Annotated in this window: 44 protein-coding genes and 1 tRNA gene (2 of these 45 cut by a window edge); 11 read left to right on the forward strand and 34 right to left on the reverse strand. The window is 62.9% G+C overall.

Annotated elements, in window-relative coordinates; genetic code table 11:
* The 26 genes from nuoN to AC0IYS_RS21740 all read right to left on the reverse strand — a co-directional run.
* A protein-coding gene (gene nuoN / locus AC0IYS_RS21615; protein ID WP_471707109.1) for an NADH-quinone oxidoreductase subunit NuoN crosses the window boundary here: on the reverse strand, positions 1-168 show its start. The gene continues 1,338 nt to the left of window position 1, outside the view; the window shows 168 of its 1,506 coding nt (coding positions 1-168); it begins with the start codon at positions 166-168; the stop codon falls past the left edge of the window.
* Positions 169-187: 19 nt separating this feature from the next.
* Complete coding sequence (locus tag AC0IYS_RS21620; protein ID WP_471707110.1) at positions 188-1,687, reverse strand: NADH-quinone oxidoreductase subunit M; 1,500 nt, start codon at positions 1,685-1,687, stop codon at positions 188-190.
* Positions 1,688-1,718: 31 nt separating this feature from the next.
* Positions 1,719-3,845, reverse strand: coding sequence for an NADH-quinone oxidoreductase subunit L (gene nuoL / locus AC0IYS_RS21625; RefSeq protein ID WP_471707111.1), 2,127 nt, complete (start codon positions 3,843-3,845; stop codon positions 1,719-1,721).
* Positions 3,846-3,893: 48 nt separating this feature from the next.
* Complete coding sequence (gene nuoK, locus AC0IYS_RS21630; RefSeq protein ID WP_090314441.1) at positions 3,894-4,202, reverse strand: NADH-quinone oxidoreductase subunit NuoK; 309 nt, start codon at positions 4,200-4,202, stop codon at positions 3,894-3,896.
* Complete coding sequence (locus AC0IYS_RS21635) at positions 4,199-4,843, reverse strand: NADH-quinone oxidoreductase subunit J (protein ID WP_471707112.1); 645 nt, start codon at positions 4,841-4,843, stop codon at positions 4,199-4,201. The genes nuoK and AC0IYS_RS21635 overlap by 4 nt, the downstream gene beginning before the upstream one ends.
* Positions 4,844-4,924: 81 nt before the next feature.
* The gene (gene nuoI / locus AC0IYS_RS21640; protein WP_090314443.1) at positions 4,925-5,413 is read right to left on the reverse strand and encodes an NADH-quinone oxidoreductase subunit NuoI; all 489 of its coding nucleotides are present in this window, start codon (positions 5,411-5,413) and stop codon (positions 4,925-4,927) included.
* Between the two features lie 12 nt (positions 5,414-5,425).
* Complete coding sequence (gene nuoH / locus AC0IYS_RS21645) at positions 5,426-6,511, reverse strand: NADH-quinone oxidoreductase subunit NuoH (protein WP_471707113.1); 1,086 nt, start codon at positions 6,509-6,511, stop codon at positions 5,426-5,428.
* Positions 6,511-8,835 carry an NADH-quinone oxidoreductase subunit NuoG gene (gene nuoG, locus AC0IYS_RS21650; RefSeq protein WP_471707114.1) on the reverse strand — a complete coding sequence of 775 codons (2,325 nt, stop codon included), beginning with the start codon at positions 8,833-8,835 and terminating at the stop codon, positions 6,511-6,513. Before nuoG ends, nuoH begins: the two co-directional genes overlap by 1 nt.
* 22 nt (positions 8,836-8,857) lie before the next feature.
* On the reverse strand, positions 8,858-10,153 hold the full coding sequence (gene nuoF, locus AC0IYS_RS21655; RefSeq protein ID WP_008450345.1) for an NADH-quinone oxidoreductase subunit NuoF: 1,296 nt from the start codon (positions 10,151-10,153) through the stop codon (positions 8,858-8,860).
* Positions 10,150-10,641 carry an NADH-quinone oxidoreductase subunit NuoE gene (gene nuoE / locus AC0IYS_RS21660; protein WP_090314445.1) on the reverse strand — a complete coding sequence of 164 codons (492 nt, stop codon included), beginning with the start codon at positions 10,639-10,641 and terminating at the stop codon, positions 10,150-10,152. Before nuoE ends, nuoF begins: the two co-directional genes overlap by 4 nt.
* 11 nt (positions 10,642-10,652) lie before the next feature.
* A complete protein-coding gene (locus tag AC0IYS_RS21665) occupies positions 10,653-11,906 on the reverse strand; it encodes an NADH-quinone oxidoreductase subunit D (RefSeq protein ID WP_315214675.1) in 1,254 nt (417 codons plus the stop codon).
* Positions 11,907-11,909: 3 nt separating this feature from the next.
* On the reverse strand, positions 11,910-12,500 hold the full coding sequence (locus tag AC0IYS_RS21670) for an NADH-quinone oxidoreductase subunit C (protein WP_471707115.1): 591 nt from the start codon (positions 12,498-12,500) through the stop codon (positions 11,910-11,912).
* Between the two features lie 18 nt (positions 12,501-12,518).
* The gene (locus tag AC0IYS_RS21675; protein ID WP_008450353.1) at positions 12,519-12,995 is read right to left on the reverse strand and encodes a NuoB/complex I 20 kDa subunit family protein; all 477 of its coding nucleotides are present in this window, start codon (positions 12,993-12,995) and stop codon (positions 12,519-12,521) included.
* A gap of 3 nt (positions 12,996-12,998) precedes the next feature.
* On the reverse strand, positions 12,999-13,358 hold the full coding sequence (locus AC0IYS_RS21680; protein WP_090314448.1) for an NADH-quinone oxidoreductase subunit A: 360 nt from the start codon (positions 13,356-13,358) through the stop codon (positions 12,999-13,001).
* Between the two features lie 174 nt (positions 13,359-13,532).
* Positions 13,533-13,617: transfer RNA gene (locus AC0IYS_RS21685), tRNA-Leu, on the reverse strand.
* 216 nt (positions 13,618-13,833) lie between these two features.
* Positions 13,834-14,265, reverse strand: a complete 432-nt coding sequence (secG, locus tag AC0IYS_RS21690; RefSeq protein WP_471707116.1) for a preprotein translocase subunit SecG — start codon at positions 14,263-14,265, stop codon at positions 13,834-13,836.
* Positions 14,266-14,420: 155 nt separating this feature from the next.
* Complete coding sequence (gene tpiA, locus AC0IYS_RS21695) at positions 14,421-15,176, reverse strand: triose-phosphate isomerase (protein ID WP_471707117.1); 756 nt, start codon at positions 15,174-15,176, stop codon at positions 14,421-14,423.
* Positions 15,177-15,284: 108 nt separating this feature from the next.
* Positions 15,285-16,265, reverse strand: a complete 981-nt coding sequence (locus AC0IYS_RS21700) for an NAD(P)H-quinone oxidoreductase (protein WP_471707118.1) — start codon at positions 16,263-16,265, stop codon at positions 15,285-15,287.
* A gap of 74 nt (positions 16,266-16,339) precedes the next feature.
* Positions 16,340-16,948, reverse strand: coding sequence for a tetratricopeptide repeat protein (locus AC0IYS_RS21705; protein WP_471707119.1), 609 nt, complete (start codon positions 16,946-16,948; stop codon positions 16,340-16,342).
* 31 nt (positions 16,949-16,979) lie between these two features.
* Positions 16,980-17,747 (reverse strand): GIN domain-containing protein, encoded by a 768-nt coding sequence (locus AC0IYS_RS21710; protein WP_471707120.1) that lies wholly within the window; start codon positions 17,745-17,747, stop codon positions 16,980-16,982.
* A 201-nt stretch (positions 17,748-17,948) separates the two neighbouring features.
* A complete protein-coding gene (locus tag AC0IYS_RS21715; RefSeq protein WP_471707121.1) occupies positions 17,949-19,412 on the reverse strand; it encodes an ATP-binding protein in 1,464 nt (487 codons plus the stop codon).
* A complete protein-coding gene (locus AC0IYS_RS21720; RefSeq protein ID WP_471707122.1) occupies positions 19,405-20,112 on the reverse strand; it encodes a response regulator in 708 nt (235 codons plus the stop codon). Before AC0IYS_RS21720 ends, AC0IYS_RS21715 begins: the two co-directional genes overlap by 8 nt.
* The gene (locus AC0IYS_RS21725) at positions 20,105-21,490 is read right to left on the reverse strand and encodes an ABC transporter substrate-binding protein (RefSeq protein ID WP_471707123.1); all 1,386 of its coding nucleotides are present in this window, start codon (positions 21,488-21,490) and stop codon (positions 20,105-20,107) included. The genes AC0IYS_RS21720 and AC0IYS_RS21725 overlap by 8 nt, the downstream gene beginning before the upstream one ends.
* A gap of 88 nt (positions 21,491-21,578) precedes the next feature.
* Positions 21,579-24,185 (reverse strand): family 20 glycosylhydrolase, encoded by a 2,607-nt coding sequence (locus AC0IYS_RS21730; RefSeq protein ID WP_471707124.1) that lies wholly within the window; start codon positions 24,183-24,185, stop codon positions 21,579-21,581.
* Positions 24,186-24,211: 26 nt separating this feature from the next.
* Complete coding sequence (locus AC0IYS_RS21735) at positions 24,212-26,848, reverse strand: TonB-dependent receptor (RefSeq protein ID WP_471707125.1); 2,637 nt, start codon at positions 26,846-26,848, stop codon at positions 24,212-24,214.
* 53 nt (positions 26,849-26,901) lie between these two features.
* Positions 26,902-28,239, reverse strand: coding sequence for a sugar MFS transporter (locus AC0IYS_RS21740; RefSeq protein ID WP_471707126.1), 1,338 nt, complete (start codon positions 28,237-28,239; stop codon positions 26,902-26,904).
* A 469-nt stretch (positions 28,240-28,708) separates the two neighbouring features.
* On the opposite strand from AC0IYS_RS21740, the gene AC0IYS_RS21745 reads away from it, so the two are divergent.
* Positions 28,709-31,375 carry a TonB-dependent receptor gene (locus tag AC0IYS_RS21745; RefSeq protein WP_471707127.1) on the forward strand — a complete coding sequence of 889 codons (2,667 nt, stop codon included), beginning with the start codon at positions 28,709-28,711 and terminating at the stop codon, positions 31,373-31,375.
* 137 nt (positions 31,376-31,512) lie between these two features.
* Here the strand turns inward: AC0IYS_RS21745 and axe2C are convergent, their stop codons facing one another.
* A complete protein-coding gene (axe2C, locus tag AC0IYS_RS21750; RefSeq protein ID WP_471707128.1) occupies positions 31,513-32,580 on the reverse strand; it encodes a bifunctional acetylxylan esterase/glucomannan deacetylase AxeC2 in 1,068 nt (355 codons plus the stop codon).
* Between the two features lie 312 nt (positions 32,581-32,892).
* Between axe2C and AC0IYS_RS21755 the strand changes: the two genes are divergently transcribed.
* The gene (locus AC0IYS_RS21755; protein ID WP_471707130.1) at positions 32,893-34,809 is read left to right on the forward strand and encodes a PKD domain-containing protein; all 1,917 of its coding nucleotides are present in this window, start codon (positions 32,893-32,895) and stop codon (positions 34,807-34,809) included.
* Here AC0IYS_RS21755 and AC0IYS_RS21760 read toward each other — a convergent pair whose 3' ends face one another.
* From AC0IYS_RS21760 to AC0IYS_RS21790, 7 genes are read right to left on the reverse strand one after another with little or no spacing between them, the layout of a single operon-like run.
* Positions 34,810-35,556: a GDSL-type esterase/lipase family protein gene (locus tag AC0IYS_RS21760; protein ID WP_471707131.1), complete on the reverse strand. Its 747-nt coding sequence runs from the start codon at positions 35,554-35,556 to the stop codon at positions 34,810-34,812.
* Between the two features lie 11 nt (positions 35,557-35,567).
* On the reverse strand, positions 35,568-39,080 hold the full coding sequence (locus tag AC0IYS_RS21765) for a glycosyl hydrolase 2 galactose-binding domain-containing protein (protein ID WP_471707132.1): 3,513 nt from the start codon (positions 39,078-39,080) through the stop codon (positions 35,568-35,570).
* A gap of 1 nt (position 39,081) precedes the next feature.
* Positions 39,082-40,296 (reverse strand): glycoside hydrolase family 27 protein, encoded by a 1,215-nt coding sequence (locus tag AC0IYS_RS21770; protein ID WP_471707133.1) that lies wholly within the window; start codon positions 40,294-40,296, stop codon positions 39,082-39,084.
* A 10-nt stretch (positions 40,297-40,306) separates the two neighbouring features.
* The gene (locus tag AC0IYS_RS21775; protein ID WP_471707134.1) at positions 40,307-40,864 is read right to left on the reverse strand and encodes a glycoside hydrolase 5 family protein; all 558 of its coding nucleotides are present in this window, start codon (positions 40,862-40,864) and stop codon (positions 40,307-40,309) included.
* Positions 40,771-41,637 carry a glycoside hydrolase 5 family protein gene (locus AC0IYS_RS21780; RefSeq protein ID WP_471707135.1) on the reverse strand — a complete coding sequence of 289 codons (867 nt, stop codon included), beginning with the start codon at positions 41,635-41,637 and terminating at the stop codon, positions 40,771-40,773. The genes AC0IYS_RS21775 and AC0IYS_RS21780 overlap by 94 nt, the downstream gene beginning before the upstream one ends.
* 25 nt (positions 41,638-41,662) lie before the next feature.
* The gene (locus AC0IYS_RS21785) at positions 41,663-43,957 is read right to left on the reverse strand and encodes a glycoside hydrolase family 3 C-terminal domain-containing protein (protein WP_471707136.1); all 2,295 of its coding nucleotides are present in this window, start codon (positions 43,955-43,957) and stop codon (positions 41,663-41,665) included.
* Positions 43,958-43,994: 37 nt separating this feature from the next.
* Positions 43,995-45,260 carry a sugar MFS transporter gene (locus AC0IYS_RS21790; protein ID WP_471707137.1) on the reverse strand — a complete coding sequence of 422 codons (1,266 nt, stop codon included), beginning with the start codon at positions 45,258-45,260 and terminating at the stop codon, positions 43,995-43,997.
* A 311-nt stretch (positions 45,261-45,571) separates the two neighbouring features.
* Here AC0IYS_RS21790 and AC0IYS_RS21795 point away from each other — a divergent pair, with 311 nt between their 5' ends.
* The 9 genes from AC0IYS_RS21795 to selB form a co-directional block, all read left to right on the forward strand.
* Positions 45,572-46,636 (forward strand): LacI family DNA-binding transcriptional regulator, encoded by a 1,065-nt coding sequence (locus AC0IYS_RS21795; RefSeq protein ID WP_471707138.1) that lies wholly within the window; start codon positions 45,572-45,574, stop codon positions 46,634-46,636.
* 147 nt (positions 46,637-46,783) lie between these two features.
* Entirely contained in the window at positions 46,784-47,995 is a 1,212-nt protein-coding gene (locus AC0IYS_RS21800) for an AGE family epimerase/isomerase (RefSeq protein WP_471708921.1), read from the forward strand.
* Between the two features lies 1 nt (position 47,996).
* Positions 47,997-48,929, forward strand: coding sequence for a carbohydrate kinase family protein (locus tag AC0IYS_RS21805; RefSeq protein WP_471707140.1), 933 nt, complete (start codon positions 47,997-47,999; stop codon positions 48,927-48,929).
* 231 nt (positions 48,930-49,160) lie between these two features.
* Positions 49,161-52,232, forward strand: coding sequence for a formate dehydrogenase-N subunit alpha (fdnG, locus tag AC0IYS_RS21810; RefSeq protein WP_471707141.1), 3,072 nt, complete (start codon positions 49,161-49,163; stop codon positions 52,230-52,232).
* 20 nt (positions 52,233-52,252) lie between these two features.
* Positions 52,253-53,176 carry a formate dehydrogenase subunit beta gene (gene fdxH, locus AC0IYS_RS21815; protein ID WP_471707142.1) on the forward strand — a complete coding sequence of 308 codons (924 nt, stop codon included), beginning with the start codon at positions 52,253-52,255 and terminating at the stop codon, positions 53,174-53,176.
* Positions 53,163-53,837 carry a formate dehydrogenase subunit gamma gene (locus AC0IYS_RS21820; RefSeq protein WP_471707143.1) on the forward strand — a complete coding sequence of 225 codons (675 nt, stop codon included), beginning with the start codon at positions 53,163-53,165 and terminating at the stop codon, positions 53,835-53,837. The genes fdxH and AC0IYS_RS21820 overlap by 14 nt, the downstream gene beginning before the upstream one ends.
* Positions 53,838-53,916: 79 nt before the next feature.
* Positions 53,917-54,930 (forward strand): formate dehydrogenase accessory protein FdhE, encoded by a 1,014-nt coding sequence (gene fdhE / locus AC0IYS_RS21825; protein WP_471707144.1) that lies wholly within the window; start codon positions 53,917-53,919, stop codon positions 54,928-54,930.
* The gene (gene selA / locus AC0IYS_RS21830) at positions 54,927-56,384 is read left to right on the forward strand and encodes an L-seryl-tRNA(Sec) selenium transferase (RefSeq protein ID WP_471707145.1); all 1,458 of its coding nucleotides are present in this window, start codon (positions 54,927-54,929) and stop codon (positions 56,382-56,384) included. The genes fdhE and selA overlap by 4 nt, the downstream gene beginning before the upstream one ends.
* On the forward strand, positions 56,381-57,671 hold the 5' portion of the coding sequence (gene selB, locus AC0IYS_RS21835; RefSeq protein WP_471707146.1) for a selenocysteine-specific translation elongation factor. It continues 683 nt past the right edge of the window; 1,291 of the gene's 1,974 nt are visible here — the first part of the coding sequence; its start codon is at positions 56,381-56,383; the stop codon falls past the right edge of the window. The genes selA and selB overlap by 4 nt, the downstream gene beginning before the upstream one ends.

Raw genomic sequence — 57,671 nt, forward strand, 5'->3', positions numbered from 1 at the left:
GCCGGCCAAAATCGCCAGTATCACCAGCGACAGCACGTAGGTGATCGACCGCTTGGACTCGGACAGGAACATGTCCACCAGCAGGAGTAGCGAGGCGCCTATGATCAACGTCACCTCGGCATACGCCGGTGCGAGATTGAACGCCTCTTGTGAAGTAGGTGTAATCATTTATACGTTTCCGTTTTTCTTAAGGCAGCTTGCTTTTTGCGACATGCGTCAGCAGGTCGGCGACCGAGGTTTGCATCGTGTCCGTGAACGGCGCAGGGTACAGACCCATGACCAGCACAGCGATCGCCAGAATACCCAGCATCAGGAATTCGCGGCCATTGACATCGACCAGCGCGGCCACATGGTGGTTGGTCACTTTACCGAAGATGACGCGCTTGGCCATCCACAGCGAGTACGCGGCGCCGAAGATCAGCGCGGTCGCGGCCAGCAAACCGATCCAGAAGTTGTACTGCACGGCGCCCAGGATCACCATGAACTCGCCGACGAAGCCGGAAGTCGCAGGCAGACCGCAGTTGGCCATCGAGAAGAAGATGAACAGCGCGGCGAACTTCGGCATCTTGTTGACGACACCACCGTAGTCGGCGATCTGACGCGAGTGGGCCTGGTCATACAGCACGCCGATACACAGGAACATCGCGCCGGAGATGAAGCCGTGCGAGATCATTTGCACGATCGCGCCCTGCACGCCGATGGCGTTGAAGATGAAGAAGCCCAGGGTGACAAAGCCCATGTGCGCGATCGACGAGTAGGCGACCAGCTTTTTCATGTCCTTCTGTACCAGTGCGACCAGGCCGACGTAAATCACGGCGATCAGCGACAGGGTGATCACGAAGCCCGACAGGTAGTGCGACGCGTCCGGGGTGATCGGCAGCGAGAAGCGCAGGAAACCGTAGGCGCCCAGCTTCAGCATGATCGCGGCCAGCACGGCGGAACCGCCGGTTGGCGCTTCGACGTGGACGTCCGGCAGCCAGGTGTGGACCGGGAACATCGGGACCTTGACGGCGAAGGCCATGAAGAAGGCGATGAAGATGAAGATCTGCTCTCGCATCGTCAACGGCGTCAGGTGCCAGGTCAGGATGTCGAAGGTACCCGTGACGCGGTACAGGTAGATGATCGCGACCAAGGTCAGCAAGGAGCCGAAGAAGGTGTAGAGGAAGAACTTGAACGATGCGTACACGCGGTTCTCACCACCCCACACGCCGATGATGATGTACATCGGGATCAGGGTCGCTTCAAAGAAGAAGTAGAACAGCAGGCCGTCCATCGCGCAGAATACGCCGATCATCAGGCCGGACAGGATCAGGAAGGCGCCCATGTACTGCGCGACGCGCTTCTGGATCACCTGCCAGGCCGAGATCACGACGATGACGGTGATGAATGCCGTCAGCGGCACGAACCACAGCGACAGGCCGTCGATGCCCAGCGAGTAGTAGATGTTGAACGTCTCGATCCAAGGCGATTTTTCGACGAACTGCATGCCGTGGGCGGCGTTGTTGAAGTTCGTGATCAGCGGGATGGTCGCGGCAAAGCTGACGATCGCGCCGATCAGCGAGCCGACACGGACCAGCGCCGCGTTGGTGTCACGGCCGACGGCTAACACCAGAAGGCCGAACACGATCGGAAGCCAGATCGCCAGGCTCAGGTACGGAGGTAAGGTAGATATAGTTGACTGCATCATGGTTATCGTTATCTCTTTGCGTATCAGCTAATTAAGCGTGCCAAAACGGCAGGAAGTAGACCAGGAACCCCAGAATGCCCAGGATCATGACGAAAGCGTAGTGGTAGATGTAACCCGTCTGCCCCAAACGCGTCAGCTTCGAGAACCAGTTCACGACCTTGGCGCTGCCGTTGACCAGCAGGCCGTCGATCAGGGTCTTGTCGCCGACGTTCCACAGGCCGTTACCCAGCAAGCGCGCGCCGCCGGCGAACACCACTTCGTTGAACTTGTCCATGTAGTACTTGTTGTCCAACAGCGTGTGGATCGCCTTGAACTTGGCGAAGAACCAGGCCGGTACGCGTGGATTGATCATGTAGCAGTAGTAGGCGGTAGCGACACCGGCAATCGCCAGCCACAGTGGCAGCGACGTCAGCGAGTGGATCGCCATGGCCAGCGGACCGTGGAACTCTTCGCCCAGGATTTCCATCGCCTTGTGGTTTTCACCGATGAAGATGACGTCCTTGAAGAAGCCACCGTGCAGCATAGGCTCGATCGTGAAGTAACCGATCAACACCGACGGGATAGCCAGCATCACCAGCGGGAACCAGACCACGAATGGCGATTCATGCGGCTTCTGACCCGGCTCCAGGCCGTGGTGCGCGTGGTCGTCCTCTTCCTCTTCGTGGTGCGCGTCCGAATCGTGGCCTTGTGCGGCCGGATCGGCGCCATGGGCGGCTTTAGGCGCATGCGCATCGTGCGCATGGTGCGCATCGTGGTGACCATGGGCGTGGGCCTGGCCGAAACGCTCCTTGCCGTGGAAGACCAGGAAGTACATGCGGAACGAGTAGAACGCGGTCACGAACACACCCGCCAGCACGGCGAAGTTGGCGAAGCCCGAACCCCAGATCGTGGTCTCGTGCACCGCTTCGATGATCGAATCCTTCGAGTAGAAGCCGGAGAAGAACGGCGTACCGATCAGCGCCAGGGAACCGAGCAAGGACGTGATCCAGGTGATCGGCATGTACTTGCGCAGGCCACCCATGTTACGAATATCTTGGTCGTGGTGCATACCGATGATGACCGAACCGGCGCCAAGGAACAGCAGCGCTTTGAAGAACGCGTGGGTCATCAGGTGGAACACGGCCACCGAGTACGCCGACGAACCCAGTGCCACGGTCATGTAGCCCAGCTGCGACAGCGTCGAGTAAGCGACCACGCGCTTGATGTCGTTCTGGATGATGCCCAGGAAGCCCATGAACAGCGCGGTGATCGAGCCGATGACCAGGATGAACGACAGCGCGGTGTCCGACAGTTCGAACAGCGGCGACATGCGCGACACCATGAAGATACCGGCGGTAACCATCGTCGCGGCGTGGATCAGTGCCGAGATCGGGGTTGGGCCTTCCATCGAGTCAGGCAGCCAGACGTGCAGCGGGAACTGCGCCGATTTACCCATCGCGCCGATGAACAGGCAGATACAGGCGACGGTCAGCAGCATCCAGTCGGTGCCCGGCAGCGTCAGCATCGCCAGCGCTTCCTTCTTGGCGAAGACTTCCTGGTAGTTCATGGTGCCGGCGTAGGCCAGCAGCAGGCCGATACCGAGGATGAAACCGAAGTCGCCGACGCGATTGACCAGGAACGCCTTCATGTTGGCCACGATCGCCGTTGGGCGGGTGTACCAGAAGCCGATCAGCAGGTACGAGACCAGGCCCACCGCTTCCCAGCCGAAGAACAGCTGCAGGAAGTTGTTGGCCATGACCAGCATCAGCATCGAGAACGTGAACAGCGAAATGTAGGCGAAGAAGCGGTTATAGCCCTCGTCTTCCGCCATGTAGCCGATGGTGTAGATGTGCACCATCAGCGACACGAAGGTCACCACGCACATCATCATCGCCGACAGCGAATCGATCTGGAAGCCGACTTCGAACTTCACGCCCGCCACCGTCATCCAGTGGTAGATGGTGCCGTTGAACGTCGAGCCGTTAAGCACGTCGTTCAGCGTCATCACCGACAGGATCAGCGCGACGAGCACGCCGAGGATGGTCGCGGTGTGCGAAGTCTTGCGACCCACAACGTTGCCAAAGAATTTGGTTCCTAACAAACCCGCCACCGCAGCGCCGGCCAGCGGCGCCAGTGGTACGGCTAGCAGGAGGTTAGGGTTAAGAAGAGTACCCGCCATGATGAACCTTAATCGTTATTTTTCGAGATTAGAACTAAAGCCGCGGGATTAACCCTTAAGGCTATCCAGGTCTTCCACATTGATGGTGTCCAGGTTACGGAACATCACCACCAGAATCGCGAGGCCGATTGCCGATTCGGCAGCCGCCACGGTCAGGATGAAGAAAACGAAGATCTGCCCGGCCGCGTCGCCCAGATAGTGGGAGAACGCGATGAAGTTCATGTTCACCGCCAGCAGCATCAATTCGATGGCCATCAGCAGAATAATGATGTTCTTGCGATTCAAGAAAATACCCACGATCGAGATCGCGAACAGGATCGCGCCAAGAACGAGGTAGTGAGCAAGCGATAAAGTCATGGTGTCTCCTTTGCTTCGGCCGAACCGGCGGCTGGCGCCACGTCCACGCGTGGACGCACCGCGTCGATCTTGACGATCTTCAGACGGTCGTTGCGCTTGACGCGGACAGCGTCTGCCGGGTCGAAATGTTTGGTGTCCTTACGCTTGCGCAGGGTCAGCGCCACTGCCGCGACAATCGCGACCAGCAGGATCGCCGCTGCGATTTCAAAGCCGTAGACATATTTGGTGAAGATCAGGATACCGAGTTCCTTGGTGCCGCCGATGTTGCCGGCGCTGACGGCCTGCTGGTCGAACGACAGGAAGGAGCGCCACAGCACGGCGGCCATTTCCAGCACGATGATGACGCCGACGAACGACGCGATCGGCAGGTAGCCCCAGAAGTTTTCGCGCATCTTGTCGGTGTCGATGTCGAGCATCATGACCACGAACAGGAACAGCACCATGACGGCGCCGACGTAGACCAGCACCAGCACGATGGCCAGGAACTCGGCTTCGAGCAGCATCCAGATGCCGGCGGCCGAGAAGAACGCCAGCACCAGGAACAGCGCTGCGTGCACCGGATTGCGGGCCGTGATAACGCGCGTCGCAGCCAATACCATGATGGCTGAGAAGGCGTAGAACAAAGCAGTTTTAAATTCCATAACTAACCCAAGAGACGTACAGTTTTATTATCGGCACCACTGTGCGGCGGACCGGCAAACTTCACCATGGCCCGCCTGTCGTCAGCGGTAAGGAGCGTCGGCTGCGCGGGCTTCGGCGATCTGGTTTTCATAGCGATCGCCAACGGCCAGCAGCATCTCTTTGGTGTAGTACAAATCACCGCGCTTCTCGCCGTGGTACTCCAGCACGTGCGTCTCGACGATCGAATCGACCGGGCAGGACTCTTCGCAGAAACCGCAGAAGATGCACTTGGTCAGATCGATGTCGTAACGCGTGGTGCGACGCGAACCGTCGTCACGCTGTTCCGATTCGATGGTGATGGCCATCGCCGGGCACACCGCTTCGCACAGTTTGCAGGCGATGCAGCGTTCTTCGCCGTTTGGATAGCGGCGCAGCGCGTGCAGGCCGCGGAAGCGCGGCGACATCGGCGTCTTCTCTTCCGGGTACTGCACGGTGATTTTGCGCGAGAACATGTACTTGCCCGTCAGCGCCATCCCTTTGATCAATTCGGCCAGCATGAAGCTGCCGAAGAAGTCTTTTAATCGTTCCATTTTCTCTCGTCCTTACTTCCAGATATTCCAGGATGTCTGCATCCAGCCGGCCACGAACACCAGGTACACCAGCGTCAGAGGAATGAACACTTTCCAGCCCAGACGCATGATCTGATCATAGCGGTAGCGTGGGAAGGTACCGCGCACCCAGATGAAGACCGACACCAGGAAGAACGCCTTGGCGAACAGCCAGAAGAAGCCGCCGAAACCGCCCCAGAATTCGAGGAAGGCAAACGGTGCGGACCAGCCGCCCAGGAACATGATCGAACCGATGGTCGCGATCAGGATCATGTTGGCGTATTCGGCCAGCATGAACATGGCGTAGGCCATGCCCGAGTACTCGACCATGTGACCGGCGACGATCTCGGACTCGCCTTCGACCACGTCGAACGGATGGCGGTTCGCTTCGGCCAGGCCGGACGTCAGGTAGACGACGAACAGCGGCAGCAACGGCAGCCAGTTCCACGACAGGATGTTCAGCCCCTGGTCGGCCATCATGCCGCGCTGCTGCATGGCGACGATGTCGCCGAAGTTCAGCGAGCCCGAAACCATCAGGATCACGACGAATACGAAGCCCATCGGGATTTCGTAGGAAATCATCTGCGCCGAGGCGCGCATCGCGCCCATGAACGAGTACTTCGAGTTCGAAGCCCAGCCGGCGATGATGATGCCGTAGACTTCCATCGAGGTGATCGCCATCAGCAGCAGCAAGGCGGCGTTGACGTTGGCCAGCACCGCTTCCGGACCGAATGGCACCACCGACCATGCGGCCAGCGCCGGCATGATGGTCATGATCGGACCGATGACGAACAGGCCTGGGTTGGCCTTGGCCGGCATGATGATCTCTTTGAACAGCAGCTTGAGCGCATCGGCGATCGGCTGCAGCAAGCCCATAGGACCGACGCGGTTCGGACCGACGCGGATTTGAATCCAGCCGATGAACTTACGTTCCCACAAGGTCAGGTAGGCGACAAGGCCCATCAGCGGCAGCAGCACCAGAACGATCTTGATCATCGTCCAGACGATCGGCCACACCGGCGCGATCGGGCTGGTGGCGCCCAGGTCATACAACGTGGTGACGAATTCAGGCAGAGCCATTATTTACCCTCCCCTGCTTTTTCAACGGTGATAGGACCGAACATGCCACCCAGTGCGGCGGTCGATGGATGCGCAGCCGCGACGCGCACGGCGTTCGCTGGCAGGCTTGCATCGACGGCGGCGACCAGGATGGCGCTGCCCGAACCTTGCGTGACCTTGACGGTGTCGCCGGCGGCGACGCCCAGCTGCTGCGCCAGAACGGTCGACAGGTACGCTTTAGGCGCAGCCGAATCGGCCATCTTCTGCAGCGACTCGGCGCGGCGCACAACGGCGTCGGCGAAGTAGATCGGCACGTCGGCGATACGCTCGGTACCGGTGGTCTCGATCGAACCGGCGAAGTTGGACGCCACGACGGTTTGCTTGCTCGTGTTGTTCAAGCGGGCGGCGAAATCGGCGCCCACCACTTCGTCGCGGATCGCTTCCGAGGTGTCGTAGTCGAAACCGGCCAAGCCGAGGATGTTACCCAGCACGCGCAGCACTTTCCACGCAGGGCGGGTTTCCAGCAGCGGCTTGACGGTGCCGTTGAAGCTTTGCGGACGGCCTTCGCAGTTGACGAAGGTGCCCGAGGTTTCGCTGAATGGCGACACCGGCAGCAGCACGTCGGCGTAGTCCATGCCATGCTTGTAGGCGGACATGACGACAACCATCTCGGCTTTTTTCAGCGCGGCGACGGCGGCTTGCGGGTTGTAGGCGTCCAGTTCCGGCTCGACGTTGAGCAGGATGTAAGCTTGCTTAGGTTCGGTGAAGGCCGGAGCGGTGGCACCGTTGGCGTTGACCAGGTAGGCGCCGACGGTGTTGGCGGCTTCGGTCAGGTAGCCCAGTTTGGCGCCGGTTTGTTCGGCGATCCATTGCGCGGCGGCGTGCAGCGCGGCGGCTTGCGGGTGCTGCGTTGCCGCGTTACCCAGGAAGACGCCTTTGTTCTCGCCCGATACCAGCGACGCGGCGATCGCGGTTGCGGCGTCCGACGCCTCGATGCCTTCGAAGCCGGCTGGCGCCGACACTTCCTTGGCCTTGGCGACAGCCACCACCACTTGCGACAGTGCCGACAGCCACTCCGACGGCGCGGCGATCATCTTGTTCGCCACTTTCATCAACAGGTCGTCGTCGGTCGCGTTCAGGATCGACAGCTTGGCGCCATTCTTCACCGACGAACGCAGGCGGGTCGCCAGCAGCGGGTGATCCTTGCGCAGGAAGGAGCCGATCACGAAGGCGCGGTTCAACGCGCCGAATTCGGTGATGCTCATGCCCAGCCAAGGGGTCACGTCGCCCAGCGAGAAATCGCTGTGGCGCAGACGCGTGTCGACGCTGTCCGAGCCCATGGCGCGGGTCAGCTTTTGCAGCAGGTGCAGTTCTTCCAGGGTCGAATGCGGCGTCGCCAGCGAAGCCAGCGCCTTGTCACCGTGTTCGTGCTTGATGTTTTTCAGGCCGTGCGCCACGTATTCCAGCGCGGTCTGCCAGCTCACTTCTTTCCATTCGCCGCCCTGCTTCAGCATCGGCTGGGTCAGACGGTCATCGGTGTTCAGGCCTTCGTAGGCGAAACGGTCTTTGTCCGAGATCCAGCACTCGTTGACGGCGTCGTTTTCCAGCGGCAGCACGCGCATGACCTTGCCGTTCTTGACCTGAACGATCAGGTTCGAACCCAGGCCGTCGTGCATCGACACCGATTTGCGGCGCGACAGTTCCCACGACCGGGCGCTGTAGCGGAACGGCTTCGACGTCAGCGCGCCAACCGGGCACAGGTCGATCATGTTGCCCGACATTTCCGAGTTGACGGTCTGGCCGACGAACGCGGTGATTTCCGAGTGCTCGCCACGGCCGATCATGCCCAGCTCCATGACGCCGGCCACTTCCTGGCCGAAACGCACGCAGCGGGTGCACTGGATGCAGCGCGCCATCTCTTGCATCGACACCAGCGGACCGGCGTCCTTCGGCACGACGACGCGCTTGTCTTCCTCGTAGCGCGAATCGCCCTTGCCGTAGCCGACAGCCAAATCCTGCAGCTGGCATTCGCCGCCCTGATCGCAGATCGGGCAGTCGAGCGGGTGGTTAATCAGCAGGAATTCCATCACGGACTTCTGTGCCTGCACGGCCTTGTCCGACGCGGAGCGCACGATCATGCCGGCCGAGACCGGCGTAGCGCATGCTGGCAAAGGCTTAGGCGCCTTCTCCACTTCGACGAGACACATGCGGCAGTTCGCGGCGATCGACAATTTCTTGTGATAGCAGAAGTGCGGAATGTAGGTTCCCAATTTGTTGGCGGCGTCCATCACCATGCTACCAGCAGGGACTTCGACTTTTTTGCCGTCTATTTCGATTTCAACCATGGTGATCGTTACCTGACGCAGCTTAGATGTAAGCGGGCACTAAGCAATGCTTGTGCTCGACGTGATATTCAAATTCTTCGCGGAATTGCTTGATGAACGCGCGCATCGGCATGGCCGCCGCGTCGCCCAGCGCGCAAATGGTGCGGCCCTGGATGTTGTCGCAGATCGAGTTCAGCACGTCCAGGTCCGACGGACGGCCCTGGCCGTTTTCGATGCGGTGGATCATGCGGTACATCCAGCCCGTGCCTTCGCGGCAAGGGGTGCACTGGCCGCACGACTCTTCAAAGTAGAAGTACGCCAGGCGTTCCATCGCCTTGACCATGCAACGGGTCTCGTCCATGACGATGACGGCGCCCGAACCGAGCATCGAACCAGCCTTGGCGATCGAGTCGTAGTCCAGGTCGGTGTTCATCATCAGTTCGCCACGGATCACCGGCGCGGACGAGCCGCCAGGGATGACGGCCTTGATCTTTTTGCCGCCGCGCATGCCGCCTGCCAGTTCCAGCAGTTTGGCGAACGGCGTGCCCAGCGGGACTTCGTAGTTGCCCGGCAGTTCAACGTCGCCCGAGATCGAGAAGATCTTCGAACCGCCGTTGTTCGGACGACCCATGCCGAGGTACTTTTCCGGGCCCATGTTCAGAATGAACGGGACGGCGGCGAAGGTCTCGGTGTTGTTGATGGTGGTCGGCTTGCCGTACAGGCCGAACGAGGCCGGGAAAGGCGGCTTGAAGCGCGGCTGGCCCTTCTTGCCTTCCAACGACTCCAGCAGCGCGGTTTCTTCGCCGCAGATGTAGGCGCCATAACCGTGGTGCGCGTGCAGCTGGAAGCTGAACTCGCTGCCCATGATCTTGTCACCCAGGAAGCCGGCGGCGCGCGCCTCTTCCAGCGCGTCCTCGAACTGCGTATAGACTTCGAAGATCTCGCCGTGGATGTAGTTGTAGCCCACCGTGATGCCCATGGCGTAAGCGCCGATGGCCATGCCCTCGATCAATGCATGCGGGTTGTAACGCATGATGTCGCGGTCCTTGAACGTGCCAGGCTCGCCTTCATCCGAGTTACAGACCAGGTACTTCTGGCCCGGGAACTGGCGCGGCATGAAGCTCCACTTCAAGCCGGTAGGGAAACCCGCGCCGCCACGGCCGCGCAACGACGACGCTTTGAGGTCGGCGATGATTTGTTCCGGGGTGATTTTCTCTTCGAGAATCTTGCGCAGGGCGCTGTAGCCGCCGCGCTTGACGTAATCTTCCAGATGCCAGTTTTTGCCGTCCAGGCCGGCCAGAATGACAGGGTCGATGTGACGATTGTGGAGTGACGTCATTTCGTAGTGTTCCCGCTTAGTTCCTCGACGAGACCGTCGATTTTGTCGTTCGACATGAAGCTGCACATGCGATGGTTATTCACCAGCATCACCGGTGCGTCGCCGCAGGCGCCCATGCACTCGCCTTCCATCAACGTGAACTTGCCGTCGGCGGTGGTGTCGCGGTAGTCGATGCCCAGCTTTTGCTTCAGGTGGTGCGCGGCGCGCTCCCCGCCCGACAGCGCGCATGGCAGGTTGGTGCACACGGTGATCTTGTGCGTGCCGACCGGCTTCAGGTTGTACATATTGTAGAAAGTGGCCACTTCCTGCACGGCGATCGCCGGCATCTGGATGTAGTCGGCCAGTTCCTGCATGGTTTCGGGCGAGATCCAGCCCAGTTCAACCTGGGCGTGGGCCAGCGCGGCCATCACGGCCGACTGGCGCTGGTCGGCCGGGTACTTGGCCAACTCGCGATCGATTTTTTTTAAGCACTGCTCTGATAACAACATACTTTTACCTTTTAGCGGTCAATACTGCCGAACACGATGTCTTGCGTACCGATGATGGTCACGGCGTCGGCAATCATGTGTCCACGCGCCATTTCGTCGAGCGCCTGCAGGTGGGCGTAATCGGGAGCGCGCAGCTTCATACGGTATGGCTTGTTGGCGCCGTCCGACAGCAGATAGATGCCGAACTCGCCCTTCGGATGCTCCACCGCGCTGTACGCTTCGCCCGGCGGCACGTGGAAGCCCTCGGTGAACAGCTTGAAGTGGTGAATCAGCGATTCCATGTTGGTCTTCATGTCGACGCGGCCCGGAGGCGCGACTTTATGATTGCTGGTGATGACCGGACCTGGATTGTTGCGCAGCCATTCTACGCACTGTTTGATGATCTTGTTCGACTGGCGCAATTCCTCGACGCGGACCAGGTAGCGGTCGTAGCAGTCGCCGTTGGTGCCGATCGGAATATCGAAGTCCATCAGGTCGTACACTTCGTACGGCTGGTGCTTGCGCAGATCCCACTGGATGCCCGAACCGCGCAGCATGGCGCCGGTGAAGCCCATCGCCAGCGCGTCTTCCGGCGCGACCACGCCGATGCCGACGGTCCGCTGTTTCCAGATACGGTTGTCGGTCAGCAGCGTTTCGTATTCGTCGACATAGGTCGGGAAACGGCGGGTGAAGTCTTCGATGAAGTCCAGCAGCGAGCCCTGGCGGTTCTCGTTCAGGTTGGCGATAGCCTTGTCCGAACGGATGATCGACGGCTTGTGCTGCGGCATCGAGTCCGGCAAGTCGCGGTACACGCCGCCCGGACGGTAGTAGGCCGCGTGCATGCGCGCGCCCGACACCGCTTCGTAGCAGTCGAACAGGTCTTCGCGGTCGCGGAATGCGTACAGGAACGGACCCATCGCACCGACGTCGAGCGCGTGCGCGCCCAGCCACATCAGGTGGTTCAGGATACGGGTGATCTCGTCGAACATCACGCGGATATATTGCGCGCGCAGCGGCACTTCCAGGCCCAGCAGCTTCTCGATGGCCATCACGTAGGCGTGCTCGTTGCACATCATCGAGACGTAATCCAGACGGTCCATGTACGGCACCGACTGCAGGTAGGTCTTCTGCTCCGCCAGCTTCTCGGTGCCACGGTGCAGCAGGCCGATGTGCGGGTCGGCGCGCTGGATCACTTCGCCGTCCAGCTCCAGCACCAGGCGCAAAACGCCGTGCGCGGCCGGGTGTTGCGGACCGAAGTTCAGGGTGTAGTTCTTAATTTCAGCCATTTTTTACTTCCCGTAATTTTCTTCGCGGATCACGCGCGGCACGTTTTCACGCGGCTCGATGGTGACCGGCTGATAGATCACGCGCTTCTGCTCGGGGTCGTAGCGCATTTCGACATAGCCCGACACCGGGAAGTCCTTGCGGAACGGATGGCCGATGAAGCCGTAGTCGGTGAGGATGCGGCGCAAGTCGTTGTGGCCTTCGAACAGGATGCCGAACATGTCGAACGCTTCGCGCTCGTACCAGTTGACGGCGCGCCACAGCGGCACCAGCGACGGCAGCAGCGGCATTTCGTCGTCCGAGCAGAACGCGCGCACGCGCACGCGCCAGTTGTGCTGGATCGACAGCAGGTGCACGACGACCGCGAAACGCAGGCCGTCCCAGGCGCCGTCGCCGTAGTTCAGGTAGTCAACGCCGGCCAGGTCGATCAGTTGCTCGAAGCCGAGCGACTTGTCGTCGCGCAGCGTTTGCATCACGCCGTAGTAGTCGGCGGACTTGACGGTCAAGGTGACCTCACCCAGCGCGACGGCGATACTAACGCGATCGCCCAGGGCAGTGCCGAGGGCGGTTTGCAGTTGTTCTAATTGTGTAGTCATCTTCTGAAGCGGCCTCGTTTAGCGTGCGATCGTGTTGGTGCGCTTGATCTTGTTTTGCAGCTGCATGATGCCGTACAGCAGGGCCTCGGCCGTTGGCGGACAGCCCGGCACGTAGACATCCACCGGCACGATGCGGTCGCAACCGCGCACCACGGAGTACGAGTAGTGGTAGTAGCCGCCGCCGTTGGCGCACGAGCCCATCGAGATGACCCAGCGCGGTTCCGGCATCTGGTCGTAGACCTTGCGCAGCGCCGGCGCCATCTTGTTGCACAGCGTGCCGGCCACGATCATCACGTCGGATTGACGTGGCGATGGACGGAACACCACGCCGAAGCGGTCCATGTCGTAACGGGCAGCGCCCACGTGCATCATTTCGACCGCGCAGCAAGCCAGACCGAACGTCATCGGGAACATCGAACCCGTGCGCGCCCAGTTGATCAGCTTGTCGGCCGAGGTGGTGATGAAACCTTCGTTTAATACGCCTTCAATAGCCATGGCTTATTCCCAATCAAGGGCACCTTTCTTCCAGATATACCAAAAACCGACGACGAATTCAGCGATGAAACTCATCATCACCAGGAACCCGTTCCAGCCCAGTTCGCGCACGGAGACGCCCCATGGGAAGAAGAATGCCGTTTCCAGATCGAACAAAATAAAGAGGATAGCGACGAGGTAGTAACGCACGTCGAATTTCATGCGCGCGTCTTCGAACGCTTCGAAGCCGCATTCATACGGGGAGAGTTTTGCCGCGTCAGGCTTGTTCGGACCGAGTACATGGCCCAACACCTGGGGAAGGATCCCTACGCCGAGACCGACGAGGATAAACAACAGAACGGGGAGATAATTTTCGAGGTTCACGATTGATGAGCTTAAATTGAACGATCGGTTAGGGACTGCGAGGACTTGCGGTGTTCTGCGGTGCTCTCTTAACGTTCGCCCCAATCGTACAACTTAGACCAGGATCGAACGACACATCCTCGTAAAAAAGCCAGCTCAGGTACACACTATCCCTTGCTGGCCTCTATATATTTCTGGTGCCGACGACGAGACTCGAACTCGTACAGCTTTCGCCACTACCCCCTCAAGATAGCGTGTCTACCAATTTCACCACGTCGGCATAAGGCCGCTATTCTACTTTGTTTTCACGCTGTTGTTAATGCGTATTGCGGTAAAACAAGGAGAAAAACGATAAATCTTTACTTCTTTGATCACCCGATTGAATTTCCGGCCGGGGTAACCGGAGTCACTTCTAAAACTACCGTAACTTCTGCCGAAAGAACTGGCAGATGTCGCGCGGCCGATGGTGCGCCGCGCCATTCCGACCATAATTATATTACTTCGGGATCGATCCTGCAGGACCTGCCGGCGCCGGTGCGGCTGGAGCAGGCGCGGCTGGAGCAGGTGCGGCCGGAGCTGCCGGCGCGGCTGCCGGTGCGGTCGGGATCGCCGCCGCGCCGGTTGCCGGCGCCGGGGCTGGCGCCGCTGGCAGTGCCTTGTCCATTACGCCGCCGCTGACCGTACTGTGGCTCTGGGTCGAGATATAGGCGAGCGCCAAGGTGGCGCTGAAGAAGATCGCCGCGGCAATGCCGGTCGCCTTCGACATGAAGTTCGACGAACCGGTCGCGCCGAACAGGCTGCCCGAAGCCCCCGAACCGAAGGCCGCGCCCATGTCGGCGCCTTTGCCGTGCTGCAGCAAGACCAGGCCGATAATGGCGATGGCCGAAACGACTTGCACGATGACTACCAGGTTGAAGAAGCTGCTCATGTTATTCCATTCAAAGATTAAATAGTTTTGTATCGTTTTGTTTCGCGCCTGCCTCTAAGCCATCAACATAAAGCTAGCAACAGGCTTTTTTTACCATCGCGTGGTTACCACCCGATTACCAGTGCGGCAGTTACGCAACACTTGGGCCGCGCCTTTTAGACCGCGTGGACGATTCCAAGGAAATCCACCGCCTTCAGCGCGGCGCCGCCAATCAGGCCGCCGTCGATATCGGGCTGCGCCATCAATTCTTTCGCGTTTTCCGGCTTCATGCTGCCGCCGTACAGGATCTGCACGGTGGCCGCCGCCTCGGCGTTCTTTTGTTCCAGGCGCGCGCGCAGGAAGCGGTGGGCGTCTTGCGCGATTTGCGGCGTGGCCGTCTTGCCGGTGCCGATCGCCCAGACCGGCTCATATGCCAGCACGACCTTGGTCAGTTCGCCCGCCGGGATCACGTCGAGCGCCGCCTGCAGTTGGCCGCAGATGACCGACTCGGTGGTGCCCGCTTCGCGCTGCTCCAGCGTCTCGCCGAAGCAAATGACCGGGGTCAGGCCGGCCGCCAGCGCCGCGAGGGCCTTCTGCGCCACCAGTTCGCTGCTTTCGTTGTGGTAGGCGCGACGCTCGGAATGACCGCACAGCACGTAGGTGGAAGCGAAATCGACCAGCATACCGGCCGCCACCTCACCCGTATAGGCGCCGCTGGCGTGGACCGACAGGTCTTGTCCACCCCAGGCGACCGGGGTACCTTGCAACTCGGCCTGGCACTGGGCCAGGTAAGGGGCCGGCACGCAGACGGCGCAATCGGCGCGCAGGACGCCATCGTCCTTGAGGCCGGCGACGACGCCGGACAACAATGCCGTGTTGGCGGCGCGATTGCCGTTCATTTTCCAATTGCCGATGACGAGTTTGCGTCGCATAGTAGCCTAAAATTCAATAACCCGCTATTTTAACGCGAGGCAGGGGGCGGGTCAAACCAGCCGGCGGCGCGGGGCCGGTGGAAATTGCAAAAACACCAAGCAAGGTCCTTAAATTACTTGCAACATGATCTTACCGACATGGCTGCTACTCTCCATCAACGCATGTGCGGCGGCGGCCTGCTCCAGCGGAAACACCGTATGGATCACCGGCTTGATTTTTCCGGCCGCCATGATCGGCCACACCTTTTTCAGCAGGTTCCTGGCGATCGCGCCCTTGAACTCCACCGAGCGCGGACGCAGGGTCGAGCCGGTGATGGTGAGTCGGCGGCGCAACACCTGGCCCAGATCGACGGTCGCCTTGCCGCCGCCCAAGGTGGCGATCAGCGCGATGCGGCCATCGTCGGCCAGCGCGGCGATCTCGCGCGGCACGTAATCGCCGCCGACCATATCCAGGATCACATCGACGCCCCGGTCGTTGGTCAGCGATTTGACAATTTCAACGAAGTCCTCGGTCTTGTAATTGATGCCGCGTTCGGCGCCCAGCTTGACGCAGGCGGCGGTCTTGTCGTCGCTGCCGGCGGTGGCGAACACGCGGTGGCCCATGGCCGACGCCAGCTGGATCGCCGCCACGCCGATGCCGGAGGTGCCGCCCTGCACCAGCAGCGTCTCGCCGGCGCTCAGCTGGGCGCGGTCGAAGACATTGCTCCACACGGTGAAATAGTTCTCGGGGATGGACGCGGCCTCCAGCATGCTCCAGCCCTTGGGGATCGGCAGGCACTGCGCCACCGGCGCGACGACGTATTCGGCGTAGCCGCCGCCCTGCACCAGCGCGCAGACCTGGTCGCCGATGTCGAGGGTGGTGTAATCGAGGTCGCCGTCGACGATCTCGCCGGCCACTTCCAGGCCCGGCAGATCGGAAGCGCCCGGCGGCGGCGCGTAATTACCCGTGCGCTGGAACACGTCCGGACGATTAACCCCGGCCGCGTGGACCTTGATCAGCACCTCGCCCGCCTTCACGACAGGCATCGGGCGTTCGCACAGTTTCAGCACATCGGCCGGGCCGGGCTGGGTGATTTCAATCGCGCGCATCGGGCATCTCCGGACAAAACCGCGATTGTACGCCAGACGCCACTCCGTTGTTTGCTCCGGGGTTGTTTTGACAACTATCCGCCGCCGGTGCGCGATTTGGTCGGCAGCGGCGTGTTAGGCTTCCAGGCGGCCGACAACGCTTGCCCTTCTTCCAGCTGCTCCTGCGTCATGTGCTTGACCACGGCCGAACGCTGCTCGGCGGCGTTGGCCGAGCCCTTGGCCGCCGCCAGGTTCCATAGCATGTAGGCGATCACGTTGTCCTGCGGCATGCCCGCCATCTGGTAACGGTACATCAGCCCCATGACCTGCTGCGCGTCCGGATGCCCCTGCTCGGCCGCCTTGCGGAACCAGCCGACCGCCTGCTTGTGGTCCTGGATCACGGCGTTGCCGGTGTAGTACATGGCGCCGACCACGTATTGCGCGTCGGCCTTGCCTTGCAGCGCCGCCTTGCGGTGCCAGCTCAGCGCCTGCTTGTAGTCCTGCTTGACGCCACGGCCCATGTAGTACATCAAACCCAACAGGTGCTGGGCGTCCGCGTTGCCGGCCTTGGCCAGCGGGGCGATCTCTTTTAAAGCCGCCGCGTAGTTTTTGTTGTTGTAGGCGGTGGCGCCTTCGGCGAATCCAGCCATCGCACTCTGTTGCAGAGCAAGTGCGAGACCTATCGCTAGTATGAATTTTTTCATGTCGCGTATAAGTGGGTACGTTTATTTGGTCTTATTTCCAACTTACCTTGCCCAGGCCGTCAACGGTGACGTTGCGGTTCAGGGGCTTGCCATAGACGATGACCGATCCAAGGCCGCTCAGGTTCAATGTGGCGCTGGTCTTGGCATGAACGGTGGCGTTGCCCAGGCCGCTGAGGTCGACGTTGACCGACTCCGCCTGGAACTGCTGCGCGTTGAGTCCGCCCAACCCGCCCAACGTGGCCTTGAGCAATTTACTTCGCCCGCCAAGGGTGATGTAGCCGGCGCCGCGCAAGTCGAGCTCGACGCTCTCGTTCTCGCCTAGCAGCAGGTGCATCTTGCCGACGCCGCCCAGATTGGCCTTGAGAACCTTGTAGTCGACCACCGCCTTCATGTTGCCGGCGCCGTCCATTGTCAACTCCAGCTCGTCCCCGCTGAAGCCGCTGATGTCGGTGGTGCCGACGCCCTCGCAGATCACCTGGCGCAAACTTGGCAGGGTCAGCTCGGCGCGCGTGCTGGACCGTCCCACTTTGACGCCACGGCCGCTGTTGCTGTCCAGGTACAAGGTGTCGCCGGTTTGCGCCGCGTTCAACTTATCCATGTCGCGCTTGTCTCCGGTGATGCGCAGCGACGGCGTGTCGCCCTGGCGCATCTTGACGTCGATCACGCCGTCGAGCTTGACGCGCACAACGCGCGCGTCGATTGTCACGACGCGCGTTTCGCTCTCCTCGGCGGCGCTGGCGCGGGCAAACAGCGAACAGAGCGCGGCAAACAGGAGGCCAAACTGGAAAAGCTTCGTCATCATTTCAATCCTCTGGTATTTTTTAAGCAAGCTGATAGTGGCGAATATAGCAACAATAGCGGCGGCCGCCAACCGCCCATGATGTGGATGGCGACTATATCAATCGCTGGCGCGCCGCCGGCCCGGATTGCGATGAACTGCACAAAACGGCGACCGGGCGTCGAAAATAGGGAATGGGCGACGGTGGGCGCCTGGCGTTGCTCAGGCCGGCAGGCGGATGGTCGCGTTCAGGCCGCCTTCCGGGTGGTTTTCCAGTATCAGCTCGCCGCCGTGCGCTTCGATGATGCTGCGGGCGATGCCCAGCCCCAGGCCCATGCCGCCGTCGTTCTGCTCGCGGCCGTGCTCGAGCCGCACATAGGGCTGGAACAGGCTGGCGAAGGCCTCCTCCGGCACGCCCGGACCGTGATCGCGCACGGTGATGGCCACCGCGCCAGGCGCGCCGCGCACGTCGATCTCGGCGCGGTCGCCGTAGAACAGCGCGTTGTCGAGCAGGTTGCCGATGGCCCGCTTGAGCGCCAGCGGCTTGGCGCGCACCGACAGCCCGCTGTCGCGATAGCCCACCTCGTGCCCGGCCAGCCGCGCGCTGCGCACCAGGCGTCCCAGCAAGGCGTCCAGCTTGACCTCGGCCGGGTTCTCGTGGATGTCGCTGTCCTTCACGCATTGCAGCGCGCCCTTGACCATCATGTCCAGTTCATCGAGGTCCTCCTCGAATTCGTTGCGCAGTGCTTCGTCGTCGAGCAGTTCGGAACGCAGCTTGAGGCGCGTGATCGGGGTGCGCAAATCGTGCGAGATCGAGATGAACAGGCGGTCGCGGTCCTCGATGTAGCGCTGGATGCGTTCGCGCATGGCGCTGAAGGCGCGCGCGGTGTTGATGAATTCACGGCTGCCCGTCTCCGGCAGCGGCGTCGCGCGGTCGTCCTGGCCGTTGCCGAAGGCGGCGGCGGCTTCCGACAGCGCCGCCAGCGGCCGCGTGATCCAGCGCACCACCAAAAGGCATAGCAGCAGCACGGCCGCCAGCGACAGCCCTTGCAGCGCAAGCCGGTCCCACGCCAGCGGATCGTTAGTGCTCAAAAAATACGGATTGGGCATCAGCGCCGCCATGTACAGCCAGTTGCCAGGTTCGATCTCGGTCTGGATGACCAGGATGGGCGCGGGGTCCGGCTGCAGCAGCAGGATGTGCTGCACCCAGGCGTCCGGCAGGTCGCTCAGGTGAACGTCGTTTTCCGACACCACCAGTTGATCCGGCCACGCGAACGCCAGGCGGAAGGCGGGGGAATGCGGCAGATCGTTCTTGAGCGTCGCACCGACGGTGTCAATGACGCTGCGCGCCAGCGGATGCTCGGCGATCTGCGTCACCGGCACGTAGGCCCGATTGAGATTGACGAAAAAGCGCGTGCCACCCATCTCGCGCAATTGCTGGATCAGCAGCAGGCGGTAGTTGGCCGGCAGGCTGCGGAAGAACCGGATCGCGCCGGACGCGCTGTGCGCCACGTACTGCGACGCCGATTGCGCCTCCACCTGGGACTTGGCGCGCAGTTGGGTGGCCCAGATCATGCTGGCGGCCAGCTGCGTCACCAGCAGTCCCGCCACCATCACCAGGGTCAGTCGCCCCAGCAGCGATTGCGGCAGGAGCTTGTCCAACAGTGCGGGCAGGCGTCTAGGCATGCGAGACGCTGACATCGGCCGAGAACACGTAGCCGGCGCCGCGCACCGTCTTGATCAGGGCCGGCTGCTTGCCGTCGTCGTTGAGCCGCAGCCGCAGGCGGCTGATCTGGACGTCGAGCGAGCGGTCCAGCGGGCCGGCATCGCGCCCGCGCGTCTCCTCGCACAACACGCCGCGGTCGAGGATCACGCCCGGATGCTCGGCGAAGTATTTGAGCAGCTGGAAATCGAGCCCGGTCAGCACCACCGGATTGCCGTCGCGGTCCACCACCTTGCGCTCCTTCAGGTCCAGCGTAAACCCGACAAACCGGTAGTAACGCGCCGATGGCGGCTCGGCCGCGCTGCGGCGCAGGATGGCCTTGATGCGCGCCAGCAGCTCGCGCGGGCTGTATGGCTTGGCGATGTAGTCGTCGGCGCCCAGTTCCAGGCCGACGATGCGGTCCGTTTCGTCGGAGCTGGCGGTGAGCATGATGATGGCGACGTTGGAGCGCTGGCGCACCTGCTTGCACAGCGCGAAGCCGTCGGTGTCCGGCAGCATGACGTCGAGGATCACCAGCGACAGCTCGTCGCCGTGCGCGTGCAGCTCGGCCAGGAAGCTCTCGCCGTTGTGCGACAAAATCACCTCGTACTGGTTCTTCTCCAGATAGGTCTTGAGCAGCACGCGGGTTTTTTGGTCATCATCCACGATCAGTATCTTACGCACCGGGGGCTCCTTGGCTTCTGAGGTTGAACAGTCGGAACAGCGCGCCGAGACGGCGCTGCGCCTCCGCCGGCGTGGCCCTGTCGTCGAGAAAATAGCGGTGCACCTCGGCGATGATGGCGTCGCGGCTGGCCTCGTCGGAGGCCATGCGGTGCACCAGGCTCGGAGCCTGCACCGCCGTCCCCTGCGCGAAGATGGTCCACGAGGCGCGCGCGCAGCCGTCCATGCGCGCCGGGTCGGCGTCGCGCCGCACCGGGACCGCGCCTTTGAGCGCGTTGAAATCGGCCTGCACCGACGGCGATACCAGCAGCCGCGCCATCTTCTCCTGCGACGGAACGTGGCGCTGGTCGCCGGCGAACATGGTCAGCGTGTCGACGCTGTAGAGGTGATACCTGGCCGTTCCCGGGGCGGCGGCGCAGCCGTAGTCCTCGTCCAGCGCCATGCCGCGTTCGGCCAGCTCCGGCTTGGCCCAGTCGCCCATGATCATCATGCCCGCCTCGCCGCGCGCGAAATAGCGCACCACCTCGGGCCAGGGCCGCTCCTCCATCTCGCGGCCGATCCACCCCTTGACGATGCGCAGCCGTTCCAGCGCCTCGGCGGTACGGCGGTCGGCGGCGGCGGCCGGGCTGCGCTTGACCAGCAGCTCGCGATAGAACTCCGGCCCGCTCTCGGCCAGCACCAGATTCTCGAACAGCGCCGCCACCTGCCACGACTCGGTGCTCTGCGCCAGCGGCGCCACCCCGGCGGCTTTGAGCTTGCGCGCGGTCGCCTCGAATTCGGCCCAGGTGCGCGGCGGCGCAAGTTTGAGCCGGGCGAACAGTGCGCGGTTGTAGTACAAGGTGTTGACGCGGTGGATGCCGAGCGGCGCCGCCACCACATGGCCGCGGTGCTGGATCAACTTTTGGACCGTTGGGAACATGAAGCCTTTCCAGTCGCCGGCGCTGGCGACGCTGTCGATGTCGAGCAGCAGTCCCAGTTGGGCCCATTCGGCGACCGAGGCGCCGATGATCTGCGTGACCTGCGGCGCGTCGCCGGCCAGCACGCGGCCCTTGAGCACCTTGCCGGCGCCGATGCCGGCGCCGCCGGGAATGGCGGCGTCCTTCCACGCCAGTCCTTCGTCGGCCATGCGCGCGGCCAGCAAGTCCGCCGCCTTGCGCTCGCTGGCGGAGGTCCACCAGTGCAGCACTTGCAAGGTGTTGGCGGGGGCTTGCGCCGATGGTGGGCCCGGCGAAACCTGCGGCATCGGCGGCAAGGGACCGCAACTGGCGGCGCCGGCCATCGTCGCGAACAGGCCGAACGTGAATGCGCGGATGGCGGGTGCGCGGCGCGCGCTCGAACGAAATCGTAACCGGCCTAACCGGGGCGGGAGTACTTTTTCCATCGACGCTATCACTCATCATCCTGAAAAAACAGTGGGATGATTATAGCGGAGATGATCGCCACCGGGGACGGATCGTCAACCCGGTGATTTAGCGGTTTTCCACGCGCGCCGCCAGCCCCGCCCGGCCGTTGCGGTCGAAGGCGGCGACCTGGATGACGCCCTTCTCCGCTATCGGTCCCGTCACCGGTTTGCTGTTGGCGTCCGGCGACGCCCCGTTAACGGTATAGCGCATCTGGATGCCCGGCAGGACGTGGTTGACCAGCACCCGGCCGCCCTCGACCAGCAGTCCGGGAGGCGCGATGCGGTAATTGACGCCCGTTTTTTCCAGGTCGAGACGCGGCAGCACGCGCTGGCTCAGCGTATTGACAAACCCCGACCATGCGGCGCGGTGCAGCACGGCGGCTTTGTCCGGATCGTTTTCCGTGGCCCAGGCGGGGTCCGGCGCCCACGAGCGTTCGGCCATCGCCAGCAATCGCGGCATGACCAGATAGTCGATGCGGTCCGGAGTCGGCACCGTCTCGGTGAATAAAGTCGCTTCCAGCCCACGCACGCGGCGCTTGCCGTAATCGGTCAGCGCATCCTTGCCGGGCTGCGGCTTGGCGGCGTTCTTCAGGTAGTCCAGCGGGATGAAGTCGTACACCGTATCCAGCTCGACGTAGTCGCCCCAGTTGACGCCCGGCTCCTCGGGATTGGGGTTGTAGGCCATGTCCATATACATCTTGGTGACCGGCGCCAGCACGATGTCGTAGCCGGCGTTGGCCAAACGATAGGCAAAGTCCTCGGCGCCCTCGGTGTTGTTCCAGACGTAGGCGCTGAAGCCGCGCTGTGTAAAGCGGGGGTTCGGAATCAGCTTGTGCTGCCCACGCAGCATGGTGGCGCGCGCGGCCATCTCCTCCCAACCGGAGGCGAACAGCCCTTGCTTGCGCAGGATGACGTCGACGCGGTCGTAGAAGTAGTCCCACAGATCGGCGACGGTCTCCAGCTTTTTCTGTTTCATGACCGCCAGGCTGGCCGGCGATTTCTCCCATGCGCCGTGAGGCAGTTCGTCGCCGCCGACGTGGATGGTGCGCAGCTTGACGCCGGCCTGGCGGTGCAGCTCGGCGACCTGGCCAACCACATGTTCGATGAAGGTGAAGCTCGATTCGAGCCCGGGATTGATCACATGGTCGTTGTAATGCTGGGGCGAGCTGTAGACGGATTTGTCCTCGAAGTCGTTCAGAAGGTATTTCGCCGCGTCGCGGTTGCCGGCGGCCTTGAGGCGATGATAGCGCGCCTCCATCGCCTGCACCGCCGCGCGGGCATGGCCCGGCATCTCGATCTCTGGAATCACGTCGATGTGCCGCGCCGCCGCGTAGCGCAGTATCTCGATGTAGTCGGCGCGGGTGTAGTAGCCGGTGCCGGTGGCGTTGTCCGGATTGGCGCCGGAGCCGTAGGCCGGTTGCAGGCGCAGGCCCGGCCTGGCACTGTGGCCCCGCACCGCGCCGATGCCGGTCAGCTCCGGCAGGCCGGCGATCTCCAGCCGCCAGCCTTCGTCGTCGGTCAGGTGGAAGTGGAAGGTATTGAGCTTGTAGCGCGCCATCAGGTCCAGCAGCTTGAACACGGTCTGTTTTGTGTGGAAGTTGCGGCTGACGTCCAACTGGAAACCGCGATACGGAAAACGTGGCGCGTCGAAGACGGTCAACTCCGGCAGATCGATGCCGCCGGCGCCAGGCAACGGCATCAGGTCGCGCAGCGATTGCAATCCGTAGGCCACGCCTGCCGCGCTGTTGCCGACGATGGCGATGCCGCTATCCGCCTTGATGGTCAGGCTGTAGGCCTCCGGCGAAGTTTGACCGGCAACCGCACCGACGCTCAGGCGCAGTTCAGGCCCGCCAGCGCCTGCGCCAGTAACGGCAGCAGGCAAGGCCGACGAAAACAGGGCGTGCGCAAAGGCGGCCTCGGTTTTCAATGTCGCCGGCGCGACCAGTTTCGGCTGCGCCGCCACCCGCAACCTGCCTTGGCCCTGCTCCAGCCGCAGCGGCGTCGGGAACAACGGCGGCAGCGCCTCCACTGGCAACAGATCGGCATTGGCGTTGCGGCGATAAGTGTCCTGCGGCGTGACGACGCCCTTGGCGCCGCTATTTCCCTTGTCGAGTTGTTCGTGGCGATCGACAGGCAGCAGCTCGTAGTCCGTGATATTTTGTCCCACCTCGGGTGCGTTGTCGTAGACGAGATACGGGCCGGCCGGCGCCTTCGCCAGCTTGATCACCAGGTTCGGATGAATGTACGGCACATTCAACGTCTGCCCCGGCGCCACGCCTGCAAACCCAGGGGCGGGACGGATGCGGTACAAGCCGCCCGCGACCTTTTCCACCGTCAGATTACCTGCCAGCGGCCCGGTTGCGACACCGTCCATGCAGTTGAAGTAAAGCGACCAGCCTTGGGTCGGAAGCGGATGCGCATCCAGATTGGTGAGGATGAACCGCGCATGCGTGATGCCGCCCGGCGCCTTCGGAGTGAACTCATTGCGCTCAAGCTCCCAGCGCAAGCGCAACTTGCCCCCGGCGACGGCACCCGCAGTCTGCGCCTGCTCCCTCGTCACGGCCGGCTTGCCCGATTGCGGGGCATCCGCCGCCCGCGCCAAAGTGCCCGGCATCGCCGTCATCAACAACAGTGACGCCAGTCCGATACCGCCGGCCGTTTTCCGATTCAGCATTCCACTCCCCTGGGTGACGATAATTGTTAAAACTTGGCCTTGATACCGACACTATACCGGGCGCCATTCTCGTACACGCCAACCGGCAGGCCGTCGGTGGTATTGGTGCGTATCAGTTCATTCCCGATATTCACCGCCGTCAGGTACAAGCTGATTTTAGGCGTCACGTCCCAGCTGGCCGACGCGTCCCACTGGCCGTAGGCGCTGGTGACATCCTGGCCGCCCTCATTCAGGCCGCCGTAGGATTTGGATCGGTAGTTGTAAGACAGCCGCGCGCTGTAACCGCCCTTTTCGAAGAAGCCGCTGACATTGGCCTGGTTGCGCGAGTTACCGATCACATTGAGCTTCTGGCCGTTGGCGTTGGCGCCGGTCTTGGCGTCGGTGAAGGTGTAGTTGACGACGGCGCCAAAGCCGCTGCCGAACACCTGCTGCCACTGGAGTTCCAGGCCGTTGACGGTCTGTCCGCTGCCGGCGTTGTATGGCCGCGTGACCGAGCGGGTGACGCCGCCGACGTTTTCCAGCGCGCTTTGCGTGTAGACGAAGGTATCGAGCTTCTTGGCGAACAGCGTCGCCGACAGCAGCGAGGCGTCGGCGTAGTACCACTCGGCGCCGATCTCCGCCTGGTTGGCGTGGTAAGGTTTGAGGAAAGGATTGCCGGCGGTGGCGGCGTTGGTGGTGCCGCTGACTTCCGTGCTGGCGCTCAAATCGCTGTAGGTATTACGCGCCATCACCCGCGCCACGGCGCCGCGCACCAGCAAATCCTTGTTCACCGAGTAGACCGCGTTAAGGCTGGGCAGCACATCGTTGTAGGTGCGCGAGACGCTGCCCAACACGTAGTTGCCGTTGCCGTTCAGGTCCTGGTAGGCTTCAGAGGTCTGGTCGGTCTTGACCAGGCGCGCGCCGAAGTCGCCACGCCACTGCCCCACCGCGAAATCGGCGCGGACATAGGTGGCGTAGATCTTCTCCTTGATGCGGTAGTACTCGCCCTTCGCCTCGGCGTAGACCATGCCCTTGTCGAACATCGCGAAGCCCCGCGACGACGCCAGCCCGTCATCGACCCAGGCGTACTGCGTCAGCGAGCCGGCGCTGGCCGCCTCCTGCGAGATCAGCGGCGACGGCCCGGTCGACAGGTCGGCCAATGTCAGCGTTTCCCAGCCAGGATTGCCGGGACCATTGGTGCCGATGGTGCGGCGGTTCTGCACCTTGGTGTCGCGCAGCTTGACGCCGACCTTGATCGATTTGAAGAAGGCGTTATCCAGGTCTATCGTCAGATCGCCCTGGGCGTAGTTCTCCTTGGTCTCCATGCGGCGTATCCAGTCGCGCGTGCTTTGCAAGGTCAGTTTGGTCGGATCGAGCGGATTCATATCCAGGTATTTGATCTCGTACGTGTCGGGCGCCAGGTTGAAGGTGGCGCGCGTATTCCCGGTGAACCAGAAATTGCGGTCATGGTCGCTGCCGCCGGAGCCTTTGGTGGTGCCGGCCTGGCCGTGGAACTTCCAGTTGTCGCCATCGTAGGTGCCTTCCAGGTCCAGCACCTGCGATTTGACATAGGACTGGCGGAAGATCGGCTCGAACGATACGCCGTTGGTCGGACCCACGGTGCCGCCCACCAGCGCCTTGGTGCCGTCCGAGGTGGTAATGAAGCGCGGATCGGTGACGGCGATATTGCCCTTGGCGTCCACCAGGCCACCCGCTTGCCACAGGTAGTTCTGGTTGCTGTTGTCCATGCTCATGTCGGAGTTCATGTAGTTCAGCGAGATGTCCGTGTTGGCGTTCGGGCGCGCCTGCAGGGTGATGTTGCCGGTGGTGCGTTCGCGGTCCTGGCGGAAGATCGGCGTGCCGCCGCCCCACGACGCGTAGGCGCCCGGCGTGACCGCGCCGTTCTGGTCGACGATGTTGTACTTGGTCGTGTCGGTGAAGTTTTCCAGGCCGTCGCGGCGCATCGTGCGCTTTTGCTGGCTCACGGCGACCAGCGCGCCGAAAGTTTTCTGTTCGTTGGTCCAGCTGAGCAGGCCGGAGAACTGCGGATCGGTTTTCTTCGGCAGTTCGCTGTAGGTCGCTTCCGCCGACACCTGCGCCACGAAAGGCTTCAGCTGGAACGGCTTGCGGGTCTTGACGTTGACCAGGCCACCGATGCTGCCCTCGTCCAGGTCGGGCGACGGGCTTTTATAGACGTCGATGCTGCCGACCAGCTCCGAGGCCAGGATGTCGTAGTTGAAGCCACGGCTTTGCGAATCGTTTTTCCACCAGTAGCCCGAAGCCACGGCCTGGCCGTTCAGCTGCGTCAAGTTCAGGTTCTTGTCGGTGCCGCGCACGAAGATATCGCGGCCCTCGCCCCAGGTGCGGTCGACCGAAATGCCGGGCACGCGCTGCAGCGAGTCGGCCACGTTCTTGTCCGGGAACTTGCCCACTTCCTCCGCCGTCACCGTGTCGATCACATTTCCCGAGTCGCGCTTCTCGGCCAGATTGCGCTTGAGCCGTTCGCGGATGCCCTTGACCTCGACCACGGCCGGATCGCCCGCCGGCGCGGCCTCGGCGGCCTGCGCCACCGCCTGGTCAGCGGCGGCGGCGTACAAATGCGGTGCGAAAGCGCTTGCCAGCGCCAGCACGATCAGCTTGGGTAACAGCTTCTTCTTCAACAGCGGCTTGGTGGTGGTCGTCATTATTTGATTCTCCTGTTTCTACTCAAAAAAGGAACCGCTTCGATATACCGTTTTCACACACTTCCAGCGCCACGCCAGTTGCGGATTTTGTGGCCGCTCGCGGCGTACCACAGAATCATCGCGTAGCAAGGCAGCATCAGCCAGTAGCCCGCTTGCGGACCGGATGCATCGGACAGGCGGCCATACAGCAGCGGCAGCACGGCGCCGCCGGAGATGGCCATCACCAGCACGGCCGAACCTGCGGCGGTGTAGCGCCCCAGGCCTTGCAGGGCCAGCGGCCAGATGGCCGGCCACACCAGCGCGTTGGCCAGTCCCAGCAGCGCCAGGCACATGACGGTATCCGGCACCAGCGGCACGCCGGACCAGCCCAGCAGCACCTGGGCGATGCCGCTCGACTGGATGGAGCCGGTGGCGACACCGATCGTCAGCGCCAGACCGAGCAGCGCCGACAACAGCAGCGCGCCCTTCTGCGACAGGTAGCGCGGGATCGCCACTACACCAACGATGTAGCCGAGCACCATGCACACCATCGTGTAGGACGTGAGCACGCCGAAGTTGGCGACGTTCAGTTCGTGGCCGTACAGGCCGATGGTGTCGCCGGCGATCACCTCGACGCCGACGTAGCCGAACAGGGCCAGCGCGCCCAGTACCAACTGCGGGAATTGCAGTACGCCGGTGCGCTCGACGTTGGCGGCGGCGTCGTCAGCTTCGGGCGGAATGTCGCGCAGATTGGAAAAATGGATGAACACCATGATGACGAACAGCACGGCGGCCATGCAGGCGTAGGGGAACACCAGCCGCTCGGCCAGCGTGGCGCGCATGGCGTCGCGCGCGGCCGGCTCCAGGGTGGCGAGCGCGGTGTGCGAGAAGCTGTCGATATCGGCCAGCATCAGCGAGCTGAACACGAGCGGCACGACCACGCCGGCGCCCTTGTTGAAAAGGCCCATGATGCTGATGCGCATGGCCGCGCTGTCGCGGTCGCCGATCTGGACGATGTAGGGATTGATGGCCGTCTGCATCAAGGTCATGCCGGTGGCCAGCGTGAACAGCGCCGCCAGGAACAGCTCGTAATGCGTGCTGCGCGCCGCCGGAATGAACAGCAAGGCGCCGGCGCCCATGATGCCCAGTCCGAGGGTCATGCCCTTTTTGTAGCCGATCCGGCCCAGCACGACGGCGGCCGGCAGCGCCATCACCGTGTAGGCGATGTAGAACGCGAACGTGACCCACAACGCCTGGAAGTTGTTCAGGCCGCAGACGATCTTGAGGAAGGGCACCAGCGATCCGTTCAGCCAGGTGACGAAGCCGAGAATGAAGAACAGCAGGCCTACGAACAGCATGCCGACCAATACCGTTCGCGACGAGTCGCGGGGCCGCTGTTCCGTTGTGTTCACACTCATTTGCATGGGGCTCCCCCAAGTTATCGATGAGTCATGCTACCAGTGCAATACCAGTCATACCAGCGCTGCCTCAATCATCGCTAAGCCGTTGTTTTTATTAGAAAATGGCATTTTCCATCGGTGAGACCGCTTACATTTCTTTACAAAGCCAACGCTCCGCCCCTTCCGCGCCGCGTCGCTAAGCAATGCAAGCTTGCAAATCTTTACAAAACAGTTTGGGAAATTACAGCCTTGTGTCTTCACAGCCACGGTAACCAAAAAACACCAAAATATTGTTTGTTTAGTAAAGTTTGTTAAACATCGGTTTCAAATTTAGTTTCATTTGACCCTCGAAATTTCCGGATCGATACTCCGGATTGCCAGGACGCTAAGCCGTATCCGACAACCTGCGGCGCTGGCGCTTTCCATAATTCCAAAAACATCGAGGAGACAGACAATGTTGCACCCCGCAAGACGTACTCTCATGAGCTTGGCCGTTGCCAGCGCTTGTTCGTTCATGACGTTGAGTGCCCAGGCCCAGACCGACACCGCGACCGCAGCCACCGCCGAGGCCCAGACCGCAGCACCCGCCGCTTCGTCGGCGAATCCGGACCAGATCCAGGAAGTGCGCGTCACCGCGACCCGCTACTCCACCTCGCTGCTGCGCACCCCGCTCGCGGTCGCGGCGCTCAGCCAGGAGCAACTGACGCGCAAGGGCGCCACCAGCCTGTCGGACCTGAGCGGCGAGATGCCCAACGTCGTGATCGAAAACACCGGCGAGGATTCGGCCGTCCAGATCACCATACGCGGCATCACCTCCACCAACTTCACCGAGACCGGCGACCCGGCGGTCGGCTTCCACGTCGACGGCATGTACTCGCCGCGTCCACAAGGCGCGCAGGCGCTGATGTTCGACCTGGAACAGGTCGAGGTGCTGCGCGGCCCGCAAGGCACGCTGTTCGGCCGTAACTCAACCGGCGGCAGCGTCAACGTGATTCCAGCCAAGCCGGATTGGACGGGCAACTACGGCAGGGCCGATATCGACATCGGCAACTACCGCAAAAAGCAGATCTCGGTGGTGCAGAACATCGTCGTCAACGACGCGCTGGCGTTGCGCGCGACGTTCATGAAGGTCAAGCGCGATGGCTACGCCAACCAGACGCGCGATCTGAGCGAAGCGAACGCGCCGGCCCTGGGCTGGGTCCCGAACGGCAAGCCGGATGTCGACCAGCGCTTCAACCGCGTGATCGGCCCGAGCGACTACTACACCAACCAGGACGAATGGGCCGGCCGCCTGACCGGTCTCCTGAAGATCAACAAGGACATCACGGCCAAGGCGTCGTACGAGCAGTTCCAGGATTCCGGCGCCGGCGGCGCCACCTTCCGCGATTGCGACGCCACCGCCGGCACCCGCTACGCCTGCGGCCCCGGACAGGGCAAGTGGGACATCAACGTCAACGTCCCCGGACAGAACGACCTGAGTATCAAGACGCTGCGCACGGGGATCAACTGGAACATCAACGACCACACCAACTTCGACTACACCTTCCAGGTCGCCGACCAGACCCGCTCGCAAATCACCGACGACGACCTGGGCATGCAGCACGCGGCGCCGTTCCAGATCAATGGCGCGTATCCGAATTCGGCCGATGGCAACTGGGGCACGTGGCCGCTGACCGACTCCTTCCACCGCACGCTCGATTCGCGCTACCTGTCGACCGTGCACGAGGCGCAGTTGAAGCAGCAACTCGGCAATGTGCAGTACGTCGGCGGCTTGTTCTGGATGCACGAGCGTAACCGCATCGACTACGAGCAGACCAACACCATCCAGAAGCCGTACGGCGATGTCGGCAGCGTGCTGTATAACCAGCCTAACCGCCAGGTCGACGCCAAGGCGGTCTTCGCCCAAGCCGACTGGAAGTTCATCCCGACGTGGACGGGTACCCTCGGCGCGCGCTATAGCATCGACAGCAAAGAGGACAAGGGCGGCAAGGTCTATGGCGCCAACTGGATCGGCAACTCGGCCTACTACAACGGCCTGTATTCGCAAGGCACGCCCGGCACGCCAGGCTTCCGCGTCCACGACGGCACCGACCTGACGCCGGCAATGGGCGGCAGCGTGGCGGCATACCACCTGTACGGCGCGCCTACCTCGAACGACCATAAACAGGAATGGAAAAAAGTGACGTGGCGCGCCGGCCTGCAAAAGCAACTGGACAACAACAAGATGGTGTACGCCTCCGTGTCGACCGGCTACAAGGCCGGCGGCTTCGCCGACAAGACCGACAGCTGCAACTACCGCCTGTGCGCCGACGGCAAACCCGGCGTGGAGACCTTCCTGCCTTACGAGCCGGAGACCGTCACCAACTATGAACTGGGCTTCAAGGGCAAATTCCTGGACAACCGTTTGAGCCTTTCGGCCACCGCGTTCTTCATGAAGTACAAGGACATGCAGGTCACAGGCACCTACTTCATCAACCAGATCATTCCTTCGGCAGGCCTGCCCTGCCCGGCCGACCAGCCGAAGTGCGACGTGTATGAAGGCTGGCGCACCATCAACGTCGGTAAAGTGAATATCCCGGGCCTGGAACTGGAATGGGACTACAAGCCATGGCGCGGCGGGCGTATCGGCGGCGGTTTCGCGTTCATCAACTCCAGCATCCACGACTACAACTCGTACAGCGACGACTATCAGTGCGACGTGCGCGTGGAGCTGGGCCTGCCGGCATGCCCGACCGCCTACAACGGTCCGGACAAGACCTTGCTGGGCCGCCGCCTGGCCAACATCGACGGCAACCACCTGCCGAACACGCCGAAGTACCAGTTCAACATCAACTTCTCGCAGGAGTTCGGGTTTGAAAACGGCTACAAGGTGATCCCGTACGTGAAGGTGAACTGGCGCGACAAGGCTTACTTCGACATGCTCAATTCGGAGTTCGCGCACATCGGCCGTTATCAGAAGGCCTATGCGATGGGCGATGCGTCGGTGCGGCTGGAAGCGCCGGAAGACAAATGGCACGCGGAGCTATATGTTCGCAACATCTCGAACAGCCATGCGAAGTTGAGCGGCAATTCGGTGTTTGGTGGCTTCATGGAGGCCAATTTCGTACAGCCTCGCATGTTCGGGTTCCGGGTCGGCGCGAGCTACTAAGGCGTTTGGCGGATTACGGCGTTCCGCCTAATCCGCCCTACGTGTCTCCTCGGTTTATCACATGCCAGTTAAGACGGAGACACGTAGGGCGGATTAGCGCAGCGTAATCCGCCAAGATCCGTCGGCGGCCCAAACACTCACCAATTCATGATGGAACGTACCTGGGGTAGCAAATCGTTGGCGATATTGACGGTCTGCTCCCTGGTCGGATGCCCGTCATCCGCATCGCCCGAATAGGGCTTCGACGCGATCGCGCGCACCTGTTTATCCCCCACCCGCTTTACCGTCTCGGCGATATATTCGATCAGCGCCGCCCTCTTCTCGCCGGTCACCAAACCGCCCTCGGTCAACACGATCCGCGCCTGCGGATGATCTTTCAGTAACGTCCGCACGAACCGCACATAGGTGCCCACATATTGCTCGCGGTCCGGAATCCCGCCATTGAAATCGTTGGTCCCGATCACACTGAGTATCACATCGGGCCGGTAATCCCGCTGGTTCCAGCGTGCCGGCGTTTTCCGGTCCGGGATCGCCAACTGATAATAGTCCGGCAGATTCAGTTCGTCGGTCTTGTTGTCCCATGTGCGGATCAAGCCTCGTCCGCCGTAGCAGACCAGCTGCACCTGCGCGCTCAACCCGCGCGCCATCAGCATGCCGTACGAGGAACGCGCGTTCCACCAGGACGGATCCTTCTTCGCTCCTGCCACGCGGTCGATCGCCTCACCGCAAGTGACGGAATCGCCCAGTATCAGCATTTTTCGTCGCGGGAGGACGGGTGCGGCGTTCCATATACCGTCGGTGTCGAAGCGCAGCAGCGCGGCGGTGCCATGCCAGGTCTCGGACCGGTTGACGATTTCGACCGCGTGATTGCCGGCCGCGGCGCCGTCGACCAGCGTAACGGTCTGCCTGCCGGCCGCCAGCCGCACTTTGCGCGCGACGCCGTCGACGATCACGTCCAGATAACTGTTCTCGCCGCTCGCCTCCGCCTCGACGCTGAGGCGCGTGCCCTCGAAGTTGACGTAAAAACTAACGCCCGGATAGCCGAACCGCACCACGCCGTCGGCGTTGATGGCCGTGCGGCCCATGCGGGCGACGTGGGAATCGGCGGCGGATATCGACGCCGCGCCGGCCATCGGCACCGACAGGCAGAAGACCGCCAGGAGGGAAAGCGGAATCACACGCGTCGGCAATACTCTTCGGTCCATGATGTCTCCATATGATGATCGCGCGATTGTGGATCTGTCGCCGCAGGCGGTCAAACCACGACCGCGTTCGAGCAGCAGTTTAGCCGCTGCGGCGCTTGTTGCGCGCGCATTACTAAACCTCATGAAACTAAGAGACGCCGCCCCGTCGCATACCTGAGTTTTGCATGCCGGCCGCATAATCGCAAAAAAAAAGGAGACATAATGGACCGCAGATCATTCGTAAAAATATCGGGCGCTGTCGCAGCCGGCGTGAGAGTCCGCTCGGCGCACGCCGTCACGGCCGCACCCACGACGCTCTCGCGCAGCTTCAGCGTGTCAATCGATGGAGAGCCGGTGGAGGTTCTGCACGGAGCGGCCAACTACAGCTTCGTCAACATCGATATCGAGCGGCCGGTGACGGTGAAGATCACCGCCGTCAAAGACGATTTTTGGGACAAGGGGGTCGAGGTGCTGCCTTCGCGCCACGGGATACGCCCCGAACGCGAGGGCAGCAGCATCAGTTTCCGTCTCGACAAGCCCGAGAAGTTGGCGATCTCGCGGCCCGGCGACTATTTCGCCGCCGCCGAGATCCTGTTCCTGTTCGGGAACGAACCGGAGCGCGACGCGCCGGCGGCGGGCACACCGGGTGTCCGCCATTTCGCTCCAGGCATACACGGCGAGGACATTCACGTCAAATCGGGCGAAACGATCTATCTGGCCAAGGGCGCCATCGTCGTGGGCAGCCTCAATTTTTGGGATGTCGAGAACTGCACGGTGCTGGGACAGGGCGTGGTCCTGCACGACGGCCCGCAAAACCCGAACGACGACGAGGGCTGGATGCATCGTCCGAACTGGCATGGAATCACCTTGCACAACGCCCGCAATATCAAGGTGCGCAACATCACTGTTCTAGTGCGCAGCCGGACCTGGATGATCCAGCTGGAAGGCTCGAAGAAGGTCCTGTTCGAGAACATCAAAGTCATCGGCGGCACGGGCGGCAACGCCAACCAGGATGGCATCGACTGGCTGGGTTGCGGCGACACCGTGGTGCGCGACTGCTTCTTCCGCTGTTCCGACGATATCTTCGCCATCTACGGCAACACCGGTTTTTACGACAAGGATGCCGCGATCCCCGGCAAGGATGTGCGCAACATCCTGATCGAGGGATGCGTGCTGTCGACCAGCATATCCAATATCATGCGGGTGGGCTGGCAAAACAAAATCTTCAACAGCGGCGAGGTCACCTTGCGCGACAGTGACGTGATCCACATGGGCATGGGAAGCTGCTATGTGCCGTTCGCGCTGGCCGAGTTCTGGACCGACCCCGGTGGCCAGGGTATCCATGAGAACTATCTGTTCGAAAATCTGCGCCTGGAGAGCTGGTACTCGCTGGCCCAGCTGCGCCAGTCGTCCCTGCCGAACGCCAAAGTGCGCAATATCCGCTTCCGTAACATACGTTCAGTGGACCGCGCGCCGCTGGTGCCATCGACGAGCTCTGGTGACGTCAGCGGCATCAGCTTTGAAAACATCGTCTTCGGCGATCGCCGCATCCGCAACGACAGGCAGTTGCAATTGCTCCAGCCGCCGGGAGCGGCGCCCACGGCATGGCCACCCACGTCCGGTCCACAGGCCGACTTCTCTTACACAAAAGGGCTACTGTCCGCGGGACGGGCGGTGCGCTTCGATGGGTCGGCGTCCACCGCGAAGGGGCGCATCGTCCGCTATCAATGGTTGTTCGGCGACGGCAGCCGCGCCAGTGGTGCTGTGGTCGATCACGTGTTCGGCGATACGCTCGGCACCATGCTCGATGGGTCGGGGCGCTTCCGGGTGCAGCTGGTCGTAACGGACGCGCAGGGCCGCAGCGACACGATGGCGCGGCCGGTGGTGCTGGCCACCAAAATCCTGGCGCCATTGGCATCACCTGGGGGTGCGCGGGGATTGGGACCGGCTCAAGACGGCAGCCGCGAAGGGTTTATCAGCATTCCAGCCGATGGCGGCTATGTCTTCACCGTGATGGCACGGGATGGGGCGCGGCTGCGGATCGGCGACACGGTGCTGTTCGACGACCGCACTGTCGAAGGTCAGGTCTGCAACACACCCGGCAACCGCATGCAGCACGTCAGTGCGGTGATCGGGCTGCGCGCGGGCCGCCACCGCATCTCGCTGACGGCCGGCCGCGATGCCAGCTTATACTGGCAGGGCCACGGCGTGCGGCTGGAGATAGTGCCCGACGACGCCCTGCACCACTGATTACTTCATCAGCTTTTGTATGTCCGGCAGCATCGCGTCGGACCAGATCTGGTACCCCTTGGGCGTCGGGTGCAGGAAGTCGCCCATCACCTCGGGCGACATGTCGCCGTTCGACAGCAGGAAGCGCGCACCGTAATCCTTGAAAATGATGGTTTTGCCATCACCCAGCGTCGCTATCTTGCGGTTCAACTCAATGATCTGCTGCCGCTTCGGGCTCTGCGCCGACTGCTCGTAGGGCAGCACGGCGTTGAGCAGGATCTTCGCGTCCGGGTACAGCGCGCGCAGCTTCTTGACAACCGCCTGCACGCCTTCGAACACGTCGTCCGGGGCGGCATTACAGTGGAAGAAATTGTTCACGCCGATTGTCAGCACGACCAGCTTGGGATGCAGCTTTTCGGCGTGGCCGTTGTCTAGCCGCCAAAGCACGTTGCCGGTGTGGTCGCCGCCGATGCCGAAATTGGCCGCCTTCCATGCGCCGAAGGACTTGTCCCAGATCTGCTGGTTCCAGCCTTCGGTGATGGAGTCGCCGACAAACAGCAGATCGACGTTGCCGGCATCGGCCACCGCGACATCCTCGTTGAACATCTGGTGCCAGCGCGCCACCGACATCCACGGATACTCGATTTTGCGCGGCGCCGGCGTGGTGCTGCAAGCGGAGGGGCTCAGGGCCGCATCGGCGTAACTCGGGGCGCTGGACAAGGCCAGCAGGCCGGCGGCGACGACTGCGGAGATCAGCGACTTCTTCATCTTGAATCCTTTCATTGCGCGCTTACCTGCAGCGATTGCGACGCCACGTTCCAGCCACGCAGATCCAGGCGCACCGCGCCCTGGCTCTTGAACGTGACGGTCACGGTGCGGCTCTCGCCCGGCATCAGCGCTACATAATTATCCGAAAAATACACCGGCAGTATCCTTTCGCCGTCCGCATTGAACAAGGTCAGTTTACCGCTCAGGGCAGGCACTTCGCCGCCGTTGCGCATTGTAACCTCCAACTGCCGTTCGCCCCGCACGGCCGCGCTGGTCCAGCGCGCGGCCAGCTCCAGCGGCACCGTCGCCAGCTGGTTCAAGCCCTGTTGGCCGGCCAGCGTGCTGCTTGGCCAATAGGCATTCTGCGACAACACTTTGCCATCAGCGTCCTTGAGCACCAGTTTGAGCACGATCAGCTTGTACTGCGCCAGCAAGGCGCCGATGCCGGCGTCGATGGGTTCCGACGTACTCACCGGCGCCACCGTCACCGGCTTGTCGCCGCCGGCCAGCAGCTTGCCCTGGACGTCGTAGGCTGCGTACGACAGCGTGGCGCCATTCAACGAGGCGGCCGGGTTGTTGATCACCATGAGCCGATAATCGGGCAGGTTCATTTGCACGTGGACCGGCTCCGCCGCGCTCTTCACGCCGTAGAAAGCGCCGTGCGTATCGTAGTCGTGGCTGAGAATCTGCCACATGGTGCTCGGCCAGGCCGGCTGCGTCATCCACAGCATGCGACCGCTGTGCTGGCGCCACAGGCCAGCGTTCATGCCTTCGAAGATGGCGCGGTGGCTTTCGTAATTCAGCAACTGGGCCTTGCGTTCGAAGTCCACCAACGACTCAGGGGCGCCGTAACCGGTCGCCATCGCCGCGTTGAAGCTCTTGACGCTGCCGTTGCCGTCAGGGTGCCAGTCGTGATACGTGACGGTGTCGCTCAACGGCCACTGGTCGGTCGACGGCACCGCCGCCTTGATCGCCTCGATCGTGGGGAACGACGGCGTGCCCACTTCAACAGAGAAGCCTTTGGCGTGCTCGGTGAAGTAGCTGGCAGGCGTCTGGTAGTTATACGGGCCGCTGTTCTGAAGGTTGACGCGGTTCGAACTGCCGCTGTACCAGCGGGTGCCGTCGAGTTGATAGATCATCGCCTCCAGCGCCTCGTTCAGCACGGGCTGCGGCACGCCCTCATTACGGCCGAACCACATGATCACCGACGGATGGTTGCGGTAGCGCTTGACCACATCGCGCGCGTTTTCCATGAACAGGTTGACGTCCTGCGGCTCCAGGTTGTAATCCTGGGTCGAGGCCCAGAAGTCGTTCAACACCATCAGGCCGTATTCGTCGGCCAGTTCGAAGAAGCTCTCCTCGGTGTTCTGCCCCACCCAGTTGCGGATGATGTTGACGTTGGCGTCCCGGTGCAGGCGGAAATAAGGCTCCAGCCGATCGCGGTCGATGCGTTTGCGCCAGTCTTCCGTGCCCCAGTTGCCGCCGCGCGCCGCGATGCGTACGCCATTGACCTTGATGACCAGGAAGGGACTGAGCGTGGTTTCCTCCAGCGGACGGATGGCAGCCGTGCCTTCCGCCTCCGGCCGCAGGCCCGTGGCCCAATTGTTATCCGAAAGCTTTTTGATGGACTGGTGGCGACCGTCGGTGATGCGCACGCCCAGTTCACGGCCCTTGGTGAAATCGGCTTCCACGCGGCGCAGATGGCCGCTCTGGTCGACCAGCGACAGTTCGTACGTCACCGCGCGCACCCCGAAGCGGGTGCTGGCCTGGTCCGACAACTGCGTGCCCTGCAGCGCCTCGAGCTTGAGTTCATGCAGATCCGGCGCGCCATAGCCGTTTGGCCACCACAGTTTTGGATTCTTCAGCTTGAGCGCGGCGAAATCGGCCGGCGTGAAACGCACGCCGTGCTCCCCCGGCGCCAGGCTGACGGTCTTGCTCACCTGGACAGGCTTCATGCCACCGTCACGGCGCGAGATCGTCGCGCGTACGGTCACCCGCTGCGCCGACTTCGACAAGTTCGAGACCGGCACTTCGATGCTGACGTCGGCCACGCTGTTGTCGGCCCTCGGCAACGCGGTGATCACCTGGGCGTCGCCCAGTTTAAAGTCGCGCGTGGCATGCAGCTCCACGTCCTGCCACAAGCCGGTGTTGCGGTCGCGGACCGATGGAATCCAGTCCCAACCCTCGGACGCGATGAAGGTCGGGCCATCCTGCGCCAAAGTGCCGCCGTTTTCGCCGGCGCCGGCCGCAATCGACTCTTCCTGCGGCAGGCCGGGATGCGGCGGCGGCGAGACCTTGACCGCGATGACGTTCTCGCCCCTGAGCTTCAGATAAGGGCTGATGTCGAAGGTGCCGCGCACGAAGGCGCCCTTCATGCCACCGAGTTTGCGGCCATTGATCCAGACTTCCGCCTCGTAGTTCACGCCCTTGAAGGTGACGAACAAACGCTGCCCCTGTTTGAAGCCCGCGGGTGGCTGGAACAAGGTGCGATACCAGTAATCCTGTTTGTTCAGCGATTCCGGAATGGCCATGTTATTGAGGCCGTAATCGGGATCCGGATAGACGCCGCGATCGACCAGCGTGGTCAACACCGTGCCTGGCGTGGTGGTTTGATACCAGCCGGCGGCATCGAAGCCGGCCGACGAAATGTGCTCCGGCTTGGCGCTTATCTCGGGCGCGGCCTGCAGCTTCCACGACTTGATGGTCCACAAATTGGCATCCTTCTGCACCAGCGCCGGACCGCCATAGGCCGGCTTGGCTTTCGGCTCCTGGAGCGGCGAACCGGATTTTGGCAAGGTCCACGGGTCCTGCGGCGCGACCTGGCCGTACATCTGCCTTACCTGTATCGGCCACGATGGACTACCGGATTCGAAATTGATCAGTGCATCGTTCGGCTGCGCGGCCGCCGTCGCGCGTATCGCGCCCTCGTCCAGCGCCGTGGCGGTGACGGTGAAACCGGCGATCCGCCCGGCGTAGCCTGTCGCGGCCTTGCTGCGCGGGCCCAGCGAAATCCGGGCGCCGAAGTCGTCGACCGGCATGGTCTGTGCAAGGTCCGTGACCGGGGCGGGCGTGAAGTCCTCGGCTTTGAGCACCGCGTCCTGCCGGGCGACGGCGCTGCCGTTGGCGTACAAGGTGACTTGTTTGCCGTCGTAGCTGACGGCCAGGTGCACCCAGGCGTTCGACGCGAGCTTCAGCGGCGAGACCACTTCCAGGCCATAGCCGCAAAAAGCGAATGCGCCGTCCACACTGCACACGAACCAGCCGGGCCCCGCCTGCGCGCCGGCGACACCCGCGATCAGGGTGCGGCCGGGCGCCGGCTCCGACGGTTTGAACCAGCCGCTCAAACCGAACGGCTGCACCCTGCCCGCCATCGACGACGAGAAGATATCGGCCTGCTTGACCTTCTTCAGCAAGCCATCGCTGGCGGCCGGGAATTCGGCATTATAGGGCCCCCACTGGTCGCCGGCTTGGGCGCCGGACCACATCATCGCGGCCAACGCCGCCACAGTCATCGTGCGCTTCATTTCAGCTCCGTGCCTTCAGCCGCAAAACGATCACGCCATGCGGAGCGAGTTTGCTCTCCAGTTTTTTGCCGGTGTCGCCGGTCTTGCCGGTGAAGGCGTCGGTCCAGTTGAAGACCGTCTTGGTGGTATCGAGCACGCGCTTGTTCGCATCGTCGTTGATGCGGGAGCTGGACCACTGGTACGTCACCGGCTTGGCCTCGTCGCTGCGGTTCAGGATCATCACAGCCCACTCGTCGTTGGCCAGCGGCTTGGCCCAATACTCCAACTGGCCGGACTGCAGGAAGCGCCACGCCTGGATACCCAGCTTGTCCTGGTTAATCGAGATCACCGCCTTGTTGGTCAGGATGCGTTTCGTGGCCTCGGACATCTTGCGCACGTCGTTGCCGAGGATGAGCGGCGACGCCAGCATCGACCAGGCAGCGAAGTGCGTGCGGTCCTCGTCTTCGGTGAAGCCACGGCCCACTTCCAGCATGTCCATATCGTTCCAGTGACCCGGACCGGCATGCACGCGAAGGCCCGCCTGCTTGTCGAGGATCTGCAGCACGCCCCAACGCGAGTACGATGCCTCGCTGAATTCGCAATCGAAACACATGTGGATGTCGCCGGTGGTGCGCCACGAGTGGCCGACGTCCTTGGCCCATTCCCAGGGCTTGTTGTCGCCCCATTCGCAAATGCTGAATAACATCGGCCGGCCGGCGGCGCGGATGGCGTCGCGCATGGTGGTATAGGCGCCAACCGCGTTCAAGCCCTTGCTGTCGCACCAGTCGTACTTGATGTAGTCGATGCCCCAGGAGGCGTAGGTTCGCGCATCCTGGTATTCGTAGCCACGGCTGCCGGGACGCCCGCCGCAAGTGGTGGCGCCAACGTCCGAATAGATGCCGATCTTGAGGCCTTTGCTGTGGACATAATCGGCCAGCGCCTTCATACCGGACGGGAAGCGCTCCTTGTCCGGATGGATAACGCCCGTCTCGTCACGCTTGCCGTGCCAGCAATCGTCGATGTTCACATACTGATAGCCGGCGTCCTTCAAGCCATTTTTGACCATCGCATCGGCGGTTTCCTTGATCAGCTGCTCGTTGATATCGCAGGCGAAGGTATTCCAGCTGTTCCAACCCATCTGCGGCGTGTCGGCCACCCCGTCGAACTTCTGGGCGTGGGCGTTGAAACCGAAGGCGCAGGCAGCCAGCGCCAACATGCTTGGCATGATACGTTTCATGTGCGGCCCCTTAGCGTTTGATGGAATTGAGTTTGTCGGCGTATTCCTTGATCAGCTTGAGCGAGCTGGTGTCCGAGTCGAACACCGAGTACAGGCCCTGCTCTTCCTGCGGTGGATCGCCGACGAAGTCGTTACCCGGCTTCCACCAGTAATCCGCGTTGGCCGCGCGCCCGGCACCGCCCCAGGCCCAGAAATTGAAGCCGGCGATCGGATCGCCCTTCTTGGCCCCATCGTAGACGAAGTCGAATACTTCGCGGTAGAAGCGGTCGCGGATCTTGGTCGTGGCCTTGATACTGAACGAGGCGCCGTCACGATCGAGGCCGAATTCCTCCAGCACGATAGGCTTGTCGAGCTTCCTGGCCAGGTCGATGTGCGAAGTCAGGTAGTTGCGGCTCTTGGCGATGGCGCCGTCCCACGAGCCGGTTGGGTCCTTGGAATCGAACCAGCCCCAGTTTTTCGGCCACAGGTGGTAGGTCAGGTAGTCGATGTTCTTGGTGCGGTGCGAATCGAGGAACAGCTGCGCGTCCTGGGCGGAACCGGCCAGGCCTTCGCTGCCGCTGCTGACCATGTGGTTCTTGTCCAGGCTATGGATGTAGCCAGCGGTTTCGTCGATCCACTTGATGTAGGCCTTTTCTCTTCAGGCGTGGCGTTGCCGTTGCCTGGGCGAGGCTCGTTGGCCAGCTGCCACGACATCAGGATCGGGTCTTCCGAGTACGGCTTGCCGGTGATGGTGTTGACGCGCTTGACGATCTTCTGGATCACGTTGCGGTATTCTTTTTGCGCGGCTGCGTTGACGTAGAAACGCGCGTTCTTCTTCATATAGTCGTCGTAGTCCTTGGTAACGTTCGGGTCAAGCGCCGGCGTGCCTTCGAACCAGTTCAGATACTGCGTCATACCGCCCGACCACTGCCAGAAGTTATTCAGGTAAAGCACCACCGTCATATCGCGCTTGGCCGCTTCGGCCATCAGGAAGTCCAGGCCGACCAACAGGTTCTCGTCGTACTCGCCCGGCTTGGCGGTGGTCGCCGGACTGACGGCGCTTTTCATATCGGTTTTCTCGGAGACGGCCAGCACGCGCAGGTTGTTGATGCCGATCGCGCGCATGCTATCGAGTTCCTTCAACAGGCGGGCGCGCTCGCCCACGCCTTTTGGCGCGCCGAGATAGCCGCCGTACCAGAAATTGGCGCCGACAATGTAATAGGCCTGGCCCTTGCGCGCGAAGTGGGTCTTCTTGGCGGTGACGAAATCGCCCTTGCTGACAGACGCGCCATCGGCGGCGGACACGATGCCGCAAGCGCTGATCATCAACGCCGTCGCGCAGAATTTGTAAAGTTGTTTCATGTCTCGTTCTTTCTTTTTATGGAGGTTACTTGGTTGGCTTGCCTGCGACGTTCAAAGTCTGCTTCGGTAGCTGCACGGTGATGCTGGCGGCCTTGGCATCACCCGCGTCATGCGCCAGCAATACCTTGTAGCCGCCGCTGGCGACACGCCAGGTCTTCGATTTGCCGTCATACATGGCCAGCAGGCGCGGATCGACCGTCACGCTGACGTCCTTGCTCTCGCCCGGCGCCAGTTCGACCTTGTCCCAGCCGGCCAGGCGCTTCGGCGCTTCCCACTTGACACCTACCGGCGATACGTACACCTGCGGTACGTCTTTGCCCTTGACGGCGCCGGTGTTGGTGACCTTGAAGCTCAGTTGCAGCTTGCCGTCCTTCTGGCTGGCCGCCAGGCCGGAATACGAGAACTGCGTGTACGACAAGCCATGACCGAAGGGGAACAGCGGCTTGAGGCCCTTGGCGTCGAACCACTTGTAGCCGACCGCCGCGCCTTCGTGATAATTGACGGTGAAGCGCTCGCGGTCCTTCTTCGGATCGCCATCGAGCTTTGGACGCGGCAGCTGGCTTTCCGAGACCGGGAAGGTGGTCGGCAGGTGGCCGGACGGATTGACCTCGCCGTACAGCACGCGGGCGATCGCCTCGCCACCGCCGCTGCCGGCGTACCAGGCCTGCACCACGGCGGCGGTCTGGTCGACCCACGGCATCAGCACCGGACCGGAGGTCTCCAGCACCACCACGGTTTTCGGATTGGCCTTGGCGACGGCGGCGATCAGCGCATCCTGGTTGTCCGGCAGCGACAGCGACACGGCATCGAGCGCCTCGCCCACCCACTGCTGCGCGAAGACGATGACGACATCGGCGTCGGCCGCTTCCTTAGCCGCCGCGGCGGCATCCTTGCCGTCGTTGTAGACCACCTTGGCGCCGCCGGCGCGGGCCTTGATCGCCTTCAGCGGCGACGACGGGTGGTACACCACGGGACCGGGCCAGATGGTCGGTTCGATGCCCGGCACCGGATTGCCGCCGACCGGATACACCAGCGACGAGCCGCCGCCAGCCAGCACGCCGACATCCGAGTGGGCGCCGATAACGACGATCTTTTTGGCGCCGGCCTTGAGCGGCAGCACGCTGCTGGTGTTCTTCAGCAGCACGATGCCCTCTTCCGCGTCGGCCTGGCTCACCTGCTTGTGCGCGTCGAAATCGATGGCGCCGCCTTCCTTGACTGGATTATCGACCACGCCCTTGTCGAACATCGCCCACAGGATGCGGTACGCCATGTTGTCCAGGCGCGCCTGCGGCACGTGGCCGTTTTCAACCGCCTCCTCCAGCGCGCCGCCGAAGTAGGCCGACTTGTCGAACTCCCAGCCGGAGTGTTGATCCAGGCCGCTGTTGGCCGATTCCACGGTGCTGTGGACGGCGCCCCAGTCGGACATCACATAGCCCTTGAAGCCCCAGTCCTTCTTCAGCACCTGGTTGAGCAGGTAGTCGTTTTCGCAGGCGTAGACGCCGTTCAGGCGATTGTACGAGCACATGACCGAGCCGGGATTGGACTGTTCGAGCACGAACTGGAACGCCAGCAGATCGGACATGCGGTTGCTGGCGTCGTCCAGGCGGGCGTCGAGCACGAAGCGGCCGGTCTCCTGGTTGTTGACGGCGAAGTGCTTCATCGTCGCGATCAAGTTGTTCGACTGGATGCCCTTGATCTGCTGCGCCACCATGGTGCCGGCCAGCAGCGGGTCTTCGCCGGCGTATTCGAAGTTACGGCCGTTGCGCGGCTCGCGCAGCAGGTTCACGCCGCCGGCCAGCATCACGTTGAAGCCGGAGGCGCGCGCCTCGCGGCCGATCATGGCGCCGCCCTGGTAGGCCAGGTCGCGGTTCCAGGTGGCGGTGGTGGCCAGACCGGAAGGCAGCGAGGTGCGCTCGCGCGGGTTTTTGCTCAGTTGCGTGGCCACGCCCAGACCGGCGTCGGTCTCGAACAGCGCCGGCAGGCCCAAACGCGGGACTCCCGGAATGTAGCCGGCCGAGAAAGGCAGCGCGGCCGGATGCTTCTTGGTCTTGTTGGGGACGAAGTCGGCGCCGAAGTAACCCAGCACCCAGTTCAGTTTTTCCTGCTGGGTCATGGCCTCCAGCGCCAGCCTGGCGCGCTTGTCGGCACCCAGCGACTTGTCCAGCCAGGGCTTGGATGCCGGTTCGGCAGGCCCGTTGGCCTCTTGTCCGGCGGCGTAGGACGGCAGCGCGGTCGCCACGGTGACGATGGTGGCGGCGGCAAGCGTTGCGGCCACCGCCAGCGCGATGGCCAGCGGACGCAGATTGAGTTCGGAATTCATGGCTGTCTCTCTTTATTATAGAAGGCGAAATCAAAAATCAACGGCTGGAATACATACCGGCATATTTCAGGCCGTAGTAGAGGATAAAGGTATAGCAGGCCGCCGGCACGAAGAACGACAGCTGCAGGCCGATGGTGTCGGCCAGCAGGCCTTGCGCGAACGGCACCAGCGCGCCCCCGACGATGGCCATGCACAGGATGCCCGAACCCTGGCTGGTCAGGGGACCGAGCTTGTACAGCGCCATGCTGAAGATGGTCGGGAACATGATGGAATTGAACAGGCCGACCGCGATAACGGCCCACATGGCAAGCGCGCCGTGCGAGAAGATCGCCGTCAGCAGCAGCACGATGGAGGCGGCGGAGTTGAACGCCAGCGCCTTGCCCGGGCTAACGTAGCGCATCACGCCGAAACCGATGAAACGGCCGATCATGGCGCCAAGCCAGTAGAAGCTCACGTAATTGGCGGCCGCGCCGTGCGACATGCCGGCGATGTTGGACTCGCCCAGGAAGTTGATCAGGAAGCTGCCGATGCTGACCTCTCCGCCGACGTACAGGAAGATGCCGATCGCGCCCAGCACCAGGTGGCGGTGCGATGTCACTTTCTTATCCAGCGTGTAGGCGCCGGCTTCCTCGGCATCGACGATCTTCGGCAGGCGCACCAGCGCGAACAGGATGGCGATGGCCAGCAAGGTGGCAGCCAGCACCAGGTATGGTCCCTGCACTGTGGCGGCTTCCTCGGCCTTGGTCTTGACGATGTTGGCGACGGCGGGAACGCCTTCGGACAGGATCAGGAAACCACCCAGCGCCGGAGCGATCGCGGTGCCGAGCGAATTAAACGCCTGCGTCAACGTCAGGCGGCTCGACGCGGTGGCCGGCGCGCCCAGCGCCGCAACGTAGGGATTGGCGGAGACCTGCAGGATGGTGATGCCGCCGGCGAGGACGAACAAGGCCAGGAGGAACAGCGCGTAGCCGCCCATCGAGGCGGGATAGAACATGGCGCAGCCGATGGCGGCCACCACCAAACCGGCGACCGCGCCGCGCTGGTAGCCCAGGCGCTTGATCAACATACCGGCGGGGAGCGAGACGATGAAGTAAGCGCCGAAGAAGCAGAACTGCACCAGCATCGCCTGCACGTACGTCAGCGTATAAATCGATTTAAGGTGGGGAATCAGGACATCGTTCAGCGAGGTTATCAAACCCCACATAAAGAACAGCAGCGTGATGATCATCATCGGGAAGGTGTTGCTCCCTCCCTGACGCGCAGGGTCGTGGGTACTCAAAGTCGCCGGTGCAACGTGCTCCATCAGCTGTCTCCTCTTGGATGGTTTTTATATTAATGAAAAGATTCTGCATCGGCAACGGCCAAGGGTCAAATAGCAAGCGCATTTGGGGCGCAGTTTAGCCGCCTTCACTAAACACGCGATGCCAGGCGATACGGCGTGTTGCGCTGCAGCGTACGGCTAAAAACCGCGTGTTTAGTAAATTGCGCTAAACTTTTCGGGAAAGTCGACGTGTCGTTTGACCGTGGCTGGACGATTATGCAAGACTGCATCCATACCAGAAACCCGCCGACGGCACCGCCGCGAGCCGGTTCATGAGAGATTTGGAGACTGAGATGGGCGATTCCACAAATAGCGCGGCGACCACCGGAGTGACGATACGCGATATCGCACGCGTGGCCGGCGTGTCGGCGGGGACCATTTCACGCGCACTGAAAAACGAACCGGGATTGACCGAGGCCACGCGCCAGATGGTGCTGGAGGCGGCGCGCAACCTCGGTTACGACTTTTGCAAACTGCGCCCGAAGCGCTTGCGCCGCCTGACGTTCCTGCTGCACCGCCAGCACAACACCGCCTCGAGCAGCCCTTTCTACTCGCCGGTGCTGCACGGCGCCGAGGAAGCCTGCCGCAAGCAGGGCATTGTGCTGTCGTTCATGGCGGTCGGCCCGGCCGATGGATTGATCGACCAGATACGCATGCATGCGCCGGACGGTATCGTCTGCGCCGGCTTCTTCGAGCCCGAAACACTGAGCGCCCTGCGCTCGACCGGCAAGCAGCTGGTGCTGATCGACATGAAGCTGCGCGGTTACAGCTCGGTCAACCCGGACAATATGATGGGTGGCTACCTGGCGACCAAACACCTGATCGACACCGGTCGCACGCGGGTCGGCTTCATCTCAGGTCCGCTGTCGCATTACAGTATTCGCGAACGGGCACGCGGCTACCGCCAGGCGCTGTTCGAAGAGGGCATCCTGGCGGACCCGCGCCTGGATGCGGGCCTGCCGGACGGCGTCGACCTGGAAACCGGCGCATGGGAGGCGATGGAGCAGTTGCTCGCCCTGCCCCATCCGCCCGACGCCGTATTCTGCTACAACGACAGCGCCGCGCTGGTGGCGATGCGCTGCTGCCTGGCCAGGGGATTGAAGGTCCCGCACGATATCGCCATCGTCGGTTTCGACGATATTTCGACCGCCGTGCTGGGACATCGCCCCTTGACGACGCTGCGCATCGATAAGAAGGCGCTCGGCGCGCTGGGTGTTGAGATGCTGTTGAATGGCCCGCATAACGAGCCGGTCGAGAAAATCGCACCGGTGGAACTGGTGGTACGGGCCAGCACGGTGTTCGACGGCTGGCGGGTGCAGAAGCCGCAGGGCAAAGGAGGCAGCGTGGCCGCCGCCTGAATCCAGCCAGATCGAGGAAGATCGCGCAACAATCGGCATTGGCGCCGCGCCGATGCGGGGCCTGCGCGCGCCTGAAAATATAACACCGGGCAGCCGTAAAAAGCGCCCTGCCTATCAACCAACAACGAACCAACAACGGACCCAATGATGGTACCAGATTTTCGATCCCGCGCAACGCTGCTGAACCACATCCGCCATACCCGCCAGTTCTACGACAGCCGTTGCGTGGACTCGAGCGGCGGCTTCTATCACTTCTACAAGGATGACGGCACCGTCTACGATAGCCACACGCGCCATCTGGTCAGCAGCACGCGCTTCATTTTCACGCACGCGATGGCGTGGCGCCAGTTCGGCGAGGCGGCAGACCAGCAGCGCCTGCGCCACGGCCTGGCCTTCCTGCGCGCCGCCCACCGCAACCCGGCAACCGGCGGCTATGCGTGGCAGCTGGACTGGAACAACGGCGAAGGCCGCGTCACCGACGGCACCAACCACTGTTACGGCCTGGCCTTCGTGCTGCTCGCCTACAGCCACGCGTTGATGGCCGGCGAAACCGAAGCCCGCGCATGGATCGACGAAACCTTCGCGTTGATGGAACAACGCTTCTGGGACGCCAAATACGGCCTGTACGCCGACGAGGCCAGCGCCGACTGGTCGATCTTGGACGCCTATCGCGGCCAAAACGCCAACATGCACGCCTGCGAGGCGCTGATCGCAGCCTTCGAAGCGACCGGCGAGCGCGCCTTCCTGCTGCGCGCCGAAACGCTGGCACGCAACATCACGCAACGCCAGGCCGCACTGGCGGACAATCTGATTTGGGAACACTATCACGCCGACTGGTCGGTCGACACCGAATACAACCGCCACGACAAAAGTAATATCTTCCGTCCGTGGGGTTACCAGCCGGGCCACCTGACCGAATGGGCCAAGCTGCTGCTGCTGCTGGAACGTCACGGCGACCAGCTGGAAGGCGGCAAGGACTGGCTGCTGCCGCGCGCCGTGGAGCTATTCAACGCGGCGATGGACAAGGCGTGGGACGCGCAGCACGGCGGCATTTACTACGGCTTCGGGCCGGACGACAGCATCTGCGACGATCTCAAATACTTCTGGGTGCAGGCCGAGAGCCTGGCCACCGCCGCCCTGCTGGGAGCCCGCACCGGCGAGGCAAGCTACTGGACCTGGTACGACAAGATCTGGGCCTATAGCTGGGAGCATTTCGTCGATCACCAATACGGCGCGTGGTACCGCATCCTCGGCGCCGACAACAGCAAGCTGACGGACGAGAAAAGCCCGGCCGGCAAAGTGGATTACCACACCATGGGCGCCTGCTACGAAGTGCTGAACGTATTGAAGAAGGATTGAGATGGCGACTTTTCCTTTGTTTGTCGCGGCGGGCGAAGCGCTGACCGACATGATCGTGCAGGACGGCGACCAGCCGAATCCACAGCGCTGGCTTAGCCAGGTCGGCGGTTCGACCTGGAACGTGGCGCGCACGATGGCGAAGCTGGAGGTGCCGACCGCGTTCGCCGGCGCCATCAGCATCGACGTCTTCGGCGACGCGCTGCACGGCGCCAGCGTCGCGGCCAACCTCGACATGCGCTTCCTGCAGCGCTACACGAAATCGCCGCTGCTGGCGATCGTGCACCGCACCGATCCACCGGCCTACTTCTTCGTCGGCGACGACAGCGCCGACCTGCACTTCGACGCCTCGCTGCTGCCGGAAGGCTGGCGCGCGCACTGCAAATGGGTGCACTTCGGCGGCATCAGCCTGGCGCGCCAGCCTTTGGCCGGCAAGCTGGTGGCGCTGGCCGAACAGCTCAAACTGGACGGCGTGCGCATCAGCTTCGATCCGAACTACCGGCTGCTGATGGACGAGCGCTATGACGCCACCTTGCGCCGCATGACGGCGCTCGCCGACGTGGTCAAGGTATCGGAAGAGGATCTGGCGGGCCTGTTCCGCACCGACGACATCGAGACCGCGTTCGCCACGCTACGCAGCTGGAATCCGGGTGCGACCTATCTGTACACCAAGGGCGGCGACGGCGCCTCGCTGCACATCGGCGGCGAGGAATGGGCGCTGCCGGCGCCGCGCATCACCGTGATCGATTCGGTCGGCGCGGGTGACGCCAGCATCGCCGCGCTGGCGTACAGCATGATGCACCACGCCGAACGCGTGCCGCTGGAGCACCTGCGCTTCGCAGTGGCCGCCGGCGCGGCAGCCTGCCTGGCGGCCGGCGCCTCGCCGCCGTCGCTGGCGGCGATCGAAGCGCTGCTGCCGTCGACTGTCGGCGCTTGAGCCGCGTTAGCTTATTGACACGTGAGTCGGATACGCCGGCACGGCGCGATCCGACGCATGTCGTAGCAAATTAATCATCTTCCTTCAACAAGCCGTTAAAACATTATTCTTTGAGCTATATCAAAAGTGCGGCACTGGCGTTAACCCAACATTTGACCCGTGTCAGTGCGAACATAAATGTTTTTCCGGTGCTACACTCGGAAAGTCTTTGTTCCAACTGAGAGGCTTTCCATGAACCAGATGTCCAGGCGACAGTTCCTTCGGGTGACTGGCGCAACCATCGCGGGTTCGAGCATCGCGCTCCTCGGCTTTGCGCCGGCAACGGCCCTGGCCGAAGTCCGGCAGTACAAGCTGGCGCGCAGCACCGAAACCCGCAACACCTGCCCCTACTGCTCCGTAGGCTGCGGAATCCTGATGTACGGTTTGGGCGACGGCGCCAAAAACGCCACCGCCAAAATCATCCACATCGAAGGCGATGCCGACCACCCGGTCAACCGCGGCACGCTGTGTCCAAAAGGCGCAAGCCTGATCGACTTTATCCACTCGCCGAATCGCTTGATGGTGCCGGAATACCGCGCCCCGGGTGCGACGGAATGGAGCCCGATCGCCTGGGATGACGCGCTCACGCGCATCGCCAAGTTGATGAAGGCAGACCGCGACGCCAACTTCATCGAGAAGAGCGCCGACGGCAAAACCGTCAACCGATGGACCACGACCGGCATGCTGTGCGCGTCGGCCGGCTCCAACGAAGTAGGCTACTTAACCCATAAAACCATGCGCAGTCTGGGCATGCTGGCATTCGACAATCAAGCACGTGTATGACACGGTCCGACGGTGGCAGGTCTTGCCTCGACATTTGGACGTGGTGCGATGACGAATCACTGGGTAGACATCAAGAACGCGGATGTCATCCTGGTCATGGGCGGAAACGCCGCTGAAGCACACCCTTGCGGATTCAAATGGGTCACGGAAGCGAAGGCGCATCGCGGCGCCAAGCTGGTCGTGGTCGATCCGCGCTTTACCCGAACCGCCTCGGTAGCCGACTATTACGTCCCTACCCGCACCGGCTCGGACATCGTATTCCTGGGCGCGGTCATTAATTACCTGCTCACGAACGACAAAATCCAGCACGAGTACGTCCGCAATTACACGGACATGCCGTTCATCGTCCGCGAGGACTTCTCCTTCACCGACGGCCTGTATTCGGGCTACGACGAGGCGACCGGCAAGTACGCGGACAAGAGCAGCTGGAACTACGAGATGGGCGACGACGGCTACGCCAAGATCGATCCGACGCTCGAGCATCCGCGCTGCGTGTACCAGCTGATGAAGAAGCACTACTCGCGCTACACCCCGGAGATGGTGGAGAAAGCCTGCGGCGTGCCGCCGGAGAAATTCCACAAGGTCGCCGAGATGCTGGCGTCGACGGCAGTCCCCGGACGCGCCGCGACCATCCTGTACGCCCTGGGCTGGACCCAGCACTCGACCGGCGCGCAAACCCTGCGCACCGGCGCGATGGTGCAGCTCCTGCTGGGGAATATCGGTATCGCCGGCGGCGGCATGAACGCGCTGCGCGGCCACTCCAACATCCAGGGCCTGACCGACCTGGGTCTGCTGACCAATATGCTGCCCGGTTACCTGACCCTGCCCGGCGAGGCGGAACAGGATTGGGAAGCCTATACGGCCAAGCGGGCGCTCAAGCCTTTGCGTCCGAACCAGCTTAGCTACTACAGCAACGCCAAGAAGTTCCTGGTCTCCTTCATGAAGGCCTGGTGGGGCGACGCCGCCACCGAGGAAAACAACTACGCGTTCGACTACCTGCCGAAGCTCGACAAGCCGTACGACATGATGCAGGCCTTCGAGCTTATGCATCAGGGGAAAATGAACGGCTACATCTGCCAGGGCTTCAACATCCTGGCGTCGGCGCCGGACAAGCAGAAGATCACGGAGTCGCTGTCGAAGCTGAAGTACCTGGTGGTGATGGATCCCCTGGCCGTGGAAACGGCGGAATTCTGGCGTCCGTTCGGCGAGTTCCACCAGGTCGATCCGACCAAGATCATGACCGAGGTGTTCCGCCTGCCGACCACCTGCTTCGCCGAGGAACGCGGCTCGCTGGTGAGCTCCTCGCGGGTGCTGCAGTGGCACTGGCAAGGCGCCGAAGGCCCCGGCCAGACCAAGAGCGATCTGGAGATCATGTCCGGCATCTTCATGCGCATCAGGAAGATGTACCAGACCGACGGCGGCAAATTCCCCGACCCGATCGTCAACCTGACGTGGAACTACGCCCAGCCTCTGAGCCCGCAGCCGGAGGAAATCGCGATGGAGTTCAACGGCAAGGCGCTCAAGGAACTCACCGATCCGAAGGACCCGACGAAAGTCATCCTGAAGAAGAACGAGCAGCTGGCCGGCTTCGCGCAACTGCGCGACGACGGCAGCACCGCCTGCGGATGCTGGATCTTCGCCGGTTCCTGGACCGCCGCCGGCAACCAGATGGGACGCCGCGACAACAGCGACCCGACCGGCATCGGCAACACGCTGAACTGGGCCTGGGCCTGGCCGGCCAACCGCCGCGTGCTGTACAACCGCGCCTCGTGCGACACCAAGGGCAAACCGTTCGATCCGACCCGTAAGCTGATCGGCTGGAATGGCACCAATTGGGCCGGCGCGGACGTACCGGACTTCAAGGCCGACGAACCGCCGGAAAACGGCATGGGTCCCTTCATCATGCTGGCCGAGGGTGTGGCGCGCTTCTACTCGCGCGACGCCATGGCCGAAGGTCCGTTCCCCGAGCACTACGAGCCATTCGAGACGCCGATCGGCCACAACCCGATGCATCCGAATAACCCGCGCGCCACCAGCAATCCGGCCGGCCGCATGTTCCCGGGCGACAGGGCGAAGCTGGGCAAGGCGAACGAGTATCCACACGTGGCGACCAGCTACCGTCTGACGGAGCACTTCCACTACTGGACCAAGCACGCGCGACTGAACGCGATCATCCAGCCGGAGCAATTCGTCGAAATCGGCGAAGACCTCGGCAAGGAGATCGGCGTGACGCACGGCGACCGTGTCAAAGTCAGTTCCAAGCGCGGACACATCGTGGCGAAGGCCGTGGTGACCAAGCGTATCAAGGCATTGACCATCGACGGCAAAAAGACCCACCAGGTCGGGCTGCCGATTCACTTCGGGTTCAAGGGAGTCACCAAACCGGGCTACCTGATTAACACCCTGACGCCGACGGTTGGAGACGGCAATTCACAGACACCGGAATTCAAGTCGTTCCTGGTGAAAGTGGAAAAAGCATGACGGCCCGAGGAGAATAAAACATGGCTTTACAATCACTTGATATCAAACGAATGTCGGCCACCACGGTGCAGACGCCGGTGGCGCGCACGCCTGCCACGGGCACCGTGGCCAAGCTGATCGACGTCTCGAAGTGCATCGGCTGCAAGGCATGCCAGACCGCCTGCATGGAATGGAACGACTTGCGCGACGACGTCGGCGAAACCACCGGCGTGTACGACAACCCGCTCGACCTGACGCCGCAATCCTGGACCGTGATGCGCTTCTCGGAGTATGAGAGTAACGACGGCAACCTCGAATGGCTGATCCGCAAGGACGGCTGTATGCACTGCGAGGACCCGGGCTGCCTGAAGGCCTGTCCGGCCCCGGGCGCCATCGTCCAGTACACCAACGGCATTGTGGATTTCCATCAGGAGAACTGCATCGGCTGCGGCTACTGCGTCGCCGGGTGCCCGTTCGATGTGCCCCGCATCTCCAAGAAGGACGACCGCGCCTACAAGTGCACTTTGTGCTCGGACCGCGTGGCCGTCGGCCAGGAGCCGGCCTGCGTCAAGACCTGCCCGACCGGCGCCATCGTCTTCGGTACCAAGGAAGACATGAAGGTGCATGCGGCCGATCGCATCGAGGACCTGAAGTCGCGCGGTTACGCCAACGCCGGCCTGTATGATCCGGCCGGTGTCGGCGGCACGCACGTGATGTACGTGCTGCACCACGCCGACAAGGCGCCGTTGTACCATGGGCTGAAGCAGAATCCGAGCATCAGCCCGATGGTCGGTTTGTGGAAGGGCTTGACCAAGCCCCTCGCGCTGGCCGGCATCGCCGCGACGGCGCTGGCGGGATGGTTCCACTATTCGCGCGTCGGTCCGAATGAGGTCAGCAGGGACGAGGAAGCCGAGGCTTTGCATGAGGCCAACCGGATCAGGGAGAACAGAAATGAGCACACCTGAAAACAAACCGTTGCGCGACAAGGACGGCAATCCGCTGATCGAGCGCTACACGCCGAATGAACGCAGCAACCACTGGGTCACCGCCATCTGCTTTATCGTGCTGACGGTGTCCGGCCTGGCCATGTTCCATCCGGCGACGGCGTGGATGGCGGTGTTCCTCGGCGGCGGCCAATGGACGCGCATCCTGCATCCCTTCTTCGGGATACTGATGTTCGCCTCGTTCGCGCTGCTGGTGGTGCGCTTCTGGCACCACAACCGCTTTGAAAAAGGCGACACGCAGTGGCTCAAGCAGGCCGGCGACGTGGTGAGCAACCGCGAAGAAAAGCTGCCTCCGGTCGGCCGCTACAACGCCGGCCAGAAAGTGCTGTTCTATGTGCTGATCCTTTGCATGCTTGGCCTGCTGTTGTCGGGTATCGTGATCTGGCGCGCGTACTTCGCGTTCTACTTCCCGATCGACGTGGTGCGCTTTGCCGCGTTGCTGCATGCGTTCTGCGCTTTTGTGATCATTTGCTCAATAGTGGTTCACATCTACGCAGGCTTCTGGATCAAGGGTTCCATCGGCGCGATGGTGCGCGGCACGGTCACCTACGGGTGGGCGCGCAAGCACCATCCGCGCTGGTTCGAGGAAGTCGCGCGGAGCACAAACAAGCCGCGCGATTGATTTATCAATTTGGGATTAAAATAGTTCCCAAGCCGGCGGCCGAGATCAAAAGCGCCGCCGGCAAACTGGGAGACATCTTTTGGTACAACGTCTGCTTGAACCGGGCGAAATCGAATCGCTCGATCACAATGCCATACCGCGCCTGCTGCTGCCGCAAGCACGCAGTCTGTTCACCGCGCGCGCCGCCCGTCTGCGCCAGCTGGCAAACAATGAAATCACCGGAATTCCCGTCGCCGAATCGATGCAAGGCTACCTGCAACTGATGGCGGCGCTGGTCGACGCGCAGGCCGCCGTCGCGGCGTCGCTGCCGGCCGAAACTTTCGCCCTGCCCGACGCTGCGGAGATAGCACTGTCGCTCGATCACAATATGCCGCCGCTGCCGGTCAGCGGCGCCCGTCCCGCCTCGTGGCGCGCCGTATTCGCCGCCCTCCTCGACCAACTCCAACCGCTGGCGAAAGAGCAGCCGCAGATGGCCGGCGTGCTGGCGCAGCTGCGCGAGCTCGATGCCGCCCAACTGGAAGGCTGCGCCGACGCCGTGCTGGCCGAAGTGACCGAAGGCGTCGATCCGCTGCACGCACCGTTTGTCGCCGCCGCGCTGCAGGTGGTGTGGGCGATGCGCGCCAGCCAGCTCGACTCGCCGGCGGTGCAGCCGCTGGTGACCAACACCTTGTGCCCCGTGTGCGGCTCGCACCCCGTGGCCAGCGTGATCCGCATCGGCGGGCAGTCGCAAGGCTATCGCTACCTGCATTGCAGCGCCTGCGCCAGCGAATGGCACATGGTGCGGGTCAAGTGCTCATGTTGCGAGCACACCTCCAAGATCGCCTACCAAAGCCTGGAGACGGCCGAGGACAAGGCAGACGTGGTGGCGAGCGACTCCGCGCCGATCAACAAGGCCAACGACCCAAGCAAGGTGGCGCGTGCCGAGACCTGCGAGGACTGCAAAACCTACCGCAAGATCTTCAACCAGGAGCACGACTTCAACGTCGAACCGCTGGCCGACGATCTGGCCAGCCTGACCCTGGATCTGCTGGTCGGCGAGGCCGGCTACGCCCGCGCCAGCGGCAACCCGCTGCTGTGGTTCAACGCCGCATGAACGGCCCCGCCAATCCGGTGAAGCCTGCCGGCGCGATCCACCTGCCGGCCGTGCATCTGATCCTGTCGGATGCCGGCTGCGAGGCGCTGGTCGCCGAATACGGCCGCGCGCAAACGACGGAGGCGGCGCGCGCGCTGCTGGCCGAGTTGCGCGGCCTGCTGCTGGCGGCGCGCGATGGTTCCGGCCACGCGCCGGCCACCACCGACACCTCCATTCCCATGCTGTTGACGATGCTCGCGGCGCGCCTGCGCGAGTCCAACCGCTCGCCGCTGCGTCCAGTCTTCAACCTGACCGGCACCGTCCTGCACACCAATCTGGGACGCGCGCTGCTGCCCGACAGCGCCGTGCAGGCCGTGGCCGAGGCGCTGCGCTGGCCGATGAACCTGGAATGGGACATCGACACCGGCAAGCGCGGCGACCGCGACAACCTGGTCGAGGAACTGCTGCTGGAACTGACCGGCGCCGAAGCGGCGACCATCGTCAACAACAACGCCGCCGCCGTCCTGCTGATGCTGAACACCCTGGCGCAGGGCCGCGAGGTGATCGTCTCGCGCGGCGAGCTGGTGGAAATCGGCGGCGCCTTCCGCATCCCCGACATCATGACGCGCGCCGGCGCGGTGCTGCGCGAAGTGGGCAGCACCAACCGCACGCACCTGAAGGACTACGCCGAAGCGGCCGGCCCGCAGACCGCGCTGATGATGAAGGTCCATTGCAGTAACTACGCGATCACCGGCTTCACCAAAAGCGTGGAACTGCCGGAACTGGCGCCACTGGCGCGCAAGCACAATATCCCGACCGCCGTGGACCTGGGCAGCGGCACCCTGGTGGATCTCGAACAATACGGCCTGCCGCACGAGACCACGGTGCGCGAAACCATCGCCGGCGGCGCCGACCTGGTGACGTTCAGCGGCGACAAGCTGCTGGGCGGTCCGCAGTGCGGCATCATCGTCGGCCGCGCGGACCTGATCGCGCAGATCAAAAAGAATCCGCTCAAGCGCGCGCTGCGCGTCGGCAAACTGACGTTGGCCGCGCTGGAGCCGGTGCTGGCCTTGTACCGCGCGCCGGACCTGCTGCCGGAGCGCCTGACCACCCTGAAGCTGCTGACGCGTCCCGCCGCCGCCATGCGCGAACAGGCGCAGTCCATTCTGCCGCTGTTGCAGGACGCGCTGGGCGCGGGCTACACGGTGAGCGCGGAAGCGATGATGAGCCAGATCGGCAGCGGCGCCCTGCCCGTCGACCAGCTGCACAGCCACGGCTTGGTGGTGCGCGCCGCGCCGACGGTCCGCACCGGCAACGCGCTGGGCGTGCTCGAACAGCGCCTGCGCGCGCTGCCGCTGCCGGTGATCGGCCGCGTCTCGCAGGACGCGTTGTGGCTCGACCTGCGCTGCCTGGACCACCACCAGCAGCAGCGCTTTACAGAACAACTGCCTCTGTTGAGGCACACGCCCGCATGATCGTCGGCACGGCAGGTCACATCGACCATGGGAAAACCACGCTCACGCGCGCGCTGACGGGCGTCGACACCGACCGCCTGAAGGAAGAAAAGGCGCGCGGCATTTCCATTGAGCTGGGATACGCCTACGCGCCGCTGGCCAATGGCGACATCCTCGGCGTCATCGACGTCCCCGGTCACGAAAAATTCATCCGCACGATGGCGGCCGGCGTCACCGGCATCGACGCCGCGCTGCTGGTGATCGCCGCCGACGACGGCATCATGCCGCAGACGCTGGAGCATCTGGCCATTTTGCGGTTGCTTGGCGTGCGGCGGGGCGCGGTGGCATTGACCAAGATCGATCGCGCCGACGCGCAGCAACTGGCGCGCGTTGAAGCCGACATCGAGGCGCTGCTGGCGAACACCGATTTCGCTGGTGCGCAAATCTTCCGCACCAACGCCACCAGCGCAGGCGACGCCGGCGTGAAGGCGCTGCTGGCGCATCTGGCGACGCTGGCGACGGCGCTGCCGGCCGGCGATGAACGCCGCCTGTTCCGCCTCGGCGTCGACCGCGTGTTCACCTTGTCCGGCCAGGGCACCATCGTCACCGGCACCGCGCTGGCGGGCAGCGTGCGCGTGGGCGACACGCTGCAACTGGCGCCGGGCGAGCGGCAGATGCGGGTGCGCAGCATCCACGCGCAAAACCGCGCCGCCGACATCGGCCGCGCCGGCCAGCGCCTGGCGCTCAACCTGAGCGGCGTATCGAAGGACGAGATAGCGCGGGGCAGCTGGATCGTCGCGCCGGACCTCGCGGCGTGCTCCGAGCGCATCGACGTCGAACTGACGTTGACGCCGGATAGCGGCGTCACCCTGAAGCCATGGTCGCCGCTGCATCTGCATTTGGGCGCGGCGCACCATGTGGCCAACATCGTGCCGCTGGACGGCGAGACGCTGGCGCCGGGCGGCACAGGCCGCGCGCAGCTGGTGCTCGACGCGCCGGTGCACGCGGTGCCGGGCGACCGCTTCGTGGTCCGCAACGCCCAGGCCACCGCCACCATCGGCGGCGGCGTGGTGCTCGATCCCTTCGGACCGGCGCGCAAGCGGCGCAGCGCAGCGCGGCTGGACTGGCTGCAGGCGCTGGCCGATTTCATCGATCGCAATCACGATCGGGATCGGGATCGGGATCGGGATCGGGATCGGGATCGGGATCACGATCAAGACCGCAGCGCCGGCGGCATCGGCGCCCTGCTGGCGCGCAGCCCCCTCGGTCTGCGCATGTCGATGCTGGTGCGGCTGTCGCAACTGCCGG

The sequence above is a fragment of the Duganella sp. AC237 genome (assembly GCF_979254035.1).

Excerpts from the sequence above, each read along its gene's own strand:
- AC0IYS_RS21725 (WP_471707123.1), bottom strand. The coding sequence starts at position 21,490 with ATGGAAAAAGTACTCCCGCCCCGGTTAGGCCGGTTACGATTTCGTTCG.
- AC0IYS_RS21730 (WP_471707124.1), bottom strand. The coding sequence starts at position 24,185 with ATGCTGAATCGGAAAACGGCCGGCGGTATCGGACTGGCGTCACTGTTG.
- secG (WP_471707116.1), bottom strand. The coding sequence starts at position 14,265 with ATGAGCAGCTTCTTCAACCTGGTAGTCATCGTGCAAGTCGTTTCGGCC.
- selA (WP_471707145.1), top strand. The coding sequence starts at position 54,927 with ATGAACGGCCCCGCCAATCCGGTGAAGCCTGCCGGCGCGATCCACCTG.
- AC0IYS_RS21775 (WP_471707134.1), bottom strand. The coding sequence starts at position 40,864 with ATGGTCAGCAGCGGCAGCGAAGGCCTGGCCGGTTCCGCCCAGGACGCG.
- AC0IYS_RS21805 (WP_471707140.1), top strand. The coding sequence starts at position 47,997 with ATGGCGACTTTTCCTTTGTTTGTCGCGGCGGGCGAAGCGCTGACCGAC.
- nuoH (WP_471707113.1), bottom strand. The coding sequence starts at position 6,511 with ATGGCTCTGCCTGAATTCGTCACCACGTTGTATGACCTGGGCGCCACC.
- AC0IYS_RS21705 (WP_471707119.1), bottom strand. The coding sequence starts at position 16,948 with ATGAAAAAATTCATACTAGCGATAGGTCTCGCACTTGCTCTGCAACAG.
- AC0IYS_RS21735 (WP_471707125.1), bottom strand. The coding sequence starts at position 26,848 with ATGACGACCACCACCAAGCCGCTGTTGAAGAAGAAGCTGTTACCCAAG.
- AC0IYS_RS21780 (WP_471707135.1), bottom strand. The coding sequence starts at position 41,637 with ATGAAACAACTTTACAAATTCTGCGCGACGGCGTTGATGATCAGCGCT.
- fdxH (WP_471707142.1), top strand. The coding sequence starts at position 52,253 with ATGGCTTTACAATCACTTGATATCAAACGAATGTCGGCCACCACGGTG.
- tpiA (WP_471707117.1), bottom strand. The coding sequence starts at position 15,176 with ATGCGACGCAAACTCGTCATCGGCAATTGGAAAATGAACGGCAATCGC.
- AC0IYS_RS21665 (WP_315214675.1), bottom strand. The coding sequence starts at position 11,906 with ATGGCTGAAATTAAGAACTACACCCTGAACTTCGGTCCGCAACACCCG.
- AC0IYS_RS21790 (WP_471707137.1), bottom strand. The coding sequence starts at position 45,260 with ATGGAGCACGTTGCACCGGCGACTTTGAGTACCCACGACCCTGCGCGT.
- nuoE (WP_090314445.1), bottom strand. The coding sequence starts at position 10,641 with ATGTTGTTATCAGAGCAGTGCTTAAAAAAAATCGATCGCGAGTTGGCC.
- AC0IYS_RS21785 (WP_471707136.1), bottom strand. The coding sequence starts at position 43,957 with ATGAATTCCGAACTCAATCTGCGTCCGCTGGCCATCGCGCTGGCGGTG.
- AC0IYS_RS21795 (WP_471707138.1), top strand. The coding sequence starts at position 45,572 with ATGGGCGATTCCACAAATAGCGCGGCGACCACCGGAGTGACGATACGC.
- AC0IYS_RS21620 (WP_471707110.1), bottom strand. The coding sequence starts at position 1,687 with ATGATGCAGTCAACTATATCTACCTTACCTCCGTACCTGAGCCTGGCG.
- AC0IYS_RS21760 (WP_471707131.1), bottom strand. The coding sequence starts at position 35,556 with ATGAAGAAGTCGCTGATCTCCGCAGTCGTCGCCGCCGGCCTGCTGGCC.
- nuoL (WP_471707111.1), bottom strand. The coding sequence starts at position 3,845 with ATGGCGGGTACTCTTCTTAACCCTAACCTCCTGCTAGCCGTACCACTG.
- AC0IYS_RS21700 (WP_471707118.1), bottom strand. The coding sequence starts at position 16,265 with ATGCGCGCGATTGAAATCACCCAGCCCGGCCCGGCCGATGTGCTGAAA.
- AC0IYS_RS21800 (WP_471708921.1), top strand. The coding sequence starts at position 46,784 with ATGGTACCAGATTTTCGATCCCGCGCAACGCTGCTGAACCACATCCGC.
- AC0IYS_RS21675 (WP_008450353.1), bottom strand. The coding sequence starts at position 12,995 with ATGGCTATTGAAGGCGTATTAAACGAAGGTTTCATCACCACCTCGGCC.
- AC0IYS_RS21670 (WP_471707115.1), bottom strand. The coding sequence starts at position 12,500 with ATGACTACACAATTAGAACAACTGCAAACCGCCCTCGGCACTGCCCTG.
- AC0IYS_RS21635 (WP_471707112.1), bottom strand. The coding sequence starts at position 4,843 with ATGGAATTTAAAACTGCTTTGTTCTACGCCTTCTCAGCCATCATGGTA.
- AC0IYS_RS21715 (WP_471707121.1), bottom strand. The coding sequence starts at position 19,412 with ATGCCTAGACGCCTGCCCGCACTGTTGGACAAGCTCCTGCCGCAATCG.
- nuoI (WP_090314443.1), bottom strand. The coding sequence starts at position 5,413 with ATGGAACGATTAAAAGACTTCTTCGGCAGCTTCATGCTGGCCGAATTG.
- AC0IYS_RS21745 (WP_471707127.1), top strand. The coding sequence starts at position 28,709 with ATGAGCTTGGCCGTTGCCAGCGCTTGTTCGTTCATGACGTTGAGTGCC.
- nuoG (WP_471707114.1), bottom strand. The coding sequence starts at position 8,835 with ATGGTTGAAATCGAAATAGACGGCAAAAAAGTCGAAGTCCCTGCTGGT.
- AC0IYS_RS21765 (WP_471707132.1), bottom strand. The coding sequence starts at position 39,080 with ATGAAGCGCACGATGACTGTGGCGGCGTTGGCCGCGATGATGTGGTCC.
- AC0IYS_RS21710 (WP_471707120.1), bottom strand. The coding sequence starts at position 17,747 with ATGACGAAGCTTTTCCAGTTTGGCCTCCTGTTTGCCGCGCTCTGTTCG.
- axe2C (WP_471707128.1), bottom strand. The coding sequence starts at position 32,580 with ATGGACCGAAGAGTATTGCCGACGCGTGTGATTCCGCTTTCCCTCCTG.
- AC0IYS_RS21770 (WP_471707133.1), bottom strand. The coding sequence starts at position 40,296 with ATGAAACGTATCATGCCAAGCATGTTGGCGCTGGCTGCCTGCGCCTTC.
- AC0IYS_RS21820 (WP_471707143.1), top strand. The coding sequence starts at position 53,163 with ATGAGCACACCTGAAAACAAACCGTTGCGCGACAAGGACGGCAATCCG.
- nuoF (WP_008450345.1), bottom strand. The coding sequence starts at position 10,153 with ATGACGTCACTCCACAATCGTCACATCGACCCTGTCATTCTGGCCGGC.
- nuoK (WP_090314441.1), bottom strand. The coding sequence starts at position 4,202 with ATGACTTTATCGCTTGCTCACTACCTCGTTCTTGGCGCGATCCTGTTC.